The 57,332-nt window shown below is 61.5% G+C and carries 49 protein-coding genes, 1 tRNA gene and 1 pseudogene (2 of these 51 cut by a window edge); 17 read left to right on the plus strand and 34 right to left on the minus strand.

Features of this window, described 5'->3' with window-relative positions; genetic code table 11:
• The 4 genes from nhaA to proB all read right to left on the minus strand — a co-directional run.
• Positions 1–896, minus strand: partial view of a Na+/H+ antiporter NhaA gene (nhaA, locus tag K3152_RS04735; protein ID WP_221572844.1) — the 5' portion only. It extends 295 nt beyond the left edge of the window; only the first 896 of its 1,191 coding nucleotides appear in the window; it begins with the start codon at positions 894–896; its stop codon lies off the left edge, out of view.
• Between the two features lie 87 nt (positions 897–983).
• Positions 984–1,157 carry a hypothetical protein gene (locus K3152_RS04740; RefSeq protein WP_221572845.1) on the minus strand — a complete coding sequence of 58 codons (174 nt, stop codon included), beginning with the start codon at positions 1,155–1,157 and terminating at the stop codon, positions 984–986.
• A gap of 238 nt (positions 1,158–1,395) precedes the next feature.
• Positions 1,396–2,196 (minus strand): outer membrane protein assembly factor BamD, encoded by an 801-nt coding sequence (locus K3152_RS04745; protein ID WP_221572846.1) that lies wholly within the window; start codon positions 2,194–2,196, stop codon positions 1,396–1,398.
• A gap of 69 nt (positions 2,197–2,265) precedes the next feature.
• A complete protein-coding gene (gene proB, locus K3152_RS04750; RefSeq protein WP_221572847.1) occupies positions 2,266–3,414 on the minus strand; it encodes a glutamate 5-kinase in 1,149 nt (382 codons plus the stop codon).
• A gap of 228 nt (positions 3,415–3,642) precedes the next feature.
• Here proB and K3152_RS04755 point away from each other — a divergent pair, with 228 nt between their 5' ends.
• The 3 genes from K3152_RS04755 (at position 3,643) to K3152_RS04765 (ending at position 6,050) form a co-directional block, all read left to right on the plus strand.
• Positions 3,643–4,410, plus strand: coding sequence for a pyrroline-5-carboxylate reductase family protein (locus K3152_RS04755; RefSeq protein WP_345719766.1), 768 nt, complete (start codon positions 3,643–3,645; stop codon positions 4,408–4,410).
• A 13-nt stretch (positions 4,411–4,423) separates the two neighbouring features.
• Positions 4,424–5,719 carry a glutamate-5-semialdehyde dehydrogenase gene (locus K3152_RS04760; protein ID WP_282098344.1) on the plus strand — a complete coding sequence of 432 codons (1,296 nt, stop codon included), beginning with the start codon at positions 4,424–4,426 and terminating at the stop codon, positions 5,717–5,719.
• 154 nt (positions 5,720–5,873) lie between these two features.
• Positions 5,874–6,050, plus strand: coding sequence for a Flp family type IVb pilin (locus tag K3152_RS04765; RefSeq protein ID WP_221572849.1), 177 nt, complete (start codon positions 5,874–5,876; stop codon positions 6,048–6,050).
• 73 nt (positions 6,051–6,123) lie between these two features.
• On the opposite strand, the gene K3152_RS04770 is transcribed toward K3152_RS04765, so the two are convergent.
• The gene (locus K3152_RS04770; protein WP_221572850.1) at positions 6,124–8,064 is read right to left on the minus strand and encodes a lipoxygenase family protein; all 1,941 of its coding nucleotides are present in this window, start codon (positions 8,062–8,064) and stop codon (positions 6,124–6,126) included.
• Between the two features lie 140 nt (positions 8,065–8,204).
• On the opposite strand from K3152_RS04770, the gene K3152_RS04775 reads away from it, so the two are divergent.
• Positions 8,205–9,383: a GGDEF domain-containing protein gene (locus K3152_RS04775; RefSeq protein WP_221572853.1), complete on the plus strand. Its 1,179-nt coding sequence runs from the start codon at positions 8,205–8,207 to the stop codon at positions 9,381–9,383.
• Between the two features lie 226 nt (positions 9,384–9,609).
• Positions 9,610–10,446, plus strand: a complete 837-nt coding sequence (locus tag K3152_RS04780) for a hypothetical protein (protein ID WP_221572855.1) — start codon at positions 9,610–9,612, stop codon at positions 10,444–10,446.
• A gap of 17 nt (positions 10,447–10,463) precedes the next feature.
• Here the strand turns inward: K3152_RS04780 and K3152_RS04785 are convergent, their stop codons facing one another.
• From K3152_RS04785 to K3152_RS04800, 4 genes are all read right to left on the minus strand, one after another.
• A complete protein-coding gene (locus K3152_RS04785; RefSeq protein ID WP_221572857.1) occupies positions 10,464–13,613 on the minus strand; it encodes a hypothetical protein in 3,150 nt (1,049 codons plus the stop codon).
• Positions 13,614–13,859: 246 nt separating this feature from the next.
• Positions 13,860–15,677, minus strand: a complete 1,818-nt coding sequence (gene lepA / locus K3152_RS04790; protein WP_221572859.1) for a translation elongation factor 4 — start codon at positions 15,675–15,677, stop codon at positions 13,860–13,862.
• Positions 15,678–15,731: 54 nt separating this feature from the next.
• Positions 15,732–17,942, minus strand: coding sequence for a putative bifunctional diguanylate cyclase/phosphodiesterase (locus K3152_RS04795; RefSeq protein ID WP_247713144.1), 2,211 nt, complete (start codon positions 17,940–17,942; stop codon positions 15,732–15,734).
• A 116-nt stretch (positions 17,943–18,058) separates the two neighbouring features.
• Complete coding sequence (locus tag K3152_RS04800) at positions 18,059–20,200, minus strand: EAL domain-containing protein (RefSeq protein ID WP_345719761.1); 2,142 nt, start codon at positions 20,198–20,200, stop codon at positions 18,059–18,061.
• 247 nt (positions 20,201–20,447) lie between these two features.
• Here K3152_RS04800 and K3152_RS04805 point away from each other — a divergent pair, with 247 nt between their 5' ends.
• The 5 genes from K3152_RS04805 to K3152_RS04825 all read left to right on the plus strand — a co-directional run bounded on the left by K3152_RS04805 (position 20,448) and on the right by K3152_RS04825 (position 27,239).
• Complete coding sequence (locus tag K3152_RS04805) at positions 20,448–21,755, plus strand: FAD-dependent oxidoreductase (RefSeq protein ID WP_221572866.1); 1,308 nt, start codon at positions 20,448–20,450, stop codon at positions 21,753–21,755.
• Between the two features lie 68 nt (positions 21,756–21,823).
• Positions 21,824–23,512 (plus strand): PHA/PHB synthase family protein, encoded by a 1,689-nt coding sequence (locus K3152_RS04810; RefSeq protein WP_221572868.1) that lies wholly within the window; start codon positions 21,824–21,826, stop codon positions 23,510–23,512.
• A gap of 47 nt (positions 23,513–23,559) precedes the next feature.
• Positions 23,560–24,402: an alpha/beta fold hydrolase gene (locus tag K3152_RS04815; protein WP_247713145.1), complete on the plus strand. Its 843-nt coding sequence runs from the start codon at positions 23,560–23,562 to the stop codon at positions 24,400–24,402.
• Positions 24,403–24,477: 75 nt separating this feature from the next.
• Positions 24,478–26,232 (plus strand): N-acyl-D-amino-acid deacylase family protein, encoded by a 1,755-nt coding sequence (locus K3152_RS04820; protein ID WP_221572870.1) that lies wholly within the window; start codon positions 24,478–24,480, stop codon positions 26,230–26,232.
• The gene (locus tag K3152_RS04825; protein ID WP_221572872.1) at positions 26,229–27,239 is read left to right on the plus strand and encodes a zinc-dependent alcohol dehydrogenase family protein; all 1,011 of its coding nucleotides are present in this window, start codon (positions 26,229–26,231) and stop codon (positions 27,237–27,239) included. The genes K3152_RS04820 and K3152_RS04825 overlap by 4 nt, the downstream gene beginning before the upstream one ends.
• An 8-nt stretch (positions 27,240–27,247) precedes the next feature.
• Here the strand turns inward: K3152_RS04825 and K3152_RS04830 are convergent, their stop codons facing one another.
• From K3152_RS04830 to K3152_RS04850, 5 genes are all read right to left on the minus strand, one after another.
• A complete protein-coding gene (locus K3152_RS04830; RefSeq protein ID WP_221572874.1) occupies positions 27,248–28,327 on the minus strand; it encodes a DUF2855 family protein in 1,080 nt (359 codons plus the stop codon).
• Between the two features lie 59 nt (positions 28,328–28,386).
• A complete protein-coding gene (gene dnaN / locus K3152_RS04835; RefSeq protein ID WP_221572876.1) occupies positions 28,387–29,511 on the minus strand; it encodes a DNA polymerase III subunit beta in 1,125 nt (374 codons plus the stop codon).
• Between the two features lie 143 nt (positions 29,512–29,654).
• A complete protein-coding gene (gene fabG / locus K3152_RS04840) occupies positions 29,655–30,407 on the minus strand; it encodes a 3-oxoacyl-[acyl-carrier-protein] reductase (protein ID WP_221572878.1) in 753 nt (250 codons plus the stop codon).
• On the minus strand, positions 30,407–31,345 hold the full coding sequence (fabD, locus tag K3152_RS04845; RefSeq protein ID WP_221572880.1) for an ACP S-malonyltransferase: 939 nt from the start codon (positions 31,343–31,345) through the stop codon (positions 30,407–30,409). The genes fabG and fabD overlap by 1 nt, the downstream gene beginning before the upstream one ends.
• Before the next feature lie 40 nt (positions 31,346–31,385).
• Positions 31,386–32,222, minus strand: coding sequence for an LD-carboxypeptidase (locus tag K3152_RS04850; protein WP_247713146.1), 837 nt, complete (start codon positions 32,220–32,222; stop codon positions 31,386–31,388).
• Between the two features lie 42 nt (positions 32,223–32,264).
• On the opposite strand from K3152_RS04850, the gene K3152_RS04855 reads away from it, so the two are divergent.
• A complete protein-coding gene (locus K3152_RS04855; protein WP_221572881.1) occupies positions 32,265–33,692 on the plus strand; it encodes a glutamate ligase domain-containing protein in 1,428 nt (475 codons plus the stop codon).
• A gap of 5 nt (positions 33,693–33,697) precedes the next feature.
• On the opposite strand, the gene K3152_RS04860 is transcribed toward K3152_RS04855, so the two are convergent.
• A complete protein-coding gene (locus K3152_RS04860) occupies positions 33,698–35,287 on the minus strand; it encodes a sensor domain-containing diguanylate cyclase (RefSeq protein WP_221572883.1) in 1,590 nt (529 codons plus the stop codon).
• A 216-nt stretch (positions 35,288–35,503) separates the two neighbouring features.
• Positions 35,504–36,460, minus strand: a complete 957-nt coding sequence (locus K3152_RS04865; RefSeq protein WP_221572884.1) for a DUF808 domain-containing protein — start codon at positions 36,458–36,460, stop codon at positions 35,504–35,506.
• Between the two features lie 201 nt (positions 36,461–36,661).
• Here K3152_RS04865 and rpsF point away from each other — a divergent pair, with 201 nt between their 5' ends.
• The 4 genes and pseudogenes from rpsF to K3152_RS04885 form a co-directional block, all read left to right on the plus strand.
• Positions 36,662–37,027, plus strand: a complete 366-nt coding sequence (gene rpsF / locus K3152_RS04870) for a 30S ribosomal protein S6 (protein ID WP_040964017.1) — start codon at positions 36,662–36,664, stop codon at positions 37,025–37,027.
• A complete protein-coding gene (rpsR, locus tag K3152_RS04875) occupies positions 37,027–37,251 on the plus strand; it encodes a 30S ribosomal protein S18 (RefSeq protein ID WP_221572886.1) in 225 nt (74 codons plus the stop codon). The genes rpsF and rpsR overlap by 1 nt, the downstream gene beginning before the upstream one ends.
• A gap of 11 nt (positions 37,252–37,262) precedes the next feature.
• Positions 37,263–37,901 carry a 50S ribosomal protein L9 gene (rplI, locus tag K3152_RS04880; RefSeq protein ID WP_221572888.1) on the plus strand — a complete coding sequence of 213 codons (639 nt, stop codon included), beginning with the start codon at positions 37,263–37,265 and terminating at the stop codon, positions 37,899–37,901.
• Positions 37,902–37,989: 88 nt separating this feature from the next.
• A pseudogene (locus tag K3152_RS04885) lies at positions 37,990–39,465 on the plus strand (AMP nucleosidase); the annotation flags it as partial.
• Between the two features lie 328 nt (positions 39,466–39,793).
• Here the strand turns inward: K3152_RS04885 and rimK are convergent.
• From rimK to K3152_RS04950, 13 genes are all read right to left on the minus strand, one after another.
• Positions 39,794–40,699, minus strand: coding sequence for a 30S ribosomal protein S6--L-glutamate ligase (gene rimK / locus K3152_RS04890; RefSeq protein ID WP_221572892.1), 906 nt, complete (start codon positions 40,697–40,699; stop codon positions 39,794–39,796).
• Positions 40,696–41,157 (minus strand): ATP-dependent zinc protease family protein, encoded by a 462-nt coding sequence (locus K3152_RS04895; RefSeq protein WP_221572894.1) that lies wholly within the window; start codon positions 41,155–41,157, stop codon positions 40,696–40,698. The genes rimK and K3152_RS04895 overlap by 4 nt, the downstream gene beginning before the upstream one ends.
• Positions 41,154–42,164, minus strand: coding sequence for a beta-propeller fold lactonase family protein (locus K3152_RS04900; RefSeq protein ID WP_345719762.1), 1,011 nt, complete (start codon positions 42,162–42,164; stop codon positions 41,154–41,156). Before K3152_RS04900 ends, K3152_RS04895 begins: the two co-directional genes overlap by 4 nt.
• Positions 42,158–44,011 carry a M2 family metallopeptidase gene (locus K3152_RS04905; protein ID WP_221572898.1) on the minus strand — a complete coding sequence of 618 codons (1,854 nt, stop codon included), beginning with the start codon at positions 44,009–44,011 and terminating at the stop codon, positions 42,158–42,160. Before K3152_RS04905 ends, K3152_RS04900 begins: the two co-directional genes overlap by 7 nt.
• A gap of 70 nt (positions 44,012–44,081) precedes the next feature.
• Positions 44,082–44,837: an alpha/beta fold hydrolase gene (locus K3152_RS04910; protein ID WP_221572899.1), complete on the minus strand. Its 756-nt coding sequence runs from the start codon at positions 44,835–44,837 to the stop codon at positions 44,082–44,084.
• Entirely contained in the window at positions 44,834–45,481 is a 648-nt protein-coding gene (locus tag K3152_RS04915; RefSeq protein ID WP_221572900.1) for a 2-hydroxychromene-2-carboxylate isomerase, read from the minus strand. Before K3152_RS04915 ends, K3152_RS04910 begins: the two co-directional genes overlap by 4 nt.
• A gap of 26 nt (positions 45,482–45,507) precedes the next feature.
• Positions 45,508–46,071, minus strand: coding sequence for a hypothetical protein (locus K3152_RS04920; RefSeq protein ID WP_221572902.1), 564 nt, complete (start codon positions 46,069–46,071; stop codon positions 45,508–45,510).
• Positions 46,068–47,093, minus strand: coding sequence for an aspartate-semialdehyde dehydrogenase (locus K3152_RS04925; protein WP_221572904.1), 1,026 nt, complete (start codon positions 47,091–47,093; stop codon positions 46,068–46,070). Before K3152_RS04925 ends, K3152_RS04920 begins: the two co-directional genes overlap by 4 nt.
• An 87-nt stretch (positions 47,094–47,180) precedes the next feature.
• Positions 47,181–49,412: a S9 family peptidase gene (locus K3152_RS04930; RefSeq protein ID WP_425594668.1), complete on the minus strand. Its 2,232-nt coding sequence runs from the start codon at positions 49,410–49,412 to the stop codon at positions 47,181–47,183.
• A 746-nt stretch (positions 49,413–50,158) separates the two neighbouring features.
• The gene (gene rplS, locus K3152_RS04935; RefSeq protein WP_247713148.1) at positions 50,159–50,527 is read right to left on the minus strand and encodes a 50S ribosomal protein L19; all 369 of its coding nucleotides are present in this window, start codon (positions 50,525–50,527) and stop codon (positions 50,159–50,161) included.
• Positions 50,528–50,540: 13 nt separating this feature from the next.
• Positions 50,541–51,266, minus strand: a complete 726-nt coding sequence (gene trmD, locus K3152_RS04940; protein ID WP_221572906.1) for a tRNA (guanosine(37)-N1)-methyltransferase TrmD — start codon at positions 51,264–51,266, stop codon at positions 50,541–50,543.
• A complete protein-coding gene (locus K3152_RS04945; RefSeq protein ID WP_221572909.1) occupies positions 51,263–51,577 on the minus strand; it encodes a hypothetical protein in 315 nt (104 codons plus the stop codon). Before K3152_RS04945 ends, trmD begins: the two co-directional genes overlap by 4 nt.
• Entirely contained in the window at positions 51,568–52,518 is a 951-nt protein-coding gene (locus K3152_RS04950) for a carbon-nitrogen hydrolase family protein (protein WP_221572911.1), read from the minus strand. Before K3152_RS04950 ends, K3152_RS04945 begins: the two co-directional genes overlap by 10 nt.
• 57 nt (positions 52,519–52,575) lie before the next feature.
• Between K3152_RS04950 and K3152_RS04955 the strand changes: the two genes are divergently transcribed.
• On the plus strand, positions 52,576–53,496 hold the full coding sequence (locus K3152_RS04955) for an NAD(P)/FAD-dependent oxidoreductase (protein WP_221572913.1): 921 nt from the start codon (positions 52,576–52,578) through the stop codon (positions 53,494–53,496).
• Here K3152_RS04955 and rimM read toward each other — a convergent pair.
• From rimM to K3152_RS04980, 5 genes are all read right to left on the minus strand, one after another.
• The gene (gene rimM / locus K3152_RS04960) at positions 53,493–53,978 is read right to left on the minus strand and encodes a ribosome maturation factor RimM (protein WP_221572915.1); all 486 of its coding nucleotides are present in this window, start codon (positions 53,976–53,978) and stop codon (positions 53,493–53,495) included. The two genes, K3152_RS04955 and rimM, sit on opposite strands and share 4 nt — an antisense overlap.
• Positions 53,979–53,986: 8 nt before the next feature.
• Positions 53,987–54,457, minus strand: a complete 471-nt coding sequence (rpsP, locus tag K3152_RS04965) for a 30S ribosomal protein S16 (RefSeq protein WP_221572917.1) — start codon at positions 54,455–54,457, stop codon at positions 53,987–53,989.
• A gap of 39 nt (positions 54,458–54,496) precedes the next feature.
• A complete protein-coding gene (gene ffh / locus K3152_RS04970; protein ID WP_221572924.1) occupies positions 54,497–55,996 on the minus strand; it encodes a signal recognition particle protein in 1,500 nt (499 codons plus the stop codon).
• Between the two features lie 179 nt (positions 55,997–56,175).
• A tRNA-Ala gene (locus tag K3152_RS04975) sits at positions 56,176–56,251 on the minus strand.
• Between the two features lie 101 nt (positions 56,252–56,352).
• Positions 56,353–56,694 (minus strand): TIGR02300 family protein, encoded by a 342-nt coding sequence (locus K3152_RS04980; protein WP_221572926.1) that lies wholly within the window; start codon positions 56,692–56,694, stop codon positions 56,353–56,355.
• A gap of 164 nt (positions 56,695–56,858) precedes the next feature.
• Between K3152_RS04980 and aroA the strand changes: the two genes are divergently transcribed.
• Positions 56,859–57,332, plus strand: the 5' portion of a protein-coding gene (gene aroA, locus K3152_RS04985) for a 3-phosphoshikimate 1-carboxyvinyltransferase (protein ID WP_221572928.1). 834 nt of this gene lie beyond the right edge of the window; the window shows 474 of its 1,308 coding nt (coding positions 1–474); the start codon lies at positions 56,859–56,861; the stop codon falls past the right edge of the window.

Genomic DNA, 57,332 nt, shown 5'->3' on the forward strand with positions numbered 1-57,332 from the left:
CCGAGAGCGATGCCCAGCGGCAGCGGTTCGAACAGCGCGCCAGGCGAAAGGCCGAACAGGGTGACGCCTGCATTGGCGAAGCCGAAGATCGGGATGACGAGGAAGGCCACCCAAGGGTGCAGCGCGTGTTCCATTCGCTCAAGCGGGCCGTGGTCGCTCTTTGCGTCGAGCGGGACGGTCATCGCGGCAGCGACACCGGCCAGCGTGGCGTGGACGCCCGATTTGAGCACGAAGGCCCACATCAGGATGGCCAGCAGGATATATGGAATGGTCGACTGGACGCGCGCCCTGCCGACAGCCAGCATCAGGACGAAAACGATCGCCGCCGCGCCCAGCATACCGGTGTCGAGTTCGCCCGAATAGAAGATGGCGATGATGGCAATGGCGCCGATGTCGTCGATCACCGCGATGGCCAGCAGCAGCGCCTTGAGGGCGACCGGCACACGAGGGCCGAGCAGCGAGAGAATCCCTAGCGCAAAGGCAATATCGGTTGCAGCGGGGATGGCCCAGCCATTGATCGTCTCAGGCAATCCGGCGTTGAGCGAAAGGAAGATGAGCGCAGGGATCGCCATGCCGCCAATGGCCGCGATGAGCGGGAGCGAGGCCTTGTCCCAGCTCGACAGCTGGCCTTCGAAGATTTCGCGCTTCACCTCGAGACCGACGAGGAAGAAGAACACGGCCATGAGACCATCATTGATCCACAGCAGTAGCGGCTTGTCGATGACGAAGCTGCCGATGCCGACGACCACGCCGGTGTCGAGCAGCGCACTATACTCGGCCAGCAGCGGCGAGTTCGCAACGGCGAGCGCGAGCAGCGCGGCGAAAATGAGGACGATTCCGCCGGCGGATTCCTTCTGCAGGAAGTCCTTCAGCAAGGGTGTAATCGACTGGACCAAGGTATTCTCCGAGTCTTTTCAGTTTCGTGCGGGAAGCCGCCACCGGCGCGATGGAGTGAGCGCCGGCGACGGCCCCTTGACCTGCGCTCAGGCAGGGATCGGACGCGCCAGCAGGCGCCGCAGCGCATGTTTGACGCGCAGCTTCATCAATTCGAGACGAGATATCTCGACCACATCGGGAACGCGTTTGCGCAATTCGATGCGCAGGCGCTCGTCAATCCGCTGGTGGATCTGGGTCAGTGTAAAAGTGCGGGCCTTCATGTTCTGTCTCCGAAATCGAATAGAGTTCGATCGGACAGCCGATGGGCCAACAAGCTGGGAGGGAGGGGAAGAAGGGCCTGCCAGCGCGCATCGGTTGTCCGATGCGGTCCGACATCACGTGAGCACTAGGCAGCACGCCAGAGGGGCCCGGTCCGCATGACTAAAATGCGCCAGGACGCGTCTGGTTTCAAGGTCCGACTGAAAATTTTCGGGAGGAGCGACGGCCCTCGCCGGGCGGTCAGCTCGGCGTAAGGCCCGGCGCGTGGTCCTGCACCAGTTCGTAGGCCTTTTCGTACCACTCGTTGCCCGGATAGTTCGCGCCGAGGACGGCGGCGTACTTCACCGCTTCGGCAGGAATGCCGAGCGCGAGGCTGCTTTCGACGAGGCGATAAAGCGCTTCGGGAGCGTGGCTGGTGGTCTGGTAGGTATCGACCACGTTCTGGAACCGGATCTGCGCGGCAATCCACTTGCCCGAACGCTGGTAATAGCGGCCGATTTCCATTTCCTTGCCCGCAAGATGGTCCTGCACGAGGTCGATCTTGAGGCGCGCATCCGACGCGTACTGCGTCTGCGGGAAACGGCGGTTCACTTCGCGCAGCGCGGTCAGAGCCTGCTCGGTGATTTTCTGGTCACGCTGCACGTCGCTGATCTGCTCGTAATAGCTCAGCGCAATGAGGTAATAGGCGTAAGGCGCGTCCTTGTTGCCCGGGTGGATCGACAGGAAGCGCTGCGAGGCCTGGATCGACTTGTTGTAATCGCCAGCGACGTAGTAGCTGAAGGCGCTCATCAGCTGCGCGCGGCGGGCCCAGGGCGAATAGGGATGCTGGCGCTCGACCTCGTCGAACAGCGCGGCCGCGATATTGGGCCGACCGCGGTCGAGATCTTCCTTGGCCTGCGCATAGAGGCTTTCGACATCGCGCGCGACATAAGCCGTGTCCGTGGGCCGCGACTGGCCGCCGCCACAGGCGGCAAGGAACACGGTCGAGGCAGCGAGCGTGCCGAGGGCGAGAGAGCGGCTGATGCGCGAATTGGTCGTCATAGGGCCGAGCCTATAGCCAGCACCCCGCTGAACGCCAAGTGAAGTTCTCGCCGAAATCCACGTATGCGCTCAGTCCTCGGTGATACCCTCTGGCGCATCCCACAGGAGGTGGCGCGTTTCGAGCATGACGAGGTTGTTGCTGCGGATGATTTCGCCACGTGTCTTGTAGCCCAAGAGCTGCTCGGCGTCGGTGTCGGGATTGTGCGTCATCACGCGGATTTCTTCCGAGGTGAAATCAGATAATCCGCGGGCACGTTCGATGCCCTTGCTGTCGTAAATGTGGAGCACGTCACCACGCGTGAAATCGCCGTCCATCGAGATGACGTCGGCGCGCTTGATGGGCCTGTCGCCCTTGGCAATCGCATCGGCGACCGCGTCGGTAATGACGAGGCTGCCGGCCATTTGCAGGCGGTTGGCAATCCAGCTGTCCCACCCCGAAAGCGGGTTGGGATGCGGCAAGACCTTGGTCGCGCGGCGGCTACCATCGATGACGGTCGACAGCGGACGGTCGACCTCGCCTTGCGCAATCCAGGTGGTGACACCTGCTTCCTGCGCCATGTTGGCCGCCTGCAGCTTGGTCTCCATGCCGCCAGTGCCCAGCGTGCTCTTGCCCTTGGTGGCTTCCATATAAGGGCCGACATCGGTCACTTCGGGGATGAAGACAGCGTCGGGATCGTCGGGATTGCGGTCATAAAGACCGTCCACTCCGGTAAGGATGATGAGGTCGGTCGCGCCGACCATCTGGGCGACCTTGGCCGCGAGCCGGTCGTTGTCGCCCACGCGGATTTCCTCGGTGGTGATGGTATCGTTCTCGTTGACGATGGGCATGATGCCCGATTCCAGAAGCCGCGCCACGGTGTTGCGCGTGTTGAGGAAGCGGCGGTGGTCCTCGAAATCGCCGAGGGTCAGCAGGACCTGTGCAATCTCGAACCCGAATTCGTGCCCGACCTGCTTGTAGGCGTTGAGCAGCAGCGGCATGCCGCAGGCGGCGGCTGCCTGCTTGTCGGATATCCCCGCGGTTTCGGGAGTTTCCCCGATGATGCGGAGGCCAAGCGCCACCGAGCCGGAGGAGCACAGGATGACATCGTTCCCCTGCGCGCGAAGCGTTGCGACGTCTTCGAGCAGGCGCTGGAGGAAACCATATCGGGGGGTCAGCAGTTCCTGATTTGCGAGGAGCGCCGAGCCAATCTTGACAACAATGTTGCGATTCTGGGTCATATATAAAAAATGTATCTGCCTTGAAATTTCTGGGAGGCAATATAGATAGGGATGGTGCAGTGCACAACCGCCTTTTCGGAAATATCGGATGCGCAAGAAATAGTAAGTAAACAGCCGTGAATAGCTTGCGACTTACCCTCACGTTATTTCGATTTAACACAAGACCAAGAATTACACAGAGCGCGACCAGCGCGGAAACGGAATTCTAAAATTATCACTTCTATTCTTATTGTAGGATGCGGAAAAATGGGTTCCGCTTTACTTTCCCAATGGGTCTCCGGCCCCGAGGCAATCACCGTGGTCGACCCCATGGCCAGCGACCTGCCTGAAAAAGTCACACTGGTCCGCGATGGTTCCGAAATCGCCGACCAGCGCTTCGATTGCATCGTTGCGGCAGTGAAGCCGCAGATGTTCGACGACGTGATGCCGGGCTATTCGGGCAACCTTGCCGAGGGCGGATACGTCATCTCGATTGCCGCCGGATATTCCGCCGAGCGTTTGTCAAAGCTGATGGGCGACAAGCCCGTCGTCCGTGTGATGCCGAACCTCCCCGCCGCAGTCGGCCGCGGAGTGAGCGGCGTGGTCGCCGGTCCCCACGCCAGTGATGCCCACATGGCGCACGCGGTCGAATTTATGGAGCGCGCTGGCACGGTCGTTACCGTCGACAGCGAAGAGAAGCTGGACCGCGTCACCGCCGTTGCAGGCTCGGGCCCGGGCTATGTATTCGAAATCGCCCGTGCCTATGCCGAGGCCGCGATGGCGCAAGGTTTCAGCGAGGAAGAAGCCCGCGACATGGTCCTCGGCACCATCGGCGGTGCCATCGCCATGGCCAGCGAACCGGGTGCGGCCAGCCTCGAAGAACTGCGCAATTCGGTGACCAGCAAGGGCGGCACGACCGCCGCTGGTTTGAAGGCGCTCAACGGCGACAATGGCCTTACTGACCGCATGCATGCTACACTGCAGGCCTGCTACGACCGGGCCGTAGAGTTGCGCTGACCCCAAGCGCCTCCTGCCCTGCCCCCACGACCAAGAGAGAATTATGACCGATCAGACCCTAGACCCGCAGATCCACATCACCACGCTGGGCCAGAACGCCCGCAAGGCTGCACAAGGCCTGCTTTCCGCCAGCACCGATGCCAAGAACACGGCGCTGCGCGAGGCCGCCAGGGCGCTGCGCGAAGCAATGCCTGAACTGCTCGAAGCCAATGCCGAAGACGTGAAGAGCGTCGAAGGCAAGAAGCCCGACAGCTTCATCGACCGCCTCAAGCTGACCGAAGACCGTATCGAGGGCATGGCAGGTGCGCTGGAAGAAATCGCCGAGTTGCCCGACCCCGTCGGCCGCAGCCTCGCGACCTTCGATCGCCCGAACGGCCTTAAGATTGAACGTGTCGCCGTGCCTATCGGCGTCATCGGCATGATTTACGAAAGCCGCCCGAACGTGGGCGCGGACGCGAGCGCGCTGTGCCTCAAGAGTGGCAATGCCGTCATCCTGCGCGGTGGCAGCGAGAGCCGTCATTCGACCCGCGTCATCGTCGATTGCATGCGCAAGGGGCTCGCGGCAGCAGGCCTGCCCGAAGATGCCGTCCAGACCGTCGGCACCACCAATCGCGAAGCCGTTGCCGCCCTGCTCAAGGCCGATGAATATGTCGACCTCGTCATCCCGCGCGGTGGCCGCGGCCTCGTCGAACTGGTCCGCGACCAGGCGAGTGTCCCCACCCTCCTCCACCTCGACGGCAATTGCCACAGCTACGTCCACGAGGCAGCTGACCTCGACAAGGCAGCCGAAGTCATCCGCAACGCCAAGCTGCGCCGCACCGGCGTCTGCGGCGCAACCGAAAGCATCGTGGTCGACCGCGCAGTGGCGAAGGACTTCATCCCCCGCCTCACCTCCATCATGGGCAGCGATTGCGAATTGCGCGGTGACGAGGAAGCCGTCGCCATCGACAGCAGCATCACGCCTGCAACGCAAGCCGACTGGAACACCGAATATCTCGACCCCATCGCATCGGTGAAGGTGGTCGATGGTCTCGAACAGGCCATCGACTGGGTGAGCGAACATTCCTCGCATCACACCGACGCCATCATGACCGAGGACGATGCAGCGGCGAAGCAGTTCATGACCAGCATCGACAGCGCGATCGTCATGCGCAACGCCAGCACGCAGTTTGCCGACGGCGGCGAGTTCGGCATGGGCGCGGAAATCGGCATTGCCACCGGCAAGATGCACGCCCGCGGTCCGGTCGGTCTCGAGCAGCTGTGCAGCTTCAAATACCTCGTCCACGGCGACGGCCAGACGCGCCCTTGATAGCCTGAATAAGAGCTCCAGTAGGCGGTTCAAAACCCTACCGGAGCATTAACTCAGCAATGGGTAACTTCCCTTAACCCGCCCCTCCCTAGCGATGGCGCAGGACATCCCACCCGGCGAGCCGAAACCAAGCGGGAGGGCAACAGGGGAAAACATGACCAAGCTTTCACGCTTCACCGCGCTGTTGCGCGACGAGCAGGGTGCCACAGCTATCGAATACGGCCTCGTTGCAGCCTTGATTGCAGTGGCTGCCATCATTGCCTTCCAGACGCTCGGCCTCAATCTGGTCGACGTCTTCAATTCAATCACAGAGGCGATGGCAGGGGGCTGACGAGCACTCGCAACAGAAACAAAAAAGGCCCGCTCGGATTTCTCGTCCAAGCGGGCCTTTCCTTGCATGCAGGTCAGATGTTCGTGCTGCTCGGGATGAGGCTGGGCAGCAGGAAGGTATAGGGCCGGCGGCGCTCGGCATTGCGCGCGACAATCTGCTCTTCGACATTCGCCAAAGCTGCCTGGAAGCGCGCCAGCGGCCCCTCCTCGCCGATGATTTTGGGGTCCTGGAACCACTGCGGATAGGGATATTGCGGCGAGAGATAGGTGCCGAGCGGACGGTAATAGAGCGAACCAAGCAGGTAGAGCGTTTTGAGCTGCTCCAGCGCCAAGGCCTCGGGCGCCATCATGGCGAGCCACTCGGGCTTGGTATTGCCGTTCTCGTTATCCGGTGCCGCCTGCCACAGCGCGCCTGTCACAGCGGGCGCATATTCCATGATGGCTTTCTGCGGGAAGTTCACCGAGGCATGCTGCGCGCTGGCGGTGAAGATAGTCATGGTAACGAGGTCGATGACATCCTGGATGGTGGCGGGCGCGGTGAAGCCCTTGAGCTTGCCGCTTGAAACGATCGACTGCGCCCAGGCCTGCAACTCGGTGTCGCCCGTGACATCGCCATCCTGCGAATAATAGGTCCGTACGTATTCGCCGACCCATGTCTCGATAGCGCCCCACACCAGCAACCCGTCGTCGCGATAGGGATAATTGGCGAGCGGCGTATCCGCCCCCACGCCGCGCGCCGCGATGTCCTGCGGCAGCATGCTTTTGGCGAAATCGAAACTCAGCCGCGCTTCGACTGCCGCCTTCTGGCTCGTCGCAATCGTGCCTGCAAAGATATGGTCGATGGGGCCGCCCGGCGTGATGAGACTGGTCGCCGCCGCCTCGTTGATGAACATGGTGCCTTCGAAATGGCGCACGAGGAGCGCATTGAGCGGGTGGGTCTCGGCAAGGTGGCGATGGGTGGCCACCGCTATCGCCTCGATGACGAGGTGCGTGCGGGCAAGATGCGCGAAGAGCTCGTGATAGTTGCCGTCGGCCACTTGTACGGCGAGCTTGGCCATTTCCCAGCCCCACGCCCTGTCACTCTCCATCGTCGGCGTCATCACCGGGCTGGCCGCGTTGGAGGGGTCGCAATTGATGGCGACCGGCACGAGGCTGTCCCCGCCCGGCGGCACGGCGAAGAGGGCAATCGGGCAGGTCAGGTATTTGGCCAGCCCGTCCCACTCGCCCGGTTCGATAATGGACAGCGGCGAATAGTCGCACTGGAACAGGCGGCCTTGCTCCAGAGCGGCTTCGAGCGTGTCGCCCGCGACAACCGAGGCGTATTGCTCTGCGGTGACCGCGCAGCCCTGGGGGACTTGCTTCACTGCCTCGATCAGCACGCTGTTCGGCCCGCCCACGCGCAAATGCGCGAATTCGAGGTCGTCCTGGAAGGTGTAGGCGATGCCGGGTACGGGTATGGACTTGAAGTTGTCGAGATAGTCCTGCAGCGACCGCGGGTGCTCGGTGCCCAGCGCCGCCTTGGTTGCGCCGCGCAGTTCCAGAATACCTTTAAGCTTCGTTGCGTGGTTCTGAAGGTCGGCGGTCGCAATCTCGGCTTCGACCATGTGGAGCGCATCAGTCGCGAGGGCGGCAAGCCCCTTGTGTCCGAAAAGATCGCCGGCGATCTTGAGTTCGAGGGCTTCGACGTCCTTCTCGATGGCGGCGATGACTGCGCGGTCGGCAGCGAGCAGCGCCGTATCGAGGCTCGACAGGCCCTGCTCGATCAGCGCCGCCTCGACCTCGACCTGGTTCTTCGCCAGTTCGATCACGATTTTCAGCAGTTTCAGCCACCATTCCAGAGACGGTCTCTCGTCCTTTGGCAGGACTTTCACAACCGGCACTCCGTCGACCGCCGGAACGCTATCGGTCCACTCGTAGGTAGCCTGGCTAGCCGCAAGCTGGGCGTTCCTTGCAGGCATCTCCGAAGAGGGGGTGTTCTGGGGAAGCTTCGGAGCGACCGGTGCCTGCTGGGCCATGTGGGAATTCATCCGTGATTGTTGACTTCAGTGCTCCGCTAACTCGACAAGGGTTAACGGGCCGCTTAGTAACTGGAAGAAATCGCCAACAAACGACTTGTTTAAGGGTTGTTTAGGCGTTGGGGGACTATCGAATACTCATGAGCAGGTTCAGCAACTTCTTGCGCGATGTCGCGATTCCCGATTTGCCGCACGATGTGCGCGTGGATTACGTGGTCGCTGCCGCCAGCCAAGTGCAGAAGCAGGCTCGCATGCTGTTCGTCGCACTGCTCATCACCACGCCTTTTGCCGTAATGATCACGCCCGAAAGCGCGGGTCCGTTCGTGAAGTGGGTCCTGCCCGTCGCAATGGCGCTTTATTGCCTCACCGGGATTGTGCAGCTGCGCAAGGACAACCAGTTCGCCACCAAGCCGTGGCGCGCGGAAAAATTCATCATCGAGAGCTGGCTCTCCTCGCTCATCGGTGCGCTCATCTGCACCGTGTGGACCATCGCCGCCTTCCTCAGCGTCGAGGGGACCGAGCGGCTGCACTTCCCCGTCATGCTGGTGATGGGCTCGCTCGCCACCGCCTATTGCGTCGCCAGCATCCGTGCGGCGGCCGCGATGCACCTCCTTATCGACATCGTCCCGATTTCCGCGCTGCTGATTTTCACCGGTTCGGTTCTGGACATCGCTGCTGCGGTCAGCCTCGGCCTCGCTGGCCTGTTCCAGTGGCGGATGATCAACGTCCACCACAACCAGGTGGTCGAGCTGCTGCTATTGAAGCGCAAGAGCCAGACGCTGGCGCTGACCGACCCGCTCACCGGCCTGCTCAACCGCCGCGCGCTGCTCGACTTTGCCGAGGCGCTGGGCGGCGATGCGCCGTCTCGCCTGCTGCTCATCGATATCGACCGGTTCAAGACCATCAACGACACCCACGGCCACGATATGGGCGACACGGTGCTGCAGGAAGTCGCCCGCCTTATCGACAGCCACGCCGGCAACAATGTCAGCTCCGCGCGCCTCGGCGGCGAGGAATTCGCACTGCTCGGCACGCGCGAGGATTTGCCTGCGGGCAAGGCCGCCCAGCTACTCGCCGAAATCCGCGAGGCCGCCATGCCCCACGGCGGGCAGGTCACCGTCAGCATCGGCATCGCCGAGGGCACCCTGGAAGACGACCGCGCCTGGCGCACCCTCTACCGCGTGGCCGACGACGCGCTCTACGAAGCCAAGCGCCAGGGCCGCGACCGCTTCGTCCACGCCGGCGACCTCGAAACCGCAGCAGACCCCCGCCGCCGCTCGGAAGATGCTTCACCCGAGACTCCGCGCAACGTAGCGTAGAAACCGGGCCGGCGGAGGCCCGGCGAAGCGAAGCTGACCCGCAGTAGCGGGTCAACGGCGACCGCCCGCCCGCAGCGGGTGCAGCTTGCTGCACGTCTAGCGAGGACGCGCCCGCGGATGCGGGTGCGAAAAACAAGGACACCCCCACCCCCTCCCCTATTCCCCTTTCCTACCGGGCTCCTCCCGCGCCACACCCCCTCGCCGTTTCGCGATTGGGAGCGCCCGCATGTCCGACCAGCCAGCACCCCTCACCACCCTGCCCGCCTTCACCCCGGTTCCGCGCCTGAAGGACCGCAGCAACGGGTGGAAACCCCACGTCCAGCAAGCCTTCATCGAGGCGCTGGCCGATACCGGCAGCGTCGCCGCCGCCTGCCGCAAGGTGAACCGCTCCACCCACGGCGCCTACCATTTGCGCCGCCAGCCCGGGGCCGAGGAATTCGCCGCCGCCTGGGAAGCCGCACTCGATTTCGGGATGAAGCGCGTGGAGGACGTCGCCATGGACCGCGCGCTCAACGGAGTGGAGGTGCCCGTGTACTCCTACGGCCAACTCGTCGGCACGCGCATTTCCTATAACGACCGCCTGCTCATGTTCATGCTGAGAAACCGCGCGCCCGAGCGGTTCGGAGAGGGCCGCGCAAAAGGCATGAACGCCGTCGGCAAGATGGAAATGGAGCGCCTCAAGAAACAGTGGCGAAAGGAGTGGGACGACGAACGGGCCGCCGCCGCAAGGGCCGACCGGGACGAGGACGAGGACGCGGTGATCCACTCCATCAACGAGAAGCTGTCGAAGATGGCAGAGCGCCGCCTCCTCGCCATGAGCCCCCGCACCCGCGCCGCCCATGACGAATTCCTCCGCTGCCAGCGCGAGGACGAGGAAGCCGGCTACCAATGGTGGAACGACCCGGAACACCCCTCCTATGCCGACGCCCACGCAAGCGAGGACGACGAGGAAGAGGACGACACCGCCGCCCTACCTCCACCCGACTGGCGCAAGCGCGCTGTGGAGGAGAGCGAGGAAGAGAACCCGCGCTGGCGGGGGATCAAGGATGAGGGTTGGGAGTGACGAGTGTCGAGGCTCACCTATTCCGGAATAGTCTCACGCTCATCGCTAATTCTGAAATCTTCTGGAGCTGGCTTATACTTATCCGAAAGCTCAGGCCAACGCTTTCCCCTACTCTGTTGCTGGCGAAGAATTGTTGGGTCAATTTCGACGACAACTAGCTGATCGTTAAGCCCTCCCCGAACACGACAAACATCGCGATGGTGAGACTTTTTTGCCGGTCTCCTCACACGACTATCACCGTATCGCAAGTTATTCGAAAGCGCGACGTACGTGTGTACATCCAAACTTGCAGAATCGACTAGCGCCGAAAATGTCTCAATGTCTTTATTCCAAGATAGCACAAACAGACAATCTATATGCCCTTGTAGGTGCTTTCGATAATTCACATTCTGTAATTCACTACACACCAACACAGAAAAGTTAAAACCATTATGAATATACACTGGCTTCGGATCACTGGCCGGTCGATTCCATTTCTTCTTGTGGTAGTGCAGTAAGTTTTTCTCCTCACCGGGGGCAGGCTGCGACTTTCTTTGCCGAATTTGCAGTGCGTTCGAGTACCCAAGACGGCGATCGTCCAGTACAATTACCGCCGAACTTTCAACTAAATTAACTGGATAGTGGTTATAATCTAGGCCGCCAATTAATCCTATATTTCCCTCTCGCAATTTGTTTGTGATTGTCGACACCCATTTCTCCGGAATGGATAGTTCAGGAAATACGATGTAATCCGGTCTTTCCCTCTCCTTAAGCGCGGCATTAACAATAGAGGCGATTGCTCGATACCGACGTGGAGACAAGTCCGGCTTGTTTGCTGCAGCCATCGCCCAAGTTTTATCACTAGTCTTGAAGCTTGTTATACCTATTTTAATGGGCCGCTCTCGCCCGCCATCTTCAATAACAATTTTCTCTGGAGGAGCGATATCGTATGGGCTGCGCGGAATATCACGGCCCAAATGACCGCCCCCGGCACTTGCCTCGCTGGTCGTGTCCGAACTAACTTCCTTAGCCATGTCATCGGCTAGCGGGCTCCTAATCCAAACTCCCCGAACTGCGCGCGTGTAATCGGCCCACGAATGAGCAACCACGATCGGATCACCGAATACACATTCTTCGGGTAGATAAAGCGCAATCTCTTCCGGTGTATACGCCCTTGTCGGAAACAAAAAAGGAATTAAGGAGTCGTAGGGAATTTTGTCAATTTGACTATTTACTCGACTACATGGCTCAAGTTCGTTTGGCCGGTTCGAATGTTCGAGAAAGCGTCGAAGTAATTCTTCCTGATCGTATCGACCATAAAGCATGTCCTCTTGCTGCTGCGATGGTGCGTGGCGCTGAGCGTCAAATTTAATGTGGTCCTTATAGGAACGTCGCGCCCAGTCAGATTCATGCGCTTGCAGCGCGAGCTGCTGAAGCTTCGAGTAGGTTATATCAAGATCTTGCAACAAAGCTTGAAATGCTCGTGCCCGAGGTTCCTTTTGCGCGATCGAAATTGAGCGGAAAAAAGCTTCGTGAAAATATTTGCGGACCTGCTCTCGCGTTTCTTCCCAAACAGAGTTTCGAGTGTTTCCGCAATCATATCCATTCACCGCCATCGTAGATGAGGCGACCGCCTCCTGCAGTTCGAAGATCGCGGATACTGTGCTTCGGTATATGCGCAGGGCTGGTTTCCAGTCCGACAAAGATATCGCGACGGAAAAGAGGCGGGGCAATCGGTCAAGCTGCTCGAGGATCTTATCGGGTCTAATTACGTGGTTGTGCGCAAAATCGTAGAACCTTTGACGTTCCACTTCCCAGTCAGCCGGACGAAGGTCTCGAGCTAGGACCTCAATAGAGCGAAGCAAGACTGACCAACCTAAACGCCGCAATGTGAGACCATCAGCCCGTCTCAAACTGTCTGCTTCATCAGCTGTGTCACTAGCTGTGAGTGCTTTTGCTGATTGAGTTTGATCCAATTGTTCTGGCAGCGGCATCAAACGGCGTTCGCTTGAAACCTCCCGGATTTGAGAAGCGATGCTCGCCAACAGATCGAGGCCGGAAGCACCAGTAAGAAAAAAACACTTTTGCTTCTCGGGTTTGAAGACCAAAGTAGATTTTTTTCCCCAGGCTGGTAGGTTTAGCCGCACAGCGCCCGAAGATTTGTCTCTCTTCAGAAAGGGAAGTCGAAGTTCAAGCATGTGCCACACATCATGCTGGTCATCGAAACCCTCATTATCTTTTAGAACAAGAAAGATGTCATCAACATACCTAGCATAGTAAACCGGAGACACGTGCTCAGTCATCTCGCGATCAAGGTAAGCGAGAAGTACGTTCGATAGAAGGCGGACGATAGATAGACCGATAGGCAGCCCCCCACAGACATCATCATCCGCGCCCAATTCACGTAGTTTAAAGGCGCACAATTCCGACCACTGAGAAAGCGCCGAAACCATTTTCTGATTTAAGTAAGTTTGAAATTCATCCAGTTCTAATTCCATATATCCAAGGAAATCCGGATGAACGGCAAACTTAGGGTCAATACGATGGTAGAAATTGCTGACATCGAGAGTGAGTGCAACCACCCCTTGTTCGCGCTTTAAACTTTCCTCAATTGCTTCCAGCCCCTCATCGCGCCATTTGCGATAGGGCTGAAAGTACGGTTCGAATGAACCAAGTGCCTCTAAATGATAGTCTCCGATACCGTGCCCAAGCGGATCCTGCCGATATCGGCGCAATCGGGAGGCTAATGCGTTCTGACTAAGTTTGGCGTCGAATTTATGACCCACGAGGTTAACCCAAAGGGCAGAAAGCAAATGGACTTCGACGGAAAAATCGCCGATTATTCGGAACTCAGGCTTCAGTCCGTTTTTTTTCTGCCGATTGAAGGACCGCTTGGTGTCGGAGAAAAATGTATGCAATTCATGCGAATTGTCATTGGATTTGGCTGATAGTTTCTTGGGAAATATTGCGGGCTCGCCCATACCGCGAGCTAGAACCTCGTCGATTTTTCCGGTCTGCAAATCTGAAAGAAGCTTGGTGAGATTTTCAACCAATTCCTGCTCAAAAAGAACAAACTTCTCAGCAACCCTAACCGACAATTCGTAGAAGCAGTCTACCTTAGCTTTCCGGTAGGCAAAAAACAGGTCGTCGAGACCGACGTCCGCCCAAGATTGGTATTCTTTTTTCATTCCGCTTGGACAGCACAAAAGTTAGGTCATCGCAAGCTCAAGCCCTTGAGTATTTGATGAATCTTTACGAGCGACTGAGAGATCTTCCAATAAATCAGCCCATATCAAACAAGCGAGATGCGCCTTTGGATTCTTGTCCCTTTCTCTGCAATGACGCAGCATTCGCCTATCGTGGACTGTGTGGTTGGCCCCGAGCTTAGAGGAGATTCCCACCTCAAGGGCGCTCGCGCGTCTCTCGATTGAGGCCTACTCCTCACCCATCCGCAGCGCAGCGATGAACGCCTCCTGCGGGATGCTCACATTGCCATACTCGCGCATCCTTGCCTTGCCCTTCTTCTGCTTTTCTAGCAGCTTTTTCTTGCGCGTGATGTCGCCGCCGTAGCATTTGGCGGTGACGTCCTTGCGCAGGGCGGCGATGGTTTCGCGGGCGATGATCTTGCCGCCGATTGCGGCCTGGATCGGGATCTTGAACAAATGGCGCGGGATGAGGTCTTTCAGGCGCTCGCACATGCCGCGGCCGCGCTCTTCCGCCACGCTGCGGTGGACGATCAGCGATAGCGCGTCGACCGGCTCGTTGTTGACCATGATGTTCATTTTCACGAGGTCGCCTTCGCGCAGGCCGATCTGCTCGTAATCGAAGCTGGCATAGCCGCGGCTGATGCTCTTCAGACGGTCGTAGAAGTCGAACACCACCTCGTTCAGCGGCAGCTCGTAGCTCACCTGCGCGCGGCCGCCGACATAGGTCAGGTCGGTCTGGATGCCGCGGCGGTCCTGACACAGCTTGAGGATGGAGCCGAGGTATTCGTCGGGCGTGTAGATCACCGCCTTGATCCACGGTTCCTCGATCATGTCGATGCGGTTCACGTCCGGCCAGTCGGCAGGGTTGTGGATGTCGATGACCTTGGCGTCCTCCGTCTTCGTGTGGGCGAGGTGGACGCGGTAGACCACGGATGGGGCCGTGGTGATGAGGTCGAGGTCGTATTCGCGGGAGAGGCGTTCCTGGATGATTTCCAGGTGCAGCAGGCCGAGGAAGCCGGCGCGGAAGCCGAAGCCCAGCGCGGCGCTGCTTTCCATCTCGTAGCTGAAGCTGGCATCGTTGAGGCGCAGCTTGCCGATGCTTTCGCGCAGTTTCTCGAAATCGGCGGCGTCGACCGGGAAGAGGCCGCAGAAGACCACGGGCTGGACTTCCTTGTAGCCGGCCAGCGCCTTTTCCGCCCCGCCCTTCACCGTGGTGATGGTGTCACCGACGCGGGCCTGTTCGACTTCCTTGATCTGCGCGGTGATAAAGCCGATTTCGCCGGGGCCGAGCTCGGGCAGGTCGGCGCGCTTGGGGGTGAAGCAGCCGACGCGGTCGATGAGGTGCTGGGTGCCGCCCTGCATGAACTTGACGCCCATGCCCTTCTTGATGACTCCGTCCATCACGCGCACGAGGATGACGACGCCGAGGTAGGGGTCGTACCATGAGTCGACGAGCATGGCCTTGAGCGGAGCGTCGCGATCGCCCTTGGGAGCGGGGATGCGGGCGACGAGGGCTTCGAGAGTGTCCTCGATCCCAATGCCGGACTTGGCGCTGGTGAGGACGGCGTCGGAGGCGTCGAGGCCGATGATGTCCTCGATCTCCGCCTTGACCTTGTCCGGCTCGGCGGCGGGAAGGTCGATCTTGTTGATGACGGGGACGATTTCGTGGTCGTGCTCGATCGACTGATAGACGTTGGCGAGGGTCTGGGCTTCCACACCCTGCGCCGCGTCCACCACCAGCAGCGCGCCTTCGCAGGCGGCAAGGCTGCGGGAGACTTCATAGGCGAAATCGACATGGCCGGGCGTGTCCATGAGGTTGAGCTCATAGGTCTCGCCGTCCTTGGCGGTGTAGTTGAGGCGCACGGTCTGCGCCTTGATGGTGATGCCGCGCTCCTTCTCTATGTCCATGTTATCAAGGACTTGCTCGGACATCTCGCGGTCGGTCAGCCCGCCGCAGAACTGGATCAACCGATCGGCCAGCGTAGACTTGCCGTGGTCGATGTGAGCGATAATCGAGAAATTTCGGATTTTGGAGAGATCAGTCATGTTGCCGCGCCCTTTAGCCGCGCTGCAACGCCCTGTCAGCAGCAAAGCGCGGGCTCAGAGACCTTCCTGCGGTCCCCCGCCCTGCTTGGGCGCATTTGCCGAGAGCTTGAACTGCGCGAAGCTGCCGACCGGCGCCTGCGGAGCCTGCGTGTATTTTCCCGGTGGCAATGCAGTGAGCGGTGCGCCAGCTGCAGCAAGAGCATAGGGATTGACGCGATGGCGCGTGCAAAGCCCGCCTGCGCCGTCATCGACCAGTTCCTGTTCGAACTCGACGCCCTGTGTATCGTCCATCGAGCGACGCACGGTGGCAACAGCCAACTGGCCCTGACCGAAGTCTAGCACGAACTGCGTGCCAGCGGGCACGTCTTCAAGCCCTTGGATCATGGCGCCCGAACGTGAGAGATTTCGCAAGGTCACGTCATAATAATGGTCTTCGTGGATGAGACCAATCTTGCGGAAAACGGTACGGCGGCTGGCGCGCTGGCTGCCCTGGTCGGTCGGCTCGAGCGTCCATTCGCCCTGCGCGATTTCCTCCATCACCGCTTCGTGACTGATGGCCTCAGAGAAAACGAAGCCCTGAACCTGGCCGACGCCGATTTTCTTCAATTCCGCCATAAGCTTCATGGCGTGAACACCGGTCGCGACGGTTTCCATGCCCATGGCACCAGCCAGAGCGACAACCGCGCGGACGAGTTCCATGTCGCCCAAGTCGTTGCCCATGACCGGCTCGAAGAAATTCGCGCCAATCTTGAGTGCATTGAACGGTGCGCGGCGCAGATAGCTGAGCGAAGACAGCCCTGTGCCGAACTGGTCGAGGGTCAGGCGAATGCCAAGCTTGAACAGCCGTCCCAACGCAGCGTCGACCTTCGATGCATCACCGAGGAGGACGGATTCGTCGAGTTCCAGTTCAAGGCGTCCGGGGTCGAACTCGGTTTCCTTGAGAACCTTCTCGACCATGTCCACGAACCCTTGAGATTCGAACTGGACGGGCGAGATGTTCATTGAGAGGCGCAGGCTGTCCGGCCATTCGCGTGCTTCTTCACACGCCTTGCGCAGTGCCCATTCGCCGATGGGGATGATGAGGCGGCTGCCTTCGGCCACCGGGATGAAGGTTTCCTGCGACACGCGGCCGCGCTCTTCGTCTTCCCAGCAATATTGCGCTTCTAGGCCGATGACCCTGTTCGAAGACAGTTCGACGCACGGCTGGTATTCGAGCGTGAAGTTGCCTGCTTCGATAGCCTCGGCGAGGTCCTCTTCCATGCGCTTGCGCAGGTTGGCCTCGTGCTCGAGGTCGGCGGCGTAGAAACGGAACTGGCCGCGCCCGCCGTTCTTGGAGGCATAAAGCGCAAGGTCGGCAGCGCGGGTCAGTTCGTCGCGCTCGACGCCGTCATACGGGGCGATCGCGATACCGACCGAACAACCAATGGTGCAGCGGCCCTCTTCGACCGAATAGGGCTGCGAAAGCATCTGGATGATTTTCTTGGCGATCTCGCCCAGCTCGCCGCGGTCATCCATGTCGGGGATGAGGATCTGGAATTCATCGCCACCCAGACGCCCGATTTCGCCGCGACCGGCAATGACCTGGTTCAGGCGCTCGGCAACCTGCTGCAGCAGCTGGTCACCAGCCGCATGGCCCAGCGTATCGTTGACCTGCTTGAAGCGGTCGAGGTCGAGCATGAGCAGCGCAGCAGCTCGCTTGGCGCTGCGGAAAGTCTGGAGCGTGGAATCGATGCGGTGCTCCATACGGTGGCGATTGGCCAGACCGGTGAGCGAGTCGAACTTGGCGAGGCGGCTGGCCTCTTCCTGGCTGCGATATTCTTCGGTGATGTCGGTCGCGGTGCCCCGGAAGCCGACGAATTCCTCGTTTTGGTCGTAGAGCGGACGGCCCGACATGCGAAGCACGAGGTCTGCACTCTCGTCGCCCGTCTCTACAGTCAATCCGGCAAAGCTTTTGCGCGTGCCCAGCTTGAGCCCCAGCGAACGGGCATCGCCGTCACCCGGAACGGGCTCGAGAATGTGTTGCAGCGGCGTATCGAAGGCCTTGGCAGCCTTGCGGCCCAAGCGCTCGTAAATGGCCGGGCTGAGATAGCTCAAAACACCCCGGGCATCCGTAGCCCAGAAGCAGGCGACGCCGGAATTTTCGAGCTGTTCGACGATGGCAAGCTTGTCCGAGCCGGAAAACTCTGGCGCGGGCGGAATGCTCCGGGCGCCGTCTTCCCCGGTTTCAGCGGGCTTCTTGCCCTTGAAGAATTCGGTGAAGGGCATGGCCCCCATCTGCTCTCAACCTCGTCGAAGCGTCGTTTGGTTGAACCGGACTAGTCAGAAATGGTTAGCATAGGCCTAACGCGGGGCGAAAAACGCTCCGCTAAGACCCTGCGAAATCAGCTTTTCGAAGTGTCGACTTCAGTAAAGCGCGGGATCGACGCAGTTGTTGGCGCGCGCCTGTCCTGCAACATGCCGTAGGCGTCGCGAGGAAGCGCTGCGAGAGGACGTCCTGCCGCCTCGATAGCGTAAGGGGAAACGCGGTGGCGGGTGCAAAGTCCATCGGCGCCGTCGCTGATAAGAGGTGTTTCGAATTCCAAGCCCAGCGCGTGCTTGCGCGAATTGCGAACGGTGGCGACAGCAAGCTGGCCGTCGCCAAGGTCGAGCACGAACTCGGTGCCAACCGGGACATTTGCGAGACCTTCGATACGCGCACCGCTCTTGGAGATATTGCGCAGCACGGCCTTGTACCGGTGGTCATCATGGATGACACCGATCTTGCGCAGCACCGTCTTGCGCTCTGCACGATACTTTTCCGGTCCGCGTGGCTCGTATTCCAGTTCGCCCTTTTCGAGACGGTCGAGCGCTTCCTCGTTCGTAATCGGACGGGAGAAAATGTAACCCTGAATGTGGCTCGCACCACGCTTGATGACGAGTTCAAGCTCGTCCTTGGTTTCGGTGCCTTCAGCTACCGTTTCCATTTTTAGCGCCTTGGCGAGGCTCACGATCGCGCTGATGATGGCCGAGTTGTTGTTTCCTTCCTCGGTCGAGCCGCGGACAAAGCTCTGGTCAATCTTGATCTTGTCGAACGGCGCATTGCGCAAATAGCTCATCGAGGAATAGCCGGTGCCGAAATCATCGAGCGCCAGCCGGACACCCAATTCCTTCAGCTCCTTGAAGATGCTGAGAGTATGCTCGTCGTCACCGGCAAAGACGCTCTCGGTAATTTCGAGTTCGAGCCTGTCAGGTGCCAGACCGGACCCTTGCAGGGCCCGTTGCACCATCTCCACAAAACCGTCGGTCACGAACTGGGTCGGCGACACATTGACCGCCACGCGCAATTCGACCGGCCATTCGGCGGCCTGTTCGCAAACCTTGCGCAGAGCCCATTCGCCGATTTCGGCAATCATGCCGATGTCCTCGGCGCAGGCGATGAAAATTTCCGGAGATACGAAACCTCGCTCCGGATGCTCCCAGCGGATGAGAGCTTCGAAACCTGAAAGCTTGTAATCATTGGCTTTCACGATCGGCTGATAGTGCATGACCAGCTCATCCTTGTGGAGCGCATCGCGCAAGTCTTCCTCGAGCAGGCGGCGTAGCTTGGCGCCTTCCTTGAGGTCACTGGAATAGAAGCGGTACTGCCCTCGGCCACCGCCTTTGGCTGCGTAAAGTGCGAGGTCGGCAGCCTTGACCAGTTCTTCGGCATCGAGACCGTCATAGGGAGCAATTGCAACCCCCAGGGACACCCCGATGATAGCCCGCGATCCGTTCACCGAATAAGGCTGCGCAATCATCTGGATGACGCGCGCCGCAAGGTCGCCGAGTTCCCCGCGGTCGTCTACGTCGGGAAGCATGATGAGGAATTCATCTCCGCCCAGCCGCCCGATTTCCCCGCGGTGGCCGAAAATCTGTCCCAGCCGGGCAGCAACCTGCTTCAGCAATTCGTCGCCAGCCGGATGGCCGAGCGTATCGTTCACCTGCTTGAACCGGTCGAGGTCGAGCATCATCAGCGCGCAGACACGCTTGTCTTTGCGGAAGTGCTTCAGCTTTGCATCGAGCTGCGTCTGCATCCGGTGACGGTTCGCGAGCCCGGTGAGGGAATCATACTGCGACAGGCGTTCGGCATCGCGCTGCGTTTCGCGCATCTGCGTCACGTCCTTCGCGCTACCGCGATAGCCGTTGAAGCGGTTGCGCTTGTCGAAATGCGGCTTCCCGGCGATTTCGACGTACAGGTCTTCGCCGCGTACGGGCAGCTTCACCTGCAGTTTGCTGATCGAGTTGCGTGCGCCGAGGTAATAGGCGAGCGGTCGCTTCTCGATATCGTCAGTCTGACCAGACCCGTCACACGACAGGAAAAGCTCGGTCAATGGTTTCCCGATGATATCGTCATCTTCCAAGCCGAGACGCGTCTTGGCGTTTTCCGAAAGATAGATGATGCGGCCCTGATGGTCGGTCGCCCAGAACCAGCCGAGGCCGGAAGTCTCGAAGCTGTCGAGGAGCTCGATACGGCGCGCATGGTCATCGGCCGCGATGGGACGCACAATCGCATCCCCAACATCGACGTCCCTGGCCTTCGCGTTTCTCGAAAAGAATCCTGCCATTAAGCCCTTGGCCCCGACCCGGCAGCGTGAACTGCCTGTTGCTCCCTGTGTGCTCCCGGGGGCTAAGGGAAAATCCTTACCAAACGCATAACCATTGTATGGGCGCGACACTGCGGATGTGCGGCCCCGCTTGCCACACCCGCCACTGCGCGGCATGGTGCGTCCCGCTGGCTGGGAGAGGTCGTCAATGCGCCATATCGCCATCGTGGGCTCGGGCCCCGCAGGTTATTACACCGCCGAAGCTGCGGGTAAGCAATGGGGGGAGGATGTCCGCGTCGATGTGTTCGACTGCCTGCCGGTCCCTTATGGTCTCATTCGCACCGGCGTTGCTCCCGACCACCAGTCGATCAAGAAGGTAGCGCTGCGTTACGAGAAGACCGCGCTGACCGACAATGTGCGCTTCGTGGGTAATGTGAACGTCGGCAAGGATGTGTCGGTCGCCGAACTGCAGGGACTCTACGACGCCGTCATCTTCGCCACCGGCGCGCCCCATGACCGCGAACTGGGACTTGAGGGCGAGGACCTCGCCAATGTCTTCGGGAGCGCGGCCTTCGTCGGCTGGTACAATGGCCACCCGCAGTTCGCGGCGCTCGAACCCGAACTTTCGGGCAAGCACGCAGTCGTAGTCGGGATGGGAAATGTCGCGCTCGATGTGGCACGTATCCTTTCGAAGACAGAGGGTGAGATGGAAGGCTCGGACATCGTGGCCCACGCACTCGACGCCTTGCGCAACTCCAATCTCGAGAGCGTGACGATCCTCGGACGTCGCGGACCGCATCAAATTATGATGACCCCGAAGGAACTGGGCGAACTCATGCAGCTCGAACGCGCTAGTCCTTATGTCGACAAGTCCGACCTCCCGCCGGAGGACGACGATGCCATCCTCGAACCGGGCCTGCGCAAATCGGTGACCTTGCTGCGCGACTTCGCGGCCATTCCGGAGAGCATCCACGGCGAGACGCCCATCACCATCGAGTTCGATTTCTTTGCCAACCCCAATAGGTTTGTCGGGAAAGAAGGCAAGGTGACTGCTGTGGAAGTCGAGCGCACGACCATCGAGAAGGGCCGCGCTGTCGGTACTGGCGAAACCTATCAGATACCCGCCGACCTTGTCGTGACCTGCATCGGCTATCGCTCCTCGCCCATCGAGGGAGTGCCCTTCGACGAACGCGCCGGTCGCTTCGCCAATGACGACGGGCGCATCCTTCCGGGGCTTTACTGCGTCGGTTGGGCCAAGCGTGGCCCCACCGGGACAATCGGCACCAACCGCCCCGACGGCTATGCCGTCATCGAACTCGTCGCCGAGGACATCGGCATGGGCTCACGCAAACGCGGGCGCGACGGTTTCGATGAACTTGCCGAGAACCGCGGGCTCGACATCGTCACCTTCCGCGACTGGCAGAAAATCGAGGAAGCGGAGAACGCCGCCGCACGCGACGGCTCGCCGCGCGAGAAATTCGTCAATATCGAAAGCATGATTGCCACGCTAAGGTAGCCATTCGGAACGGCAGGGTCGCACCACTCGTTCAGCTTGAAACGCCATAAAAGAGGACAGACCCGCCCATGCCCAAGCTCGAAGACGAAGCTGCCCAGCACACCAGCGCCCTCGGCCCGCTCATCGGCCTGACGCGCGAGGATATTTTCGGCGCGGTGGCGGTGATGCTGCGCGAAACGGCTTCCGACCCGCAGCGCCTGATGAAGCACAGCCAGGCGATGGGCGAAGACATGCTCAAGATCATGACCGGCAAGAGCGAGCTCGCACCCGACAAGAAGGATCGCCGCTTCCAGGACCCGGCGTGGCAGTACAACCCCTTCATGCGCGCCGGCATGCAATATTACCTCGCCGTCCAGAAAGGCGCCTCGCGCTGGCTAGAAGACCTCGAACTGGACGAGCTGGAGAAGGACCGCGCGCGCTTTATCTCCAATATCATCATCGACAGCCTCGCGCCCACCAACACGCTGGTCGGCAACCCGTCGGCGCAGAAGATGGCGATCACCAGCGGCGGCCTCTCGCTCGTGAAGGGGCTCAAGAACGCTTATGACGATATGGTCCACAACAAGGGCATGGTCAGCCAGGTCGACAAGAAGCCGTTCAAGCTGGGCGAGAATATCGCGACGTCGAAAGGCGATGTCGTCTTGCGTACGGAGATGATGGAACTGGTCCATTACGCGCCGACCACGGACGAAGTGTACGAAGTACCGCAGCTCACCATCCCGCCGCAAATCAACAAGATGTATATCAACGACCTCTCGCCGGAGAAGTCGGTGGTCAAATACCAGGTCGACAACGGCATCCAGACTTTCGTCATCAGCTGGAAAAACCCGACGCCCGAGCAGGGTGACTGGGACATGGCCGATTACGTCAATTCCTGCCGCGAGGCGATGAAGGCGGTGTCGAAGATTACCGGCAGCAAGAAGGTCAATGTCTCGGCCGGCTGCTCGGGTGGCCAGACCGCGGCCATGCTCGCGAGCAAGCTCGCCTCGGACAAGGACGATATCCTCGGCAGCCTGACGCTGATGGTCTGTGTCCTCCACCCCAAGCAGAACGACATCGAGGCAGGCTCGCTCGTCAGCGAGAACGGACTCGCCCTCGCGCGCCGCCGTGCCTCCAAGAAGGGCGTCATCAAGGGTGACGACTTGTCGCGCGGCTTTGCGTGGCTGCGCCCGAACGACCTTATCTGGAACTACGTCATCAACAACTACCTTCTCGGACAGGACCCCCCAGCCTTCGACGTCTTGTTCTGGAATGCCGATGCGACCAACCTCTCGGGCGCGCTGATGGGCGACTTCCTGACCGTGTTCGAAACGCTCGCCTTCACCAAGAAGGGCGAGGTCGAGATGGTCGACCACAAGATCGACCTGTCGAAGGTGACGAGCGACCTCTTCATCCTCGGCGGCGTGACCGACCATATCACCCCGTGGAAGGCGACCTACCGCTCCACCCGCCTCTTCGGATCGAAGGACATCACTTACGTCCTGTCGCATTCCGGGCACATGCAGGCGATTCTGAACCCTCCGGGTAACCCCAAGGCAAAGTATTACATCCAGAAGGATCCGAAGAAGAAGCTGCCCGAGACCGCCGACCAGTGGCTCGAAGGCACCGAGGAAGTCGCAGGGTCCTGGTGGCCCTATTGGATGAACTGGGTTCAGGAACGTTCGGGCAAGAAGAAGAAGGCACCGGCGAAAACGGGGAACAAGGCCTATCCGCCTCTGGACCCCGCCCCCGGAAAATACGTTATGGAACCCTGCTGAGAGCCATTCGGGACACAAATCGCGTGAATGCAAAAACGAAGAACGAGATGACCGCAACGGTCGAGATGATGGATGTCGGCGGTCGCAGGCTTCGCGTCGCCCACTGGCGTCTGGACGAACCGAGCGATCACCCGCCTATGCTGTTCTTCAACGGCATTGGAGCGAATATCGAGGCAGTCGCGCCGCTCGCCGAAATGCTGACCGAGCGCGGCTTCGTGATGTTCGACATGCCGGGCACGGGCGAAAGCCCCGATCCCACGCTGCCCTACAACCCCTTCACCATGTGCTGGACCGCGGCCCAGATCCTCGGCCGGCTCGGCATCGAGCTGGTCGATGTCATGGGCGTCTCGTGGGGCGGCGCGATGGCGCAGCACTTCGCGCTTCAGCATCCGGGCCGCACGCGCCGGCTCGTCCTCACAGCGACCACGGCAGGGATGCTGATGGTGCCGGGCAATCCGGCCGCACTCACCAAGATGGCCGACCCGCGCCGCTACATCGATCCCGAATTCATGAACGAGCACTTCGCCACTCTCTATGGCGGTGTCGACAAGGACGGGGCTGCACACCAGAAGGACAGCCACATCGGCCGTCTCAAGCCGCCCTCTCCGCGTGGCTATTTCTACCAGCTGATCGCCATGCTCGGCTGGACCAGCCTCCCCGCCCTTCCCTTCATGAACAAGGAAGTGCTGATCATGATGGGCGATGACGATCAGATCGTTCCGCTCGTCAACGGCAAGATCCTCGCCTCGGCCATCCGCAATTCGCGGCTCGAAATCATCGAGGGTGGCGGACACCTGTTCCTGCTTACCCACGCCGACGAGAGCGTGGCGGCGCTGCGCGAATTCCTCGACGCGCCCTCGACCGAGGCGGAGCTTTCTCGCGCAGCCTGACCGGCCCGGCGCAAGATCGCTGGACTCATAAGTTGCATTGTGGAACCTTCTCTCGCGAGAGAGAGGAGCCACACCATGCCAGCATACGACCTGATCATTCGCGGCGGGACCATCGTCGATGGAACCGGTGAAGACCGCTTTACGGGAGACGTCGCCGTCAAGGATGGGCTGATCGCCGCCGTAGGCGAGATTTCGGGCGATGCGGCAGAGGAAATCGACGCGACTGGCCTTCTCGTGACGCCCGGATTCGTCGACATCCACACGCATTACGACGGGCAGGCGACGTGGGACCAGGAAATGGCCCCCAGCAGCTGGCACGGCGTGACGACGGTGGTCATGGGCAATTGCGGCGTCGGCTTCGCGCCCGCCAAGCCCGACCAGCACGACTGGCTGATCGGCCTGATGGAGGGCGTCGAGGACATTCCCGGCACTGCGCTGGCCGAGGGCATCACCTGGAACTGGGAGACCTTCCCCGAATATCTCGACGAGCTCGAGAAGATGCCGCGCACGGTCGATGTCGGCACTCACGTCCCGCATGGCGCCGTGCGCGCCTATGTGCTCGGCGAACGCGAGCAGCCAGGTGCCGTCCCGACCGAGGAGGACATCGCGGCAATGAGCAAGATCGTCGAGGAAGGCGTGCGTGCCGGTGCACTCGGTTTCTCGACCAGCCGCACGGTGCTGCACAAGGACGTCGACGGCGTGCTCGTCCCGGGCACGACTGCCACGGCCGAAGAGCTCGTCGAACTGGGCCGCGCGATGGGCCGCGTGGGCCACGGCGTTTTCGAAATGGCGAGCGATCTCCAGCGCGACTGGAACGAGTTCGAATGGATGGGCAATCTGAGCCGCGAGACCGGCCTGCCCGTTACCTTCGCCGCGCTTCAGTCGATCGCCAAGGAACTTCCGCTCGACGAGCAGATCTCGACCATGCGCGCCGAGAATGACAACGGCGCGAATATCGTCGCCCAAATTGCGCTGCGCGGAAACGGCGTGATCATGGCGTGGCAGGGCACGGTGAACCCCTTCGTCTACCGCCCCAGCTGGAAGGCCATTGCCGACCTCTCGTGGGAAGAGCAGAAGGCCAAGCTCTTCGATCCGGAATTCAAGAAGCAGCTCCTCTCCGAAGCGAACGACTATTCCGAAGCGCCAGCCGACATTCTTCCCGTGGTTGCCGCCCTCACCCAGGGGTGGGCACTGATGTACGAGATGGACGAGGATTTCGATTACGAGCCCGAGGACAGCGCCACCGTGCAGGCACGGGCCGAGAAGGCGGGTATCGATGCGCAGGAATATGCCTATGACATGCTCTGCCGCGACGAGGGCAAGGGCTTCATCTACTTCCCGATCCTCAACTATGCGGATAAGAACCTCGATTTCCTGTTCCCGCTCCAGCATTCGGACGACACGGTAAACTCGCTCTCGGATGGCGGCGCGCATTGCGGGACCATCTGCGATGCAGCCTCGCCCACCTTCATGCTCCAGCACTGGGTGCGCGACCGCAAACGCGGCGATCGGATCACGCTGGAGAACGCGATCAAGCGCCAATGCAACGATACCGCGCGGCTCTACGGCCTCGAGGATCGCGGCATTCTCGCGGCGGGCTATCTGGCGGACATCAACGTCATCGACATGGAGCGACTGAAGCTGGGCAAGCCATGGCTCGCCTTCGATCTTCCGGCGGGCGGCAAGCGCCTGCTGCAGAAGGCTGAGGGCTATGTCGCTACGATCAAGAACGGTGTCGTCACCTTCCGCGAAGGGAAATGGACCGGCAAAACTCCGGGCGGCCTCATCCGCGGGCCGCAGCGTGCCGAGCTGGCCGAGGCGGCCGAATGAAGGCGATCCGCACCGGCGCGACGCCCTCCACGCTCGAAGCCCTCGCCTTTGTCGATGTCGACGATGCCCCCGCACCCGCCGCGGGCGAGATCAGGGTCGATTTGAAGGCGAGTTCGCTCAACTATCACGACTATGCGGTCGTGAAGGGCATGATCCCTGCTGCCGAGGGACGCATCCCCATGTCCGATGGCGCGGGCGTGGTTACGGCGGTGGGCGACGGGGTGACCGAATTTGCCGTGGGCGATCACGTCGTCAGCACCTTCTTCCCCGACTGGCTCGATGGCGAGCCGCCGCAGAGCGCCTTCACCCGCGTACCTGGAGACGGGATCGACGGTTATGCGCGCGAGGCTATCACCGCGCCGACGCATTGGTTCACCCGCGCTCCTGCCGGTTTCAGTCATGCCGAGGCAGCCACGCTGACCTGCGCGGGGCTGACCGCGTGGCGCGCGCTCTTCGTCGACTACACGCTCAAGCCCGGCGACACGGTACTGGTGCAGGGGACCGGCGGCGTGTCGATCTTCGCGCTGCAGTTCGCCAAGGCGGCGGGTGCGACGGTGATCGCCACAAGCTCTTCCGACGAAAAGCTGGAGCGTGTAAGAGCGCTCGGGGCGGATCACCTGATTAATTACAAGAAAGTTGAAGCCTGGGGTCCGAAGGCGCTGGAAATCACCGGCGGCCGCGGGGTCGACTGCGTGGTCGAGATCGGCGGGGCGGGCACGCTCGACCAGTCGATGCTGGCAACCCGCGTCGGCGGCCATGTGGCGCTGATCGGCGTGCTGGCGGGCTTTGCCGGGCCGGTGCAGACCGCGCTCCTGTTCTCGAAAAACTTGACAGTCCAGGGACTTACGGTCGGTAGCCGCAAGATGCAGCAGGACATGATCGCGGCAATCGCGGCGAACGGTATCCGCCCGGAAATCAGCGACACCTTCGCGCTCGAGAACCTTGCCGATGCCTTCCGCCACCAGGAAAGCGGCGGTCACTTCGGTAAGATTGCGGTCGAAATATAGGGTTCGATCTAGGGTTCGATCACGATCCCTTTGGCGGGATCGACCTTGCCGCCGACCATCTCGACAAAGACATCGCGCGCGGCATCGAGACCGCTGTGCCGTTCGATCTCGACCGAGCCGCCCGCATCTTCGAGGAAGCCGTGCCAGCTTTCGGCGACCATCGCTCCCGCCTTCTCCGGCCCGTGCTCCTTGAACAGCGCTACCGCGTGGTCGGGTGCGAAGAACAAGGTTGGGGTCGGTCCCGGCAGGTCGCCGCCCGCGCCCAGCCCAGCGCCGCGCTCCTCGATATGCGTTGCGCCGACGAGGCAGGAATACTTCAGATTGTCGCCGAGGTGGTGGTGCAGCTGGCCGAGCAGCTTCGCATTGCCCGCGAAATCGACCGTGACGCTGGGTTCGCCTGCAATGTCGCCTACTGCGTCGTAGGAAAGCACCTCGTCATAGAGGCCGCTGTCTTTCACGAACTGGACGTTGCCGGAGGAGGTCAGGCCGATGCGCTTCACCTGCGGCGAGCGGCGCTTGGCAACGCTGGCGAGACCCATGGCGGTTTTCGACGAGGCGCTGGTGAGGATCACCTGCCCTGCCCCGAACCAGTCTTCGCTGCGCATGAAATACTCGATCAGGAAACCGGTCTTGAACAGCGGACCGAAGATCATCCGCTCGCCCTCGCGCGCGGGATCATGCTCGGGATCGGCGGCAAGGCGCGAATACTGGTTGTAGATCGGGCTCATCGGCTGGCGGTGCTCGGCCATGTCGACGAAGCCGCCCGCGCTGACCTTGCCCGGCACAACATCGAGATGGCTTGCCATCGGGAGGTAGCCATAAACGCGCTCGCCCTCGGCAAACTCGGGGTGGTTGCTTTCGATGACCCGAGCATGCCCCCACATGGGCACGATGCCCTTGCCTTCGGGCGCCGGGAAGAAATTCCAGTAGCCGAACCCATCGCCGACCACTGCGTAGGTCACATTATTCGCAGTCACCGAGAAGCTCTCGACGGCAAGGCGCACCGCACCCTCGGCCAGCGCGCCCTCGTCGAGGTCGACAACCTCGGCCCTGGTCAGTTCGGACTTGTCGACATGAACCTGCTGCATCGCGTCTCTCCCAGTTACGGGAGCGACGCTAGCGGCAGGTCACGGCAATTGCGAGGGGCTTAGACCCGCATCGGCATGAGGACGTAGAGCGCGGGGCTGTCGTCGTTCTTGCGGATGAGCGTCGGCGCGCCGGCGTCGGCGAGGTGGATTTCGACCTCGTCGGCGTCGATCTGGCTGAGGATGTCCTTCAGGTAACCGGCGTTGAAGCCGATTTCGAAGCCGTCCGAGCCATATTCCGCCGCCAGTTCTTCCGAAGCCGTGCCGTTGTCGGGCGAAGTGACGGTGAGCGTCACGCGGTCCTTGTCGAGACCCATCTTCACCGCGCGGGTCTTCTCGGTGGCGATGGTCGCCACGCGGTCGACACCGGCGAAGAAGCTCTTCGGGTCGATTTTCAGCAGCTTGTCGTTCCCCGTCGGGATAACGCGCGAGTAATCGGGGAAGGTCCCGTCGATGAGCTTGCTGGTCAGCACCACTCCGCCCTCGCCACCAAGCGTGAAGCGAATCTTGCTTGCCGAAAGGTCGATTTGGACATCGCCGTCCATTTTCTCGTCGAGCAGCTTGCGCAGTTCTGCCACGGCTTTGCGCGGTACGATGACGTCAGGCATGCCTTCCGCGCCTTCCGGGCGGGCCAGCGTGAAGCGTGCGAGGCGGTGGCCGTCGGTGGCGGCGGCCTTGAGGACCGGCTGGTCCTCGTCCGATACGTGCAGGAAGATGCCGTTGAGGTAGTACCGCGTTTCCTCGGTCGAGATGGCGAAGCGCGTGCGGTCGATCAATTCGGCCAGAGTCTTCGCGGGCAGCGAGAAGCTGGTCGGCAAATCACCTTCGACAATCACGGGGAAGTCGTCGCGCGGCAGGGTCGGCAGCTTGAAGCGGCTGCGGCCGGCTTTTACGTCCATCCGGTTTTCGGCGGTCTCGAGACTGACCTGGCTACCTTCTGGCAGCTTGCGCGCGATGTCGAACAGCAAGTGGGCCGATACGGTGATCGAGCCTTCGCTCTCGACGCTGGCAGCTTCGATATGTTCGACCACCTGCAAGTCGAGGTCGGTCGCCATCACCTTCAGCCCGTTACCTTCGGCCTCGATGAGGACGTTGGAGAGGATGGGAATGGTGTTGCGGCGTTCGACCACAGACTGGACGTGGGAGAGACAGCGCAGCAGCGTCGCGCGTTCGATTGTGGCCTTCATGGTCCTAACTTTCATCCCTTTTGGGCGTCAGGGGCCGGAATCGCCCCACAAGCGCCGGAATACGGATAATGACCTTAGCTATGCTGCCAAGCCTCGCAAGCTTCCGGCGCTAATGGGCGGATTTCCCTTGGGGATAAGTGGGATTACCCCTGCATCGCCATGCCGCCGTTCACATGGATGGTCTGTCCCGTGACATAAGCGGCTTCATCGCTGGCGAGATAGGCTACGGCGGCGCCGATTTCGTCGCCCTCGCCCATGCGGCCCATCGGGATGCGGGTATTGATGGCGGCCTTCTGGTCGTCGTTCAGCGCATCGGTCATCGCGGTGCGGATGAAGCCGGGGGCGACGCAGTTGACGGTGATGTTGCGGCTGGCGAGTTCCTGCGCGAGGCTCTTGGACATACCGGTGAGGCCTGCCTTCGCCGCGACGTAGTTCATCTGGCCGGGGTTGCCCGTGTGGCCGACGACGCTGGTGATCGAGATGATACGGCCGCCCTTGGCCTTCATCATCGGGCGCGCACTGGCGCGCATCAGGCGGAAGCTGGCCTCGAGGTTGATACGGATGACCTCGTCCCATTCCTCGTCCTTCATGCGCATCGCGAGATTGTCGCGCGTGATGCCGGCATTGTTGACGAGAATGTTCATGCTGCCGAGCGTGTCGACCGTGGCCGGGATGAGTTCCTCGACCTGCGTCGTGTCGGACAGGTTGCAGGTAATTTCGACATGGTCGCCGCCGGTGTCGGCATTAAGCTGCTCGCGAAAAGCACGCAGCTTGTCGCCATTCGAGCCGGACAGCGCGAGCCGGGCACCCTGTCGCGCGAGCGCATAGGCGATTGAACTGCCGATGCCGCCGCTGGCACCGGTGACGAGGGCGGTCTTGCCTTCGAGGTTGAACATCAGCCGTTCTCCTTCGCGAAATTCTCGAGGTCTTCCATGGTGACGAGGCTGGTGGTCGCAGCCTCCTTATCGATGCGGCCCACCATGGGCCCAAGCACCTTGCCGCCAAGTTCGACGAACTTTTCGACGCCTGCCTCGCGCATGGCGAGCACGCTTTCGCGCCAGCGCACGCGGCCGGTGACCTGGTCGACGAGCAGGCCCTGCTCTTCTGCCGGGTCGGTTACGCGCGCGGCGGTCACATTGGCATAGAGCGGCACGGTGAAAGCGCTCAGCGAGGTATCGGCGAGAGCCAGCTTCATGCGCTGGGCTGCCGGCTCCATCAGCGAGCAGTGGAAGGGGGCCGAGACGGGCAGCTTGATACCGCGCTTGATGCCGTGGTCCTTGGCCATTTCGATGGCTCGATCGATGGCTTCGGCATGGCCCGAGATCACCACCTGCGTGGGGTCATTGTCGTTCGCGACTTCGCAGACCTGACCCTCGGCAGCCGCCTCGGCGAGTGCGGTTGCCTTGTCGATGTCCGCACCGAGCAGCGCCGCCATGGCGCCGACGCCGATGGGAACGGCGTCCTGCATCGCGATGCCGCGCAGGCGCAGCAGCTTGGCGGTCTCGGCAAGGCCGAAGGCGCCGGCAGCGCACAGCGCCGAATATTCGCCCAGCGAGTGGCCGGCGACGCAATCCGCCTTGTCGGCCAGCGCGACGCCGAATTCCTTTTCGAGCACGCGCAGGGTGGCAATCGAGTTCGCCATGATGGCGGGCTGCGCATTGCTGGTGAGCGTGAGTTCGCTCTCCGGACCATCCTTCATCAGGCCAAAAAGTTTCTGGTTCAGCGCCTCGTCGACTTCTTCGAACACTTCGCGTGCGTGGGCGCTGGCTTCGGCGAGCTCTACGCCCATGCCGACCTTCTGGCTCCCCTGACCGGGGAAGATGAATGCAGTCATGAAACTCTCCTTGTTGAGGGCGCGCTTAGGCGCGTGTGCCTCATCCCTCAAGGCCGAAGGGGACTATCCTGTTGGCAGCGGTGTGCCCGATGGCAGCGCGCCCGAGGTATTCGATGCCGTAGCGTTCGCACCAGTACCGGACAATTTCTTCCGGGTTCGCGCCGAATGGACGGTCATTCTCCGGCACTGCGGTGACTTCTCCAAGCCGTATCCCCGCCAGTGCAGGCAGGTTCTCTGCCAGGTGGAAGAGCAGGCGGTCGATCGCATATTCATACTCGCCGACCTCCTCGATGAGCAGTTCATGCCCCTCGAGGTTGGGCATGAACTGCGTCCCTGCCATCATCGCGAGAGTATAGAGGTTGAAGGCCGCCACAGGCTTTTCGGAAAGGCGAGGTTCGAGTCCCCCGTCATCGCCGCACATCCAGGCGAGCGTGCGCCGGATCGCAGCATCCCCGCCTTCGCGCTTCATGTCTACCGGCATGGGAGCGTGAACAGGCTTGCCGATACCCGCCCGATAGAGGGCACCGAGAACAAACCCGAGATCGGAATAGCCGACGTAGGTTTTCTCGCCGGCAGCCTTCTGCGCCCTGCCAATGAAATCAGCAGCGATGCGGTTCGAGCCGTAGCCACCCTTGGCGAACCACACCGCATCGAAGGCAGGGTCGTTGGCACATTCGAGCAAGGCTGCCAGCCTTACCTCGTCGCGCCCGGCAAAGTGCCCCTCTTCGACGAAGCATTGTTCGTGGAAGGTGAGTTCGATGTCGGGAAATTCGTCCGCCGCGAGCTGCGAGACGGCTTCCGCATACTTGCGCTTCAGCGGCGTGGCTGGGGCGCAGATGGCGACTTTTCGGATGGGTCGGTGCACGTCTAAGACCATGCCCGCTTGTCATCGCGCTTACAACTGCATAGCGAGGCCGCAATGACCGACTTCCCCAGCCCTGATGAACTTTTTTCGCGTCCCTTCTTCTTCGTCGGTATCGGCGGGTCGGGAATGCTGCCGCTTGCGCAGATCCTAAAAGGTCGCGGCGCGAAGGTCGCGGGGTCGGACCGCAGCTTCGACCAGGGCCACACGCCGGAAAAGTTTGCCGCGCTCGAGGCACAGGGATTCGATCTCCACCCGCAGGACGGCAGTGGCATCGTCTCGGGCGACCAGATTGTCGTGGCATCTGCCGCGATCGAGGACAGCGTACCCGAAATCGGGCGCGCCAATGCGCTGGACTGCCTGCGCCTGACGCGCGCGGAGCTGAATTCCATCCTTTTCAACACCAGCGGCGCAGGCCTCGCGGTGGCGGGCACCAGCGGCAAATCGACCGTTACCGGCATGCTCGGCTGGATTCTCGAGGCGACCGGCCGCGAACCGACCATCATGAACGGCGCGGTGATGAAGAACTTTGTCTCGCCCGAGCGCCCCTTCGCCAGCGCGGTGGTAGGGGGACAGAGCCTCTACGTCAGCGAAGTCGACGAGAGCGACGGCTCGATTGCGCTTTACCGTCCTGCGGTCGGCGTGCTGCTCAATGTCAGCCTCGACCACAAGAGCATGGAGGAATTGCGCCAGCTGTTCGGGGATTACCTCTCGCGTAGCCGCATTTCGGTCATCAACGCCGATGACGAGGAAGCCCTCGCCCTCCTGCCGCACGCCAAGGAGGTCATCACTTTCGGCATCGAACAAGAGAAAGCGCAAATCGGCATCGTACCCGGCAGCGTGGCGGAAGGCCCCCTCAGGCAGGCCGCGATGGTTGTAGACCGGCATAACGACTCGCAGCACGCGCTGACGCTCAACATGCCCGGACGGCACAACCTCTCGAATGCCCTTGCGGCAATTGCGGCTGCGGCGGCGGCCGGCGTGCCGGTGGAAGCTTCGGTGAAAGCGCTCGCAGACTTCGAGGGCCTTGCACGACGCTTCGACATCGTCGGGACCAGCCACGCCGCCATCACGGTCATCGACGATTTCGGACACAATCCGGAAAAATGTGCCGCGACCCTGCGCACGCTGCGCGCCCACCCGGGCCGCGTACTCGCCTTCTTCCAGCCCCATGGCTACGGCCCCTTGCGCCAGATGGGCGAGGAGCTGGCACAGACATTTGCCGACGAGCTTGCCGAAGATGATCGCCTGCTGATGTGCGACCCTGTCTATTTTGGCGGCACTGTCGACCGCAGCGAGGGTAGCGAACGCATAGTCAGGCTCGTCGAAGAAGCGGGCGGACGGGCCGAATACATCCCTTCGCGCAAATCCGTGGAGGACCGGCTGGTCAACCTGGCTTCGCCCGGGGACCGTATCGTGGTGATGGGCGCGCGCGACGACAGCCTTTCGGAATTTGCAAAGCGCCTGTTCCAGCGCATTTCCTGAGCACCCTAAGAGATCACCTCGATCCGCCCACCGGAGTCGGCGATCGCGCTGCGATTGCGACCCGCCCGCTTGGCCTTGTAGAGTGCTTCGTCGGCCTTTTCGAAGACCTCGTGCGGGGTCCTCCCGCCACCCATTGCACAGCCGATGCTGATGGTCGCATGCGGAATGCCCATGACTTCTTCGCCAATATTACCATCGACATTCCGGCGCAGGTCTTCGGCAATTTGTCGCAGCACGGCTTCATCCGTACAGGAGAACACGATTGCGAATTCCTCGCCACCCAGGCGGTAGATCGTCGAAGCCGGATTGCCCGCGAACTCTTCCCGCATGATGCTTGCCATGTGACACAGGACCGCATCGCCGGTGGTGTGGCCTTTCTCGTCGTTGATGGCCTTGAAGTGATCGATATCCGCGACGAGCAGCGCCTGCTCCTCGCCGATTTCCTCGATCGCATCGAAGGCGCGGCGATTGGCAAGCCCGGTGAGGGAATCGGTCAGCGCAATACGACCCAGCTTGATGGCCCTGATCCGCGCACGGTCGCGCTCTACCCTCAGGACCATGAAACGGTCACCGACTGCAGCAGAGCTGCCCAGCACCAGCAGAACCAGCGCGGCAAAGACAAGCTCGTCCACATGGAAAGGCGGGTGATAGAGATTGAGGTTCGTTAGGAGCGCCAAAATGCCCGCAATGACAAATCCGCCAAAGGCGAACAGCAGGTATATCGCTCCCCTGCTCTCGTTCAGCAATGCGGTTGCGATGACCACGAGGAGGGTAATACTCATGGGCAGCATCGCATAGAGGAACGCGATGTGCGACAGGATGCGCAGCTCTTCGAGGTCGAGAAAGGATAGCGCCTTGATGACCAACATCAGCGCCGTAAATCCGATCAGCACGTTGGACAGTTTCTTGGGGACCTTGCCTTTTTCCAGCAGCGAAAGGACGAAGAAAATGGCCGCACCCGCCAGGACCGCAAGCGTCACGGTGTTCAGTTGCCAGCGTACACCCAAGGGGATGTCGGGGAAGAACAGGAAGATCAGCCCCGAATTCGACAGGACAAAACCCAGCATTCCCAGTGTCATCACGGCATGCCACGTCACGAAGCGGAACCTGAGCAGCCGCATGAAAAACAGGTCGTAGACGATCGGTACGATCAGCAAACCGCACAGGAGAGCGTAGATCAAGGAGCGATAATAATGCTCCCCGGCGGCCTCTGCCTCTCCGACAAGTCGCGCTTCGCGGGCAATTGCATATGTGCGCGGCTTCTCGACCACCATATCGACGGCAAGCAGCCGCGCGTCAGCTTCCGGCACAGCAACGCTGAAACGGGTACGCACGAACCAATCGCGCGCCGCCATTTGTGGATCGACATCGACAACCCGCTGCTCGCCATTGGCGTAGGCAAAACGCAGCAGCATGTGGTCGAACTTTGCCGGATCTGTCTGCCAGACCAATTCCTGCTGCTCCACTGCATACGCTTCGGGAACCTCGGCATGGCTGCGCAGGAAGGTCTGCCGCTTCAGGAAACGATCGGGTGAGCAATCGAGCTCGGCCTGCGTGAGATCAAGGGCTTCCTCGAGGGTTTCCGCCCCGCCCACGCACAGGAGCGGCGAGAGTTCGAGTTCCCTTGCCTCGGCACTTGCCGCAGCAAGCCCGAGCCAGAAGACCAGCAAGAGACCGAGCGCTCTCAACACGAAAAAACCAGCACTACCCCCGTTCGCACCGCCCCCGCGATGCGCGCCTATCCTTAGGCAGATGCCCTCGAAAAACTAGGAAAAATCCGCCCTCGTCCCTCAAGGGGACGCGAGGCACACTCAGTGCGCTTCCTTGCCGCGCAGGATCACCTTGTGGATGAGGATGGCGAGGATGAAGCCCAAAGCCAGCCCGATGAGGGCCGAGATGGCTGCATAGGTGACCCAGCCCAGCAAGCCCGACATCCCATCTACTGCAGCCTTCACGGCATATTCCGCGCCGTGGGCGATGTCGTAGAGCAAATCGAAACCGAGTTCGTGCGTCCCGTGGACGATGATGCCTCCGCCGACCCAGAGCATGGCGATAGTCCCGATGAAGGACAGCGCCTTCAGCAACCACGGCATGCCCTTGAGCAGCATTCGGCCGAAGGCCTGCGCCGCCTCGGATGGTTTCTTGGTCAGGTGCAAGCCGACGTCGTCCATCTTCACGATAAGCGCGACCGAGCCGTACACCACAACCGTGACGGCAATGGCGACAACCGCAAGCGCTAGTCCCCTGCCAAGGAAAGTGTCTGCAATCGGCTCGTTCGACAGTTCGTTCAGCACGATGGCCATGATTTCCGCCGACAGGATGAGGTCGGTTCGAATGGCGCCTGATACACGCTGTTTCTCGAATGCCACCGGGTCTTCGATCACATCATCGACAGTCTTGCCGTGTTTCGCCCCGCCAAGCTTTTCCATCACCTTTTCCGCGCCCTCGTAGGACAGGTATGCGCCGCCCATCATCAGCAGCAGGATAATGGCGCCGGGCAGGAATTCGCTGAGCAGCAATGCGCCGGGAAGCAGGAAGAGCAGCTTGTTCTTAAAGCTGCCCTTGGTGATGGCCCATATAATTGGCAATTCGCGCGCAGGAGAGAGGCCCGTGACGTAACTCGGCGTCACCGCGGCATCATCGATGATGACACCTGCGGTTTTCGACCCTGCCCGACCTGCTGCTGCGGCGACATCGTCGATGGATGCGGCGGCCGTGCGCGCGATGATGGACACGTCGTCGAGAAGGGCTACAAGTCCGCCGGGCACGCATTATCTCCTGTTTTGAAGGCCAACGACCCCCTGCCCCGCCCGTTCCGGCGCTTCAAGGGGCAAGATGGCTTGCATTCCTCCCGATTCCCGCTATGTGCGCGCATCCCTCGCTTCGGCGTGGGATATGAAGAAAGCCGGAGGGGCCCCGCAATCCCGCGGACAAGCCAGCGATCGGCCAGCAGTTGAAAGGACAAGAGCATGGCTCTCTACGAGCATGTTTTCTTGGCGCGACAGGACCTGAGCCAGGCTCAGGTTGACCAGCTCGCAGCCACGGCGACCGAAATCGTCGAAGCGAACGAAGGCAAGGTCACCAAGACCGAGACCTGGGGTCTCAAGAACCTCGCCTACAAGATCGACCGTAACCGCAAGGCACACTTCGTGATGCTCAACATCGAGGGTCCCGGCTCCGTTGTTTCCGAGCTCGAGCGCCAGACGCGCATCAACGAAGATGTCATCCGTTACATGACCATTCGTGTCGAAGAGCACGAAGAAGGTCCCAGCGTAATGATGCGCAAGAACGAGCGCGACTCGAAGAAGCGCCGTGACCGTGAGGAGCGTGACTGATGGCCCGCCCGTTTTTCCGCCGCCGCAAGACCTGCCCGTTCTCCGCGAAGAACGCCCCGGTCATCGACTACAAGGACACGCGTCTGCTGCAGGGCTTCATGTCCGAGCGTGGCAAGATCGTCCCCAGCCGCATCACCGCCGTCAGCGCGAAGAAGCAGCGTGAGCTGGCCAAGGCCATCAAGCGCGCTCGCCACATCGGCCTGCTGCCGTACATCGTGAAGTAAGGAGAACGAACATGGATATCATTCTCCTCCAGCGCATCGAGAAGCTCGGCACGATCGGTGACGTCGTCACCGTGAAGGACGGCTACGCACGCAACTTCCTGCTCCCGCAGAAGAAGGCCCTGCGCGCCAACGAAGCCAACAAGAAGGTCTTCGAAGCCAACCGCGAGCGTCTCGAAAAAGAAAACGCCGAACGTCGTAGCGAAGCCGAAAAGGCTGGCGAAAAGGTCGATGGCGTCGAAATCATCCTGATCCGCGCTGCGTCGAACACCGGCCAGCTCTATGGTTCGGTCAACGTCCGCGACATCGTCAACGGCATGGCCGACAAGGGTCACGAGATCGACAAGAAGCAGGTCATCATGGGCAACCCGATCAAGACGATCGGCATGCATGACGTGCGCATCGACCTCCACCCCGAGGTCTCGGTCACCATCAAGGCAAACGTCGCCCGTTCGGACGACGAAGCAGAACTGCAGACGCAGGGCGTCGACGTTCTGGCCCAGATGTTCGAAGAAGAGCAGCGCGAAATCGAGGAAATGGCAGCAGCCAACACCACCGATCCGACGCTCGAGCCGGGTGAAATCCCCGCCGACATGCTCGAAGACAGCGCCGATGCCGAAGCTTCGGACAGCGAAGAGAACGCCGAAGGCTGATCTCTCGCTTCAGGCAGACATCAAGGGCGCGGCAGCTTCGGCTTCCGCGCCCTTTTTGTAACAAGCTGATTCCTGTGGCAGAGGGGGTCACGAAAACGAAAAGAGCCAGGAGAAAAAGGCCCACATGGATTCGATCGAACAGATTCTCGACAAGTTACAGACAGTTTACGATGCTGCGACAACGCGCCTTCGCGACGACGTCATCGCCTTCGGCCGGGAGCGTGAGACCCCTCCTGCCGAACGCCGCAAGGACGGCAGCTATGCCTATCCGGAGCTGCGCATCCTCTTCCGCGGCGGCGAACTGCCGGAAGGCGCGAGCCGCGCCTTCGGCCGCCTCAATACGCCCGGCCTCTACGCGACGACCGTGACCAAGCCGAGCCTGTTCCGCGAGTATTTGCGCGAGCAGATCGAGCTGATCGAAAGCAATTACGAGGTCGAAGTCGAAGTCGGCTCCTCGCGCCAGGAAATACCCTTCCCCTATGTCCTCGACGGGCAGGCAGGCGCAGAGCTGGCAGGTATCGACCCCAACGAAATCGCGCGCCATTTCCCCTCGACCGACCTCGCCGACATCGGCGACGAACTGGCCGACGGTATCGAACTCGACAATCCGAATGACCCCATTCCGTTGTCGCTGTTCGACGGACTGCGCACCGACTTCAGCCTCGCGCGCCTCGCCCATTACACGGGCACCGATGTCCAGCACTTCCAGCGCTTCATCCTGTTCACCAACTATCATCGCTATGTCGATGAATTCGTTGACTGGGCAGGCTCGCAGCTGGGCAAGAACGGCTACACCGCGCTGGCGGGTGCCGGCGGGCTGATGCTGACCGAGCAGACCGACAATGCCCGCGCGCAGCTTTCCGACACGGCATGGCGCCGCCACCAGATGCCCGCCTACCACCTCGTGGGCGAAGGGCGCGGAGGCATTACACTGGTCAACATCGGCGTCGGCCCCTCCAACGCGAAGACCATCTGCGACCACCTCGCGGTGCTGCGCCCCGAAGCTTGGCTGATGATCGGCCACTGCGGTGGCCTGCGTCCGAGTCAGAAGATAGGCGACTACGTGCTGGCCCACGCATACCTTCGCGACGACCACGTACTCGACCCGGTCCTGCCGCCCGAAATCCCCCTCCCAGCCATTGCCGAGGTCCAGCAGGCCCTTGCAGGCGCCGCGGAGCACGTCTCGGGCGAGCACGGCAGCGATCTAAAAAAGCGCATGCGCACCGGCACGGTTGTGACCACCGACGACCGCAACTGGGAGCTTCGCTACACGCAGTCGGCCAAGCGCCTGTCGTTGAGCCGTGCCGTCGGAATCGACATGGAAAGCGCCACCATCGCCGCCCAAGGCTACCGCTTCCGCGTCCCCTACGGAACGTTACTATGCGTTTCGGACAAGCCGCTCCACGGCGAGATCAAGCTGCCGGGTCAGGCCAACAAATTCTACGAAGAAGCCATCGCGGCCCACCTGCAGATCGGCGTGACTGCCTGCGACCTCCTCCGCAAGGAAGGACCGAAACTGCACAGCCGCAAGCTGCGCGCTTTCAACGAACCGCCGTTTAGGTAAGCCAATGCGTGGCGTAAGTTCTCCAATTGAGTTCGATGACAGCTCTTGCCTGCACGCGAAGCGCCGTTTTGTGATCACACAGCGAAAGGACGGGCTATGGATGATTCAGGAAGAATATTTCTTTGAGAGCTATCACGAAGGTGAGCTATTGGCGTCCGGCTGGGCATCCATAGGTAGCAGTGGCTTGTATCCAGATGAAGAAAGCGCACGCGAAACCGCTCTCTCTAGAGCCGAGAATCGTAGACTCAATTGAAGATTGAACAGGTCATGGATAGAAGCGGTCGTTCCACCGACCGCCTCAGGCTGCCTCAATTCGACGAATGGACGGTTATCCCTTCCCCTTCGTCTTGGTCTTCCCGACCTTAGCGTTGGCTGCCACGTAATCGATGATCATCCCGGCAATATCCTTGCCGGTGGCGTTCTCGATGCCTTCGAGGCCGGGCGAGGAGTTTACCTCCATGATGACCGGGCCGTGATTGGACCGCAGCATGTCGACGCCGCAGACGTTGAGGCCCATGTGCTTGGCCGCGCGGACGGCAGTGGAGCGTTCTTCCGGCGTTATCTTGATCAGCTGCGCGCTGCCGCCGCGATGCAGGTTGCTGCGAAAATCATCGGGTGCGCCGGTGCGCTTCATGGCCGCGACGACCTTGCCGCCCACCACGAGCGCGCGGATGTCGGTGCCACCCGCCTCCTTGATGAACTCCTGCACGAGGATGTTCACATTGGCCCCGCGGAAGGCCTCAATGACCGACTTGGCCGAGGACATGGTCTCTGCAAGCACCACGCCGATGCCCTGTGTCCCCTCAAGCAATTTGATGACCACCGGCGGCCCCTTTACCGCCTTGATGATTTCCTCGGCCTGCTTGGGGTCGTTCGCATAGGCTGTCAGCGGCAGGCCGAGTCCATGCTTGGCGAGGATCTGCATGCTGCGCAGCTTGTCGCGGCTGCGGCCGATCGCGACGCTCTCGTTAAGCGGCCAGCAGCCGCGCATTTCGAACTGGCGCAGGATGGAAAGACCGTAATTGGTAATCGATGCGCCGATACGCGGAATGACCGCGTCATAACCAATACAGGGCTCACCGTTGTAATAGACCTCGGGACGGTGGCTCGCGATATGCACCGTGCACCTGGTGGTGTTGAGAATGTCGAGCTCGTGCCCGCGTTGTTCTGCCGCCTCCACCAGTCGCTTGTGCGAATAGAGGTTCGGATTGCGGGCGAGCATTGCGATTTTCATGGTTTGTGGCCTTTCTGGACCTTCATTTCCGGCGTTTGCAGCCAGGAATAACCCGAATCCACGACAAAGCGGCGGCGCAGCGAGGAGCGGCCGATAAGCATGGGGAATTTCATGTCCGCGCGGTTGGCGAGGCTGATTTCGGCGCGGAATTCGATGTCGCCGATCTTCAGCGGCGTTTTGATCACATAGCGGTACTGCGTCTCGCCATTCGAGCTGGTGATGCCGCGCACATCGACATGCACCGCCTCGCACACCTGGCGCACATGCTGCTGCTCGAAATCGACGGCGAAGCGGACCATTTTCTGGCCGTCACGCTCGAACTCGTCGAGCACCACTCCGTGCAGCGACGAGGTACGCGCGCCGGTATCGATTTTCGCCGGCATGGCATGCAGGCCAAGTTCGGGCAGGTGCACCAGTTCGCGCCAGCCCACGGTCGGCAAGGGTTTTGGCTGTGTCATTCGGTTATCGCAATCCCGTCCCCGCCCCCGTCTCCGGGAAGGCGGCGTAGCACTTCACCGCTGGCGAAATCCACCTCGGCGATAGTGTTGGCCATCGTCTCTGCAACATAGATGCGGCTACCATCGGCCGAGAAGAGGATGGTGACTTGCACCTTTTCCTCGGCTTCTTCGCGACTGGAGACGGCGAGGCTGCGCACTTTTGCGCCCGCTGCAGTGTCGATAACCGAGAGTGCTCCGTCAGCAAGGTCGGATGTCACCGCAAAGTCGCCCTGTGGCCGCACAACGATGCGAAGCGGGAAGTCGCCTACCGGCACATCCTTCAGCCTTTTCATCGTCTTCGGATCGAGCGCATAGGCCATGTCCGACCCGCGTGCGGAAACCCACAGCATCTCGCCGTCCGGGGACAGCGCAATGCCTTCCGGCTCCTCGCCCACGGTCACCGACAGCGGCGAACGGCGCGTGACGAGGTCCACGCGCGATACCGTGCGCGAGCCGAGATTGGTCGTCCAAGCATGCATCGCATCGGGCGCAATGGCGAGCATATGCGTGCCCTCCTGCCCGGTCGCATATTCGAAAGTTTCCGTTTCGCCGAGCGGATTGCGAATGACGAAAATGGATTTGCGGCCTTCTGCGGTGGCGTAGAGGTGACCATTCTCGTGCCAGACAATTCCGTGCGGCCGCGCGTTTTCGCCGAGATCGATGCTCTTCACCTTGGCGAGGTCGCTCGTGCGGAACACGTCGACGCTGGTCCCGCCATAACAGGCCAGCGCGACATGTTTGTCATCGGGCGAAGTCGCCAGCTCGTGCGGATTGGCGCAGCTCGCCACTCGCGCCACTTCCTCGCCGCTGGCAAGGTCGACCTTGGCCAGCGTGCCCGCAAACTTGCCTGCCACGAACAGCGCGCCTGACACCGCCGGGTCGCTTGCCGCCGCCGGTGCCTGTTCGGTTACAGGCGCGCAGGCGGCGGCCAGCAATGCCGGGACGAGCGCGAGGCGGCTTATTACCACCCCTGCGGCTTCCCTTCGTTCTGCTCGTCGAGCCATGCCTGCAAGGGCGCGAAATATTCGACCAGCGCTTCACCGCTCATCTGGCGCTGGCCGGTGAAGGCTTCGAGCGCATCGGGCCACGGCTTGCTGGCACCCATTTCGAGCATCGCATTGAGGTTCTTGCCGACTTCCTCGTTGCCGTAGAACGAGCAGCGGTGAAGCGGCCCTTCCCAGCCCGCCTGGTCGCAGGCAGCCTTGTAGAACTGGAACTGCAGGATGTGGGCGAGGAAGTAGCGCGTGTAAGGCACGTTGCCCGGGATGTGATACTTCGCGCCGGCGTCGAACTGGCTTTCGTCACGCGCGACCGGCGGCGTGATGCCCTGATATTCGAGACGCAGGTCGTTCCAGCCCGCGTTGAGGCTGTCCGAGGGAATGGAACCATCGAAAAGGCCCCAGCGATAGCGGTCGACCATCAGGCCGAAGGGCAGGAAGGCAATCTTGTCCATCGCCTGACGCAGGAGGAGGCCGATATCCTTGTCCGCGCTGGGCACATCGGCGGGGTCGAGCATGTCGATCTGCACGAGGTATTCGGGCGTAATCGACAGCGCAATCATGTCGCCGATGGCTTCGTGGAAACCGTCGTTTGCGCCGTTGAGGTGCAAGTAATCCTGCTTGTTGTAGGCGCGCTGGTAGTAGTTGTGGCCCAGCTCGTGGTGGATGACGATGAAGTCTTCCGCATTGCGCTTAATGCACATCTTGATGCGCAAATCGTCGACATTGTCCACGTCCCACGCGCTGGCGTGGCAGACGACTTCGCGGTCCTGCGGCTTGGTGAACTGGCTGCGTTCCCAGAAGGTTTCGGGCAGCGGCGCAAAGCCCATCGAGGAGAAGAAATCCTCGCCCACGCGGACCATCTGGACCTCGTCATAGCCCTTTTCCTCGATCAGGCTGGTGAGGTCGTAGCCGACATCGCCTGCGCCCTCAGGCGCGACCATCGGATAGATATTGCCCCACGACTGGCCCCACATATTGCCGAGCAAATCGGCGCGGATCGGGCCGCTGGCGGGCTGGATTTCATCGCCATATTTTTCGTTGAGCTTGCTGCGGACATAGGTGTGCAGCGCCATGTAGAGCGGCTTCACTTCCTGCCACATGCGCTCGGTCTCGGCGGCGAAGGCATCGGGGTCCATGTCGTAATTCGAACGCCACATCGCGCCGAGGTCATCGAAGCCGAGCTCCTGCGCGCCCTCGTTCGCGATGCCAATCATGCGGAGGTAATCCTGACGCATCGGGGCACCGACGTTGTTGTGCCAGCTCTCCCACATCTCCTGCTTCTGGGCAGGCGTGAGGTCGAGATTGCCCATCGCTGCTTCGATGTCCGAGCCGTTGATTTCCTTGCCGTCGAGCGTGCCCTTGCCCTTGCCGTACATCGAGCCGAGCTGGGTCGAAAGCGTGGCCAGCTCGGCAGCTGCGCCATCACGGACCGGGGCCGGCATGACGATGCCATTGCGCAGGATATCGAGCTTGCGCGCAACCTCGGGGTCGAGGCCGGAAACGCGTGCATATTCGGCGGCCTTGTTGGCGTAAGCGACCGATTTCTCGGTCGATTCCGCGCCGTATTTCGCCGCCAGCATGTCGCTGTCGTGGACGATATAGGTCGAGTTCAGCCACAGCACGCGGCCGTATTCGACCGAGAAGTCGAACAGGTCCTTCTCGACCATGGCGACCCAGTCGGCCGCGCCCTGCGGCGTCATCGGATAGGGGTCGGCAACAGCAGCGGTTTCGACCGCCATCGGTTCGGCGTTTGCAGTGCTGCAGGCAGCCAGCGAAATGGCGAGTGCGGACAATGCGACGGGGGCGAGTTTCATGGTTAGCCTCTCCAAGTGTTTTCAATTGGTTTTTCGTTGCGTGCCCGATTGCACCTGCGCCCAAGCTTAATCAAGCGGGATTGCCGAGCCAGTCCGCCATTGCCTGCCCGAGGTCGGGCTTGGTGACGCTGCCCATGTGCGTGCCGGGCACTTCGACGAATGTCGCATCGGGGATAAGGCCCGCCAGTTCCTCTGCCGAGCCATTGTCGCGGTCCTCGTCGCCGCAGACGACCAACGTGGGCATGGTGACATTGGACAGCATGGCAAGGTCGAGGTCGGGCATGGTGTCGAGCAGCAGGCGCGCCGCGGTCCGGTTCACGCCTTGCGACTTCAGGAATTGCATCGAGAAATAGGCCGGGTCGCCGCGCGGGATGTTCTCGAATTCGTCGATGACGCGCTTGAAGAAAGCGCTGCGCCTGGCCCATTCGCCAAGCCCGGCCGTTCCCATGCCGCCGACGATGAGCCGCGCAGGCTCCAGTACGCCATGCGCCACCGCGTGCAGCGAAGTCCGCGCGCCGAGCGAGAAGCCGCCGAGATCGTAATCCTCCAGCGCCAGATGTTCCACCAACGCCGCGACATCGCGCACCAGCACGTTCTGCGGATAGGCCTCTGGCACTTCGGGCGCCTCGCTTTCGCCATGGACGCGGAAGTCGAGCATCAGGACCTCGTAGCCCTGCTCGGAGAGAAGCTGCGCATGCCCCCACTTTATCCAGTTCATCTCGGCGCTTGAGAACAGACCATGGAGCAGCACGAGCGGCCTGCCCTCGCCCGCGCGGTGGAGCGCAAGGCGCGTACCGTCGAAACTCTCGAAGGTATCCATTCTCATCTTTTCGCCAGCCCCTTTTGCTCCATGCGCCACTTGGCCATTTCGATCCGATCCTGACCAAAAAACGGTTCGCCGTCGAAGACCAGTGTCGGCACGCCCCAGTGGCCGGCCTTTTCGAGCGCATCCTGGTTTGCGGCGATTTCCGCGTCGAGCGCCTCGCCCTCGCCCTGGACCTCGGCGATGATTTCCTCGATGCCCAGACCTGCTGCTGCGATAGCGCGTTCGAGGTGGCCGCCTTCGTGCCAGCCTTCCTGCCCGCCCCAGATCATGCGCCCCGCCTCTGCGGCGAACACAAGCCCCGCACCGCGGCGCGCTGCAGCCTGTCCCATGCGGGTGACGCGGCGGATATAGGGCTGGTCCTTTGCAATCTTGCGGGTCGCGAAGTCCTGGATGATGGGGTCCGGTCGCGGCGCGCCAAAGGGGATGCCATGGAATTCGGCCACGCGCAGCATGTCGCGCATGGTGTAGCCGAGCCAGTTAGGGTGATTGCGCTCGAAAAAATCGGGCTGGCGGATGGCCAGCGGATAGACCGGGCGCAGGCCGATGGCGAGGTCGTATTCCTCTGTCATGGCGCGGTAGCGACCGATGGAGAGGTAACTGTAGGGCGAGCGGAAGCTGAAATAGAGCTCTGCGGTCAGGGTCATGCCCGCCCTTATACAGGGGCGCGGGCCTAGCGGAAGAAGCAGTTCATTCCCGCGTGGAGCGAGACGATCTGACCATTTTCGGCAAACCCGCCGATAGTGCCGTAGTCAGCAGTGGTGTATTCAAATTCCCCTTCGAGAGAAGAGGTTATATCGCGCACGTCTCGCTTCTCCCTTAGCAGGGTCATCGGCGTCATACCTGGCTGGACACCATCGCTCGTCGCGACCGCGTCTCCTTGTCCCAAGGTCCAACCCACTAGTTTATCGCCCTGATAGGACAAGCGCAGCACCCCGTAGGTGCTGAACTGCATCGGGCCCGCGCCGCACTCGCCATTTTCGCCCAGCTCCGGTTCGCTTCCGTAAGCCTGCGAAATGGCGCTATCGACCTCCTCGCGCGCTGTCCCGAAGCGCATGACCGGTTGCCCGACCGCGCCTGCACCATTGGCGTCGACCACCAGAACGGTGTCGTCGAGCCGCTGGACCACGGGTGACGTGGCCTCAGTCTCCGGAGCAGTTTGTTGCGAAGTTTCGTTTCCGCTCCCGCAGGCAGCGAGCGTGAACGGGAGGACGAGTAGCAGGGTCTTCTTCATCATCCCTTCTTAAGGCACTCGCGCCCGAGGAGTTCCGCAATCTGCACCGCGTTGAGGGCAGCACCCTTGCGCAGGTTATCGGAGACGCACCAGAGGGCAATACCATTGTCGACCGTCGGGTCGTCGCGCACGCGACTGATGTAGGTGGCGCTGTCGCCGGCGCTTTCGACCGGTGTGACGTAACCCTCGTCCTCGCGCTTGTCGATCAGCATGATGCCGGGAGCTTCGCGCAGGATGTCCTGGGCCTGCTCGGCCGAAAGCTCGTTCTCGAATTCGATGTTTACGCTTTCCGAATGGCCCACGAAGACCGGCACGCGCACGCAGGTGGCGTTGAGCTTGATTTTCGGGTCGAGGATCTTCTTGGTCTCGACCACCATCTTCCATTCTTCCTTGGTCGAACCATCGTCCATGAAGACATCGATGTGCGGGATGACGTTGAAGGCGATCTGCTTGGTGAACTTCACCGGCTCGACCGGGTCGCCGACGAAGATGGCGCGGCTCTGCTGGAAAAGCTCGTCCATGCCCGCCTTGCCCGCGCCGGAAACCGACTGGTAGGTCGAGACGACCACGCGCTTGATTGTGGCTGCATCGTGGAGCGGCTTCAGCGCCACGACCAGCTGCGCGGTCGAGCAGTTCGGGTTCGCGATGATGTTGCGCTTCTTGTATTCGTGGATCGCGTCAGGGTTCACCTCGGGGACGATGAGCGGCACGTCGGGGTCCATGCGGTAGAGCGAGCTGTTGTCGATGACCACGCAGCCGGCCGCAGCCGCCTTGGGCGCATATTCCTTCGCCGGGCCGCTACCCGCCGCGAACAGCGCGATGTCCCAGCCAGACCAGTCGAAGTGCTCGATATTCTTGCACTTGAGCATCTTGCCCGTGTCGCCGAATTCGACCTCGGTGCCATGAGAGCGGCTGGAAGCCACCGCTGCCACCTCGTCACAGGGAAACTCGCGCTCGGCGAGGACCTGCATCATTTCGCGCCCGACATTCCCGGTCGCACCGACCACGGCTACACGATAACCCAATTCAACGTCTCCAATATGCTTTGCGCCGCTGAGATAGCGACGCTGCGCGCTTAAGCAATGCCAGTCCGCCTTGAGGCGCGTAAAGCCTCACTCGGGAGGGGTCACACCGTGGTGTTCGAGGAAGCGGAACACGGTGTTGTAGCGGTGGGGCGAAATCTGCTCGCCCGAAACGCGGTGCGTGTAGCCGGGGTAAAGCATCATCTGGAACGGCACGTTGGCTTCCTGCATGGCCGAGATGATTTCGGTCGCGTTTTCGAAGACCACATTGTCGTCCGCCATGCCGTGGATGAGCAGCAGCGGATCGGTGATCTTCGTGGCGTTCGGGATGGCGGACGCGGCCTCATAGGCTTCTGCATCGTCCCGCGGCGTGCCCATGTAGCGTTCGGTGTAATGGGTGTCGTAAAGCTCCCACCGCGTCACTGGCGCGCCCGAAATACCGGCGGCGTAGAGGCCGGGGTCGGCCTGCAGCTGCTTCAGCGTCATGTAGCCGCCATAGGACCATCCATCGATGGCGATCTTGTCCGCATCGACGAAATCGAGCGTTTTGAGGTACTCGGCACCCGCCTTCTGGTCGCGCACCTCGACGCCGCCCATCGCGCGGTAGATCGGTTGCTCGAAGGCGACGCCGCGATTGGCGCTGCCGCGGTTGTCGAGCGCGAACCAGATGTAGCCCTTGTCGACGATTGCCTGACGCAGGGCGCCGTTCCAGCCCTTGTTGACGATCTGCGGACCAGGCCCGCTGTAGTGGTAATAGTAGACGGGATAGCGTTTGCCCGGCTCCATCTTGGGCGTGACCATTTCCCAATAGAGCGGCGTGCCGTCCTCTGCGGGGATGGTGCCATATTGCGTCGGGCGATGGCTGGCTAGGAACGGCGCGTAAGGATGGTCAGCATCGAGCGCGTTTTCCTCGATCCACGCGAGGCGCTTGCCGGTGGCATCGGCGATATAGCTTTGCGGTGGCCGGTCGTCATTGGAGCGGCTGATGAGCAGGGTCTGTCCCTTGCCGTCCATACTGGCCGAGTGGGTGTATCCAAGCTCGGTCAGGCGCGTGATGGCGCCGGGATTGGCGAGGTCGACCGAATAGACGTGCTGCTCGAGCACGCTGTCCTTGGTGCCCTGGAAGAACACGCGGCCTGCCTGCTGGTCAACGCCGACCAGCTTGGTGACGACCCATTCGCCGCTGGTAAGCTGGGTCCAGCCAGTCTTGTCTGCCTCGTCGAGCAGGTAGAGATGGCCGTAGCCATCGCGTTCGGACCACCAGACGAGGTTGCCGTCGTTCAGCCACTTGTAGTCGCTGCCGAGATTGATCCAGTAATCCTCGACCGCCGCGGTCTCGGTGAAAAGCACCTGGCTCTCGCCGGTCGCGGGATTGACGCGCAGGATGTCCATCACCGTCTGCTCGCGGTTCTGGCGGGTGACGTAGAGGTCGTTGCCCGACCAGTCGACGCGGGCGAGGTAGATGTCGGGATTGTCACCGAGATCCACCTTCACGCGGTTCTGGCCGTCGGGGTCCATCACATAGAGTTCGACCACGGCATTATCGCTGCCCGCCACCGGATAGCGCTGGTCGAACACCTTGGTCCCCGTCGCGCCAATGGCCGCGCGGGTGACGATGCCGACACCGCTTTCGTCGAACCGCTCGACCGCAATGCGGTTCTCGTCCGGGCTCCACCAATAGCCGTCGATGCGTGCCATTTCCTCCTGCGCAACGAATTCAGCCTCGCCCCAGCGGATGTCGGCGCCTTCCTTCGGCGTAATCGGCGCGGCTTCGCCCATGACTTCGCCGACCCACAGCTGGCGGTCGCGCACGAAGCTGATGTACTTGCCTTGCGGGCTCAGCGCGGGGTTGAGTTCGCTTTCCTCGGTATCGGTGACCTGCACCACCTGCCCGTCGAGACTGGCGAGGTAGAGGTCGCCGTCGAGCGGTACGAGGATGGCCTTGCCGTTCGAAGTCCACTCATAGCTGATTATCCCTGAGAGATTGCCGACCCGCGCGCGCTCGCGCTGCATTTTCTCGTCCTCGGACAATTCGCGACCCGAGCCGACTTTCTCGCTGTCGACCAGCATCGACCACTCGCCCGTCTCGCGGTCGAAGGCCCAGAGGTCGTAGCGCGCAAGGTCGTCCTCGCGGTTGCGCAGCACGGTGAGATAACGGCCATCGGGCGAAAGCTTGGCCTGCCGCGGGCTCGGCCCGTCGAGGCTGGGAGAGGCGAAGACCCGCTCGAAAGTGAGGTCCATGGCGGCGGTCTCCTGCTTGGCTTGGCTATTTTCTTTGGTGGCATTGTTCGCGAAGCCGAAGTCGGCATAAGTCGCCGACATTGGAACATTGGGTACGGAGATATTCAGGAAAACAACGCCATTCATCGTTGCTGTTCTTTCAGCCACCGGAATGACCTTTGCCAGCACTTTCCCTTCATTGCTGTCGAGCAATTCGACGCGAAGGTCGGGAATACGCAGGATGTGTTCGGAACTGTTCCTCACATAGACTTTGGCGAGAAGAAGCCGGGTCCCGTCCGCTTGTTGTAGAAATCGCATTTCGGCAGGGGGGACCTCCAGCGACAGATGTTCCGATGCCACCTGAAGGGGGACAGACTGCGCAATTGCAGGCAAGGAAGCGGTGGTGAGGCACGTGCCCAATGCGAGGGCGACGGCGAGGTTGAGCGACTTCATGTTCTCTCCCGGAATCAATCACCAAGCGTCCTCGCAAGGGCCGGAGACGAAAGCAAGCGCCACCGCCATGACTCGGGTTTTTATGCTTAAATTCGAGTTAAGCGCGTCTCCTTAAATTCTCTTAAGGTGGTGCTGTCAGAACATGGCTTGTCACCGGGCAGCCACTCCGGCTCACAGGCTCCCGGTGTCATCAAGACCGGGCCAATTTCGGCTCATCATGATCCCCACGTGACAAGGGCGGCTTCTTCAGGGAGGCCGCCCTTATTTCTTTCGCGCTCCTAGGGGGCGGCAGCCCGAGTGGTGGCCGCCCTCCTTTTTATTCCGCGCAAACGAAAAGGGCGGCCCGACCGGACCGCCCTTCCCTTGTCTCTGCTGAGAAGCTTTACGCCCTAAAATCAGGACTTCGGCGCGTTGTCGCGGCGTTCCGCGATACGCGCGCGCTTGCCGGTGCGGCCGCGCAGGTAGTAAAGCTTCGCGCGACGCACGATACCGCGGCGGACCACGGTGATGCTGTCGACGATCGGCGAATACAGCGGGAACACACGCTCCACGCCTTCACCGAACGAAAGCTTGCGGACGGTGAAGTTGCTGCCCATGCCGCGGTTCGAACGGGCAATGACAACGCCTTCGAAATTCTGGACACGCTCGCGGGTGCCTTCGACAACCTTCACGCCGACGCGGACGGTGTCGCCTGCGCGGAATTCGGGAATGTCCTTGCCGAGGTTTTCAATAGCTTCGGCTTCGAGCTGCTGGATCAGGTTCATTTGCCTGGATTTCCTACTTCTTTTGCCGCGCATCAGAGGCAGACTGGTCCCGATCGCCACTGTAGCGATCCCAAAGGTCCGGCCTGCGTAACCGTGTGTCTTCCTCGCTCCTTGCCTTGCGCCAAGCAGCGATCTTCGCATGATCCCCCGATCGCAGCACTTCAGGGATCGTGCGCCCTTCCCATTCCTGAGGTCGGGTGTATTGCGGATATTCGATGAGCCCGTTCTCGTAGGACTCCTCGACTCCGCTATCGGGCGCGCCCATTACTCCGGGAAGCAGGCGAATGCAAGCGTCGAGTATGGCGATGGCCGCGGTCTCTCCCCCCGACAGGACGATATCGGCAAGGCTGACCTGTTCGATCTGCGGGTAATGGTCGAAAATCCGCTCGTCGAAGCCCTCGAAACGCCCGCACAGTATGGCGACGCCGGGGCCGCCTGCAATCTCGCGAATACGCGCCTGCGTGATGGGTTTCCCTCGTGGCGTCATGGCGAGGATCGGCCTGCCCTCGCCTACGCTTTCGATAGCCGGGCCAAGGATGTCTGCCTTGAGCACCATGCCCGCTCCGCCGCCTGCCGGCGTGTCATCGACCGTGCGGTGCTTGTCCTTAGCAAAATCACGGATCTGGACGGTCTCGCACGACCAGTCCCCGCGGCTTAGCGCCTTACCCGCAAGCGACACGCCCAGCGGCCCGGGAAACATCTCGGGATAGAGGGTGAGGATTGTGGCGGCGAAGGTCATGCTGCCTTCCGATGAGGAATGAGAAAATACCAAGCCAGCCAAGAAACAGCCAAAGCAAACAAACCGAAACCAAACCTGACTGAAGAGTAGATCAGGAAATAGCCTGCCTCAGCGTTGTCCATCCCGGCGGTCCAAAGAGGATGAAATTGCCACAAGGCCAGCCCTAGGATCGTCAAGAGCAGAGTCGCAATCCTCAAGCGTTTTCGTCGGACGGTTTGTCGGACCAACATTTCACTTACCAGCCCGGCAATCACAGCCAAAAGGAGGATGTCCAGCTTAGGCATCCGGAACAATAAATCGATCAATTCCAAAGAACGCCACCCTTCGACTGTCTGTCGACTCTAAGCTCGAAAACATCAGGTCGCGAGTAGTGGCCATCGGTGTCGAGGCTCGCCAGACCCTGCCCGATTTCACCTAGATCAAGCTCAGCGAACATCGTCTCTTCACCCTCACCAGCCTGCGCCACGATCCGCGCATCGGGCGCGATGATCATCGAGCCGCCACGGTTGAGCGCTTCGCCCTCGATCGCCTCGAACAACTCCTTCGCCGCTGCATCGCCGCCAACCCGTTCCAGTCCTTCGAACAGGTCGTCCTTCGCCTGCACCAGCCCCGCCGCCAGCACGAAACACCGGCCCTCCATCGCATAGTGACGAGAGGCGAGTGCGTATTCCTCGCGCACGGTGGGCCATGCCGCTACATGGACGCTCTCACCGAGGTTGTGCATCGCCGCGCGGGCCAAGGGCATCCAGTGCTCCCAGCAGATCAGACTGCCGACCTTGCCCCACTCCGCCTGGTGCACGCCGAGCGTCGAGCCGTCGCCGCGCATCCAGATGAGGCGTTCGCCATGCGTTGGCACCAGCTTGCGGTGATCGAGCACCGGCAGTCCGGGCCGGAAGGTCATCTGGTTGTTGTAGAGGCTCTGCCGCACGCGCTCATGCGCGCCGATACTGATCACCGCGCCGGTCTCGTCGCACAGCTCCTGCAGGGGTAGCAGCCGCTCTTCATTCGCCACCACCGCCTGTTCGAGCATGATGCGGTGCAGCGCCTTGGTGCCGGGATGGTCCCACAGCGCCGCGCCGGGCGCCTCGTCGAGCCACAGCGGATAACCGCCGAGGAAAGTCTCGCCGAAAGCAACCAGCTTCGCCCCGCCCTCCACCGCCTCACGCGCCAGGCGCACGGCCTTACCGATCCCGTCGCCAATGGCGAGCGGAATGGGCGCGGCCTGGACAATTGCTACCTTGAGCGTGCTCATAACCCGAGCGGTTAGCGCGGCGGGGACCGCTTGGCTATCCCGCGCGTTCACCCCGTCATGAGCGAAACAATCGACGATTGCATCATCATCGGCGCGGGGCCTGCGGGGCTTACGGCGGCCATTTATCTTGCCCGCTACTACCTCGACATCCGTATGTTCGATTGCGGGACGAGCCGGGCAAGCTGGATCCCGACCAGCCACAACCATGCCGGCTTTCCCGATGGCATCAATGGCAACGAACTGCTCGACCGAATGCGCGAACAGGCGGCCAAGTACGGCGCAATGCGAGAGCCGAAGCGCGTCACCAACCTCGCGAAGCCGGACGAATGCTTTACCGTCACTTGCGACGACGAAACATATCGCGCGCGCACCGTGCTGCTGGCCACGGGTGTGGTGAACAATCGTCCCGAGGGCATTGAGGACCAGCTACACGACGAGGCGCTGTCACGCGGTCTCATCCGCTATTGCCCGGTCTGCGACGGCTACGAGGTGACCGACAAGAAGGTCGCCGTCATCGGCACGGGCGAGCACGGAACCGCCGAGGCGCAGTTCATCCGCACCTATACAGAGGACATCACTCTCGTCTCTCCGCACGGCGACCACGATTTATCCGACACCTGCAGCAAGGCTCTGGACGATGCGGGTATCAAGCGCGTCGCGGGGCCTTGTGGTGGGTTTGCTATCGAGAACGGCAGCTTCGCTTTCGATACCGCCGAAGGCAGGATGAACTTCGATTCGATGTATCCGGCTCTGGGCTCGGTCATCCGTTCGGGACTGGCGAAGAAATGCGGGGCCAAGGTCACCGACGATGGCTGCATAGAGGTGAGCGACCATCTCGAAACGAGCGTAAACGGGTTGTTCGCAGCGGGCGATGTCGTGGTCGGCCTCGACCAGATTAGCCACGCGATGGGCCAGGCGGGCGTTGCATCCACCGCCATTCGTAACCGGCTGGCGGAGAAGATGCCGCTCCGTCGTTAGTCGACGAAATCGGCGCTGACGGTCAGTTTTTCGGCATCCCAGCCCGGAACGGCCTGTTCGGTCAGCGGGACCATGAACTTCTTGCCATCGGGCTTTTCGATTTCGACGATGTCGGTCGCGCCGAAGTTCTCGACCGCGCAAACGGTCCCGATTTCGTCTCCGCTATCGGTGACGACGGTGAGGCCCAGCAGGTCGGAATGGTAGAATTCGCCCTCTTCCAGCGCGGGCAAGGCATCGCGCGATACGGTGAGGACGGTGCCGCGCAGCTTTTCGGCGGCGGTACGGTCGGCGACTTCGGCGAAACGCGCGATGGCGCCGCCCTTGTTGTCGCTGCGGACCTTGGAGAGGGTCAGTTTGCCCTCGTTGAAGCTCTTGTGCGGCTTCAGGGCTTCGAATCCCTCGCCAAACAGCTTCAGGCGGACTTCGCCCGTCACGCCATGTGCACCAGTGACGGCGGCCAGCGTGACGGGCTTGTCCTGCATGGGAGAGATTACTCGCCCTTGTCTTCCGAAGCGTCTTCGGTAGCTTCTTCAGCCGGTGCTTCTTCTGCTGCAGCTTCTTCAGCCGGAGCTTCGGCAGCAGCCTTGGCTTCTTCTTCAGCAGCCTTGGCAGCTTCAGCAGCTTCGGCTTCCTTGGCAGCCTTTTCTTCAGCGCGTTCCTTGGCTGCTTCGCCCGGTTCACCCTTCTTCGGGTTGTTGCGCGGCGCACGCTCGAGGATGCCGGCGGCATCGAGGAAGCGGTGGACGCGGTCCGAGGGGGTCGCGCCGACCGAAAGCCAGTGACGGGCACGGTCTTCGTCGAGCTTCACGCGCTCGCCCGAATCCTTCGGCAGCATCGGGTTGTAGGTGCCGATCTGCTCGAGGTACTTGCCGTCACGCGGGCTGCGCGAGTCCGACACGACGATGCGGTAGTAAGGACGCTTCTTCGCGCCACCGCGCGACAGACGAATTGCAACTGCCATTTTACTTCACCTTTCGAATGTAAATATCGGTATTCTGGATTATTTCTTGTTCAACATGTCACGCAGGTCGGCGGGCAGCGTGTCGGGGTCCACACTCGGCCCCTTCCCGCTTCCCAGGCCCGGAAGGCCGCCCATCGGGCCGGGTCCACCGGGGCCGCCAAGTCCGGGCATGGCAGCGCCGAGGCCACCCTTGCCGAACAGCGCGCCGAGACCCTTGAGGCCGCCCATCTTCTTGATCTGCTTCATGGCCTTGGCCATTTCCTGGTGCATCTTGAGCACCTTGTTCACGTCCTGCACCTGCGTGCCCGAACCCGCCGCCACGCGCTTCTTGCGCTTGGCGTTGAGCAGCTTGGGCAGCTTGCGTTCCTTGGGCGTCATCGAGCCGATGATCGCATCCATGTGGAGCAGGACCTTGTCGTCCATGCCCGACGCTTGCATCGCCTGCTTGGCCTTCTTCATGCCCGGCATCATGCCCGCAAGCGCGCCGAGGCCGCCCATGCTCTGCATCTGCTTCAATTGCATGCGCAAATCATCTAGGTCGAATTCGCCCTTCGCCATCTTCTTGGCGAGGGCTTCGGCCTCTTCTTCCTTGATGGTCGCGGCAGCCTTTTCGACCAGGCTGACGACGTCGCCCATGCCGAGGATGCGGCCGGCAACGCGGTTCGGGTCGAACGCCTCGATGGCGTCGAGCTTTTCGCCCGTACCGGCAAACTTGACCGGCTTGCCCGTGACATAGCGCATCGACAGCGCCGCACCGCCACGCGCATCACCGTCCATGCGGGTGAGGACCACGCCGGTCAGCGGCACTTCGCCGGTAAAGCTCTGCGCGACGTTGACCGCGTCCTGGCCGGTGAGGCTGTCGACGACAAGAAGCACTTCGGTGGGCGAGGAGACGGTCGAAATCGCCTTCATCTCGGCCATCAGCGCTTCGTCGACATGGAGGCGGCCTGCGGTATCGAGCAGCAGCACGTCGGCAGCGGCCAGCTTGGCAGCTTCCATCGCGCGTCGGGCAATGTCGACCGGCTGCTGGCCGGCGACGATGGGCAGCGTGGCCACATCGACCTGCTCGCCGAGAATCTTGAGCTGTTCCTGCGCGGCCGGACGATTGACGTCGAGCGAAGCCATCATCGACTTCTTGCCGTGCTTGTCCTTGAGCAGCTTGCCCAGCTTGGCCGTCGTTGTCGTCTTACCCGAGCCCTGCAGGCCGACCATCATGATGACGACCGGCGGCTTGGCGTTGAGGTTCAATTCGCGCGGTTCGGCATCATCGCCGGTGCCGCCGAGCATTTCGACCAGCTCGTCATTGACGATCTTGACGACTTGCTGGCCGGGCGTGACCGACTTGAGGACTTCCGAACCGATCGCCTTCTCGGTGACGGCATCGATGAAGCGGCGGACGACGGGGAGAGCGACATCGGCTTCGAGCAGCGCGATGCGCACTTCGCGCATGGCCTCGCGGACGTCGCCTTCGGACAGCGAGCCGCGGCCCTTGAGCTTGTCAAAGACATTACCGAGCCGGTCGGACAGATTGTCGAACATATCTGTTCTACTCCTTCCGAACCGCCTTAGGTCCGAATAAACGCGAAAAACGCCGGCGGACGAGAACTCGTCGGCCAGCGTGGGGTCAGACCCCTATGAAAACCCAAACTTGTGCCCGGGTGTGGTGGAAGCAAGCCGCAGCCGTCGCCACGGCCTGCTACCATCAAATCCGGTGAAAATGGTGGAGCCTAGCGGGATCGAACCGCTGACCTCTACAATGCCATTGTAGCGCTCTCCCAGCTGAGCTAAGGCCCCGAGCCATTTTTCGCTGACGCATCCTGGGAGGTGCGTCACCCTTGCGGGAGGCGCCCAATATAAGGGGTCCTCCCGCAATGCAACAGCTATTTTACGCTAAATCAGCTTTCATCCGCGTCGTCGTCGTCGCCCTTGGACTTCGTCTCGACGCCGAGGTCGTCGTCGCCGCCAAGATCGACTTCATTGTCGGGCGAATCATCGTCTTCGTCGATGTCGATATCCAGATCGTCATCATCGTCGCCGCCCAGGTCGCTATCGGCTTCGGCGTCCTTCTTCTTGGACTCTTCCTCGGCAAGGATCGGCTGCTTGGACTTGAGCACGGGCTCGGGCGTCCACTCTTCACCGCATTCGATGCAGGTGACGGGATCTTCCTTGTTCAGATCGTAGAAGCGGGTGCCGCAGTTAGGGCAGGTGCGCTTGGTGCCCCATTCAGGTTTGACCATGTGTAATCCTTGGATGCTGGCCCCGCCGGACGGACGAGGCTGGAATTCTCGAGTAAAGATGGACTCCATCGCCCTAAAGTAAAGGGGCAGGAATCGATAGCGCGCGCGCCTTGCCAGAGTGGGTGGGCGCTGTCAAAGCGCAGGCCATATATGGATACGCTTTCGTGACATCGCATCGCTTTTCTTCCCGTGGACCGCTGACCGGTCGCATCCGTGTGCCGGGCGACAAGTCTATCAGCCACCGTTCGCTGATGTTTGGCGCGCTGGCAGTAGGGCGCAGTCGGATTACCGGCCTGCTCGAGGGCGAGGACGTGCTCGCCACTGCCGCCGCCCTGCGCGCGATGGGTGCGGTGATAGAGAAGGACGGTGAAGACTGGGTGGTCGACGGGGTCGGAGTCGGCACACTGCTTCAGCCCGGGCAGGCGCTCGACATGGGCAATTCGGGCACCTCGACGCGCCTCCTGATGGGCCTCGTCGCAAGTCACGGCATCACCGCGACTTTCACCGGCGATGCGAGCCTGTCGAAGCGACCGATGGGACGCGTGATCGACCCGCTCTCTACAATGGGCGCAAGCTTTACCCCCTCCCCCGGCGGCACGCTGCCGCTGGTGATGGAGGGCATGCAGCCCGCCGTGCCT

The sequence above is a fragment of the Qipengyuania polymorpha genome, assembly GCF_019711435.1.
In the GTDB taxonomy this organism is placed as follows: Bacteria; Pseudomonadota; Alphaproteobacteria; order Sphingomonadales; family Sphingomonadaceae; genus Qipengyuania; species Qipengyuania polymorpha.

What these genes read in the sequence shown, in the direction of transcription:
- K3152_RS04740 (WP_221572845.1), bottom strand. Translation starts at nt 1,157, where the DNA reads ATGAAGGCCCGCACTTTTACACTGACCCAGATCCACCAGCGGATTGAC.
- K3152_RS04745 (WP_221572846.1), bottom strand. Translation starts at nt 2,196, where the DNA reads ATGACGACCAATTCGCGCATCAGCCGCTCTCTCGCCCTCGGCACGCTC.
- proB (WP_221572847.1), bottom strand. Translation starts at nt 3,414, where the DNA reads ATGACCCAGAATCGCAACATTGTTGTCAAGATTGGCTCGGCGCTCCTC.
- K3152_RS04765 (WP_221572849.1), top strand. Translation starts at nt 5,874, where the DNA reads ATGACCAAGCTTTCACGCTTCACCGCGCTGTTGCGCGACGAGCAGGGT.
- K3152_RS04770 (WP_221572850.1), bottom strand. Translation starts at nt 8,064, where the DNA reads ATGGCCCAGCAGGCACCGGTCGCTCCGAAGCTTCCCCAGAACACCCCC.
- K3152_RS04775 (WP_221572853.1), top strand. Translation starts at nt 8,205, where the DNA reads ATGAGCAGGTTCAGCAACTTCTTGCGCGATGTCGCGATTCCCGATTTG.
- K3152_RS04780 (WP_221572855.1), top strand. Translation starts at nt 9,610, where the DNA reads ATGTCCGACCAGCCAGCACCCCTCACCACCCTGCCCGCCTTCACCCCG.
- K3152_RS04785 (WP_221572857.1), bottom strand. Translation starts at nt 13,613, where the DNA reads ATGAAAAAAGAATACCAATCTTGGGCGGACGTCGGTCTCGACGACCTG.
- lepA (WP_221572859.1), bottom strand. Translation starts at nt 15,677, where the DNA reads ATGACTGATCTCTCCAAAATCCGAAATTTCTCGATTATCGCTCACATC.
- K3152_RS04795 (WP_247713144.1), bottom strand. Translation starts at nt 17,942, where the DNA reads ATGCCCTTCACCGAATTCTTCAAGGGCAAGAAGCCCGCTGAAACCGGG.
- K3152_RS04805 (WP_221572866.1), top strand. Translation starts at nt 20,448, where the DNA reads ATGCGCCATATCGCCATCGTGGGCTCGGGCCCCGCAGGTTATTACACC.
- K3152_RS04810 (WP_221572868.1), top strand. Translation starts at nt 21,824, where the DNA reads ATGCCCAAGCTCGAAGACGAAGCTGCCCAGCACACCAGCGCCCTCGGC.
- K3152_RS04815 (WP_247713145.1), top strand. Translation starts at nt 23,560, where the DNA reads ATGACCGCAACGGTCGAGATGATGGATGTCGGCGGTCGCAGGCTTCGC.
- K3152_RS04820 (WP_221572870.1), top strand. Translation starts at nt 24,478, where the DNA reads ATGCCAGCATACGACCTGATCATTCGCGGCGGGACCATCGTCGATGGA.
- K3152_RS04825 (WP_221572872.1), top strand. Translation starts at nt 26,229, where the DNA reads ATGAAGGCGATCCGCACCGGCGCGACGCCCTCCACGCTCGAAGCCCTC.
- K3152_RS04830 (WP_221572874.1), bottom strand. Translation starts at nt 28,327, where the DNA reads ATGCAGCAGGTTCATGTCGACAAGTCCGAACTGACCAGGGCCGAGGTT.
- dnaN (WP_221572876.1), bottom strand. Translation starts at nt 29,511, where the DNA reads ATGAAGGCCACAATCGAACGCGCGACGCTGCTGCGCTGTCTCTCCCAC.
- fabG (WP_221572878.1), bottom strand. Translation starts at nt 30,407, where the DNA reads ATGTTCAACCTCGAAGGCAAGACCGCCCTCGTCACCGGTGCCAGCGGC.
- fabD (WP_221572880.1), bottom strand. Translation starts at nt 31,345, where the DNA reads ATGACTGCATTCATCTTCCCCGGTCAGGGGAGCCAGAAGGTCGGCATG.
- K3152_RS04850 (WP_247713146.1), bottom strand. Translation starts at nt 32,222, where the DNA reads ATGGTCTTAGACGTGCACCGACCCATCCGAAAAGTCGCCATCTGCGCC.
- K3152_RS04855 (WP_221572881.1), top strand. Translation starts at nt 32,265, where the DNA reads ATGACCGACTTCCCCAGCCCTGATGAACTTTTTTCGCGTCCCTTCTTC.
- rpsF (WP_040964017.1), top strand. Translation starts at nt 36,662, where the DNA reads ATGGCTCTCTACGAGCATGTTTTCTTGGCGCGACAGGACCTGAGCCAG.
- rpsR (WP_221572886.1), top strand. Translation starts at nt 37,027, where the DNA reads ATGGCCCGCCCGTTTTTCCGCCGCCGCAAGACCTGCCCGTTCTCCGCG.
- rplI (WP_221572888.1), top strand. Translation starts at nt 37,263, where the DNA reads ATGGATATCATTCTCCTCCAGCGCATCGAGAAGCTCGGCACGATCGGT.
- rimK (WP_221572892.1), bottom strand. Translation starts at nt 40,699, where the DNA reads ATGAAAATCGCAATGCTCGCCCGCAATCCGAACCTCTATTCGCACAAG.
- K3152_RS04895 (WP_221572894.1), bottom strand. Translation starts at nt 41,157, where the DNA reads ATGACACAGCCAAAACCCTTGCCGACCGTGGGCTGGCGCGAACTGGTG.
- K3152_RS04905 (WP_221572898.1), bottom strand. Translation starts at nt 44,011, where the DNA reads ATGAAACTCGCCCCCGTCGCATTGTCCGCACTCGCCATTTCGCTGGCT.
- K3152_RS04910 (WP_221572899.1), bottom strand. Translation starts at nt 44,837, where the DNA reads ATGAGAATGGATACCTTCGAGAGTTTCGACGGTACGCGCCTTGCGCTC.
- K3152_RS04915 (WP_221572900.1), bottom strand. Translation starts at nt 45,481, where the DNA reads ATGACCCTGACCGCAGAGCTCTATTTCAGCTTCCGCTCGCCCTACAGT.
- K3152_RS04920 (WP_221572902.1), bottom strand. Translation starts at nt 46,071, where the DNA reads ATGATGAAGAAGACCCTGCTACTCGTCCTCCCGTTCACGCTCGCTGCC.
- K3152_RS04930 (WP_425594668.1), bottom strand. Translation starts at nt 49,412, where the DNA reads ATGTCGGCGACTTATGCCGACTTCGGCTTCGCGAACAATGCCACCAAA.
- rplS (WP_247713148.1), bottom strand. Translation starts at nt 50,527, where the DNA reads ATGAACCTGATCCAGCAGCTCGAAGCCGAAGCTATTGAAAACCTCGGC.
- trmD (WP_221572906.1), bottom strand. Translation starts at nt 51,266, where the DNA reads ATGACCTTCGCCGCCACAATCCTCACCCTCTATCCCGAGATGTTTCCC.
- K3152_RS04950 (WP_221572911.1), bottom strand. Translation starts at nt 52,518, where the DNA reads ATGAGCACGCTCAAGGTAGCAATTGTCCAGGCCGCGCCCATTCCGCTC.
- K3152_RS04955 (WP_221572913.1), top strand. Translation starts at nt 52,576, where the DNA reads ATGAGCGAAACAATCGACGATTGCATCATCATCGGCGCGGGGCCTGCG.
- rimM (WP_221572915.1), bottom strand. Translation starts at nt 53,978, where the DNA reads ATGCAGGACAAGCCCGTCACGCTGGCCGCCGTCACTGGTGCACATGGC.
- rpsP (WP_221572917.1), bottom strand. Translation starts at nt 54,457, where the DNA reads ATGGCAGTTGCAATTCGTCTGTCGCGCGGTGGCGCGAAGAAGCGTCCT.
- ffh (WP_221572924.1), bottom strand. Translation starts at nt 55,996, where the DNA reads ATGTTCGACAATCTGTCCGACCGGCTCGGTAATGTCTTTGACAAGCTC.
- K3152_RS04980 (WP_221572926.1), bottom strand. Translation starts at nt 56,694, where the DNA reads ATGGTCAAACCTGAATGGGGCACCAAGCGCACCTGCCCTAACTGCGGC.